Annotated in this window: 20 protein-coding genes and 1 pseudogene (1 of these 21 running past the window's edge); 11 read left to right on the top strand and 10 right to left on the bottom strand. The window is 69.0% G+C overall.

Annotated features, from left to right (window positions below):
* From ON19_RS26420 to ON19_RS26410, 3 genes and pseudogenes are all read left to right on the top strand, one after another.
* Positions 1-561, top strand: the 3' portion of a protein-coding gene (locus ON19_RS26420) for a hypothetical protein (protein ID WP_157229856.1). It extends 204 nt beyond the left edge of the window; the window shows 561 of its 765 coding nt (coding positions 205-765); its start codon lies off the left edge, out of view; its stop codon occupies positions 559-561.
* A 78-nt stretch (positions 562-639) separates the two neighbouring features.
* The gene (locus ON19_RS26415; RefSeq protein ID WP_043698601.1) at positions 640-2256 is read left to right on the top strand and encodes an FAD-dependent monooxygenase; all 1617 of its coding nucleotides are present in this window, start codon (positions 640-642) and stop codon (positions 2254-2256) included.
* A gap of 93 nt (positions 2257-2349) precedes the next feature.
* Positions 2350-3021, top strand: a pseudogene (locus tag ON19_RS26410) (dienelactone hydrolase family protein); the annotation flags it as partial.
* Here ON19_RS26410 and ON19_RS26405 read toward each other — a convergent pair.
* Genes ON19_RS26405 through ON19_RS26395 form a run of 3 tightly spaced genes read right to left on the bottom strand, consistent with a single transcriptional unit; the run spans position 3002 to position 6341 of the window.
* Positions 3002-4123, bottom strand: coding sequence for a CapA family protein (locus ON19_RS26405; RefSeq protein WP_043698648.1), 1122 nt, complete (start codon positions 4121-4123; stop codon positions 3002-3004). The pseudogene ON19_RS26410 and the gene ON19_RS26405 overlap by 20 nt on opposite strands.
* Positions 4120-5787, bottom strand: coding sequence for an enoyl-CoA hydratase-related protein (locus tag ON19_RS26400; protein ID WP_043698600.1), 1668 nt, complete (start codon positions 5785-5787; stop codon positions 4120-4122). Before ON19_RS26400 ends, ON19_RS26405 begins: the two co-directional genes overlap by 4 nt.
* A 23-nt stretch (positions 5788-5810) precedes the next feature.
* Positions 5811-6341, bottom strand: a complete 531-nt coding sequence (locus ON19_RS26395; RefSeq protein ID WP_157229855.1) for a hypothetical protein — start codon at positions 6339-6341, stop codon at positions 5811-5813.
* 481 nt (positions 6342-6822) lie between these two features.
* Here ON19_RS26395 and ON19_RS40725 point away from each other — a divergent pair, with 481 nt between their 5' ends.
* Entirely contained in the window at positions 6823-7572 is a 750-nt protein-coding gene (locus ON19_RS40725) for a TetR/AcrR family transcriptional regulator (protein ID WP_227954733.1), read from the top strand.
* Complete coding sequence (locus ON19_RS26385) at positions 7487-8650, top strand: oxygenase MpaB family protein (RefSeq protein ID WP_255218413.1); 1164 nt, start codon at positions 7487-7489, stop codon at positions 8648-8650. Before ON19_RS40725 ends, ON19_RS26385 begins: the two co-directional genes overlap by 86 nt.
* Positions 8651-8679: 29 nt before the next feature.
* Here ON19_RS26385 and ON19_RS26380 read toward each other — a convergent pair whose 3' ends face one another.
* The gene (locus ON19_RS26380; protein WP_043698594.1) at positions 8680-9396 is read right to left on the bottom strand and encodes an MBL fold metallo-hydrolase; all 717 of its coding nucleotides are present in this window, start codon (positions 9394-9396) and stop codon (positions 8680-8682) included.
* 374 nt (positions 9397-9770) lie between these two features.
* Here ON19_RS26380 and ON19_RS26375 point away from each other — a divergent pair, with 374 nt between their 5' ends.
* A complete protein-coding gene (locus tag ON19_RS26375; protein ID WP_043698592.1) occupies positions 9771-10547 on the top strand; it encodes an MHYT domain-containing protein in 777 nt (258 codons plus the stop codon).
* 186 nt (positions 10548-10733) lie between these two features.
* A complete protein-coding gene (locus ON19_RS26370) occupies positions 10734-11702 on the top strand; it encodes a TIGR03557 family F420-dependent LLM class oxidoreductase (protein WP_043698590.1) in 969 nt (322 codons plus the stop codon).
* 43 nt (positions 11703-11745) lie between these two features.
* On the opposite strand, the gene ON19_RS26365 is transcribed toward ON19_RS26370, so the two are convergent.
* The 3 genes from ON19_RS26365 to ON19_RS26355 all read right to left on the bottom strand — a co-directional run bounded on the left by ON19_RS26365 (position 11746) and on the right by ON19_RS26355 (position 15181).
* On the bottom strand, positions 11746-12357 hold the full coding sequence (locus ON19_RS26365; RefSeq protein ID WP_051169337.1) for a TetR/AcrR family transcriptional regulator: 612 nt from the start codon (positions 12355-12357) through the stop codon (positions 11746-11748).
* A complete protein-coding gene (locus ON19_RS26360; RefSeq protein WP_043698589.1) occupies positions 12354-13985 on the bottom strand; it encodes an FAD-binding oxidoreductase in 1632 nt (543 codons plus the stop codon). Before ON19_RS26360 ends, ON19_RS26365 begins: the two co-directional genes overlap by 4 nt.
* A 113-nt stretch (positions 13986-14098) precedes the next feature.
* On the bottom strand, positions 14099-15181 hold the full coding sequence (locus ON19_RS26355) for a cupin domain-containing protein (protein WP_083899648.1): 1083 nt from the start codon (positions 15179-15181) through the stop codon (positions 14099-14101).
* Positions 15182-15486: 305 nt separating this feature from the next.
* Here ON19_RS26355 and ON19_RS26350 point away from each other — a divergent pair, with 305 nt between their 5' ends.
* Positions 15487-24615, top strand: a complete 9129-nt coding sequence (locus ON19_RS26350; RefSeq protein WP_051169336.1) for a non-ribosomal peptide synthetase — start codon at positions 15487-15489, stop codon at positions 24613-24615.
* Here the strand turns inward: ON19_RS26350 and ON19_RS26345 are convergent.
* Positions 24605-25741, bottom strand: coding sequence for an NAD(P)/FAD-dependent oxidoreductase (locus tag ON19_RS26345; RefSeq protein WP_043698587.1), 1137 nt, complete (start codon positions 25739-25741; stop codon positions 24605-24607). The two genes, ON19_RS26350 and ON19_RS26345, sit on opposite strands and share 11 nt — an antisense overlap.
* A gap of 328 nt (positions 25742-26069) precedes the next feature.
* On the opposite strand from ON19_RS26345, the gene ON19_RS26340 reads away from it, so the two are divergent.
* From ON19_RS26340 to ON19_RS26330, 3 genes are all read left to right on the top strand, one after another.
* On the top strand, positions 26070-27455 hold the full coding sequence (locus ON19_RS26340) for a wax ester/triacylglycerol synthase family O-acyltransferase (RefSeq protein WP_043698585.1): 1386 nt from the start codon (positions 26070-26072) through the stop codon (positions 27453-27455).
* A 150-nt stretch (positions 27456-27605) separates the two neighbouring features.
* Positions 27606-28058 carry a pyridoxamine 5'-phosphate oxidase family protein gene (locus tag ON19_RS26335; RefSeq protein WP_051169340.1) on the top strand — a complete coding sequence of 151 codons (453 nt, stop codon included), beginning with the start codon at positions 27606-27608 and terminating at the stop codon, positions 28056-28058.
* A 1359-nt stretch (positions 28059-29417) separates the two neighbouring features.
* On the top strand, positions 29418-53879 hold the full coding sequence (locus ON19_RS26330; protein WP_043698583.1) for a non-ribosomal peptide synthetase: 24462 nt from the start codon (positions 29418-29420) through the stop codon (positions 53877-53879).
* Between the two features lie 9 nt (positions 53880-53888).
* On the opposite strand, the gene ON19_RS26325 is transcribed toward ON19_RS26330, so the two are convergent.
* Together ON19_RS26325 and ON19_RS26320 are read right to left on the bottom strand one after the other, a co-directional pair.
* Complete coding sequence (locus tag ON19_RS26325; RefSeq protein ID WP_043698574.1) at positions 53889-56240, bottom strand: arylsulfatase; 2352 nt, start codon at positions 56238-56240, stop codon at positions 53889-53891.
* 382 nt (positions 56241-56622) lie between these two features.
* On the bottom strand, positions 56623-57671 hold a 1049-nt coding region (locus tag ON19_RS26320; protein ID WP_043698570.1), incomplete at its 5' end, for an acyl-CoA dehydrogenase family protein.

Here is a 57671-nt window from a genome sequence, read left to right as displayed (position 1 = left end):
GCCGACGGCAGGGTCAGCTCCACCGCGTTCGGCCGGATGGAGATCACCACACGGTTCCTGAACGCCTGGTCGGCCTCGAGGCCGCGCACTCCCCACGTCACCGGCTTCTGGGCCCTGCTCGCCTGTGCGACCATCGTCATCGCGATCTTGGCGATCGTGATCAACTTGCGCCTGCGCATCGAGGCACTCAGTCGATTGGCGACGATAGCGACGTTGGTCACCTCGCTGTTCGTGCTGTTCACCGTGCTCTACATCAACAGCAAGGGCCCGGAGTTGAAGGCGATGGTGGGGCGCAGTTCGGATCTGGGCGGACAAGTCGGATCGCTGATCAACTGGGCCTTCGGCAACGGCAGACTCGTCGTGCCGGGCATCGGGCAGGTCGCGTATACGTCCGCGGGTCTCACGCCTTGGGCGCTGCTGGCCGGTGGGACGTCGCTCGCCTCGTCCGTCGCCGCCGTCACGCAGTGGATCCGCAACAGGTCCGGCGGTCTGTTCCGGCTGCCGTGGCGCATCAACGTCGTCTCGTCGAAGCGGCCTGCCGACACCGACGACGCGGACTGATCGGCCGGCTGCGCCAGGGCGGGCCGGAGTAGACTCGCCCGAATCACCGTATGAGTGCGCAGTCCGAGGCGGTATCGCATGGTCGGCACAGAGGTACTCATCGCGGGCGCGGGCCCGGTCGGACTGACCGCGGCGATCGAGTTGGCCCGGCGCGGTGTCGCCTGCCGGATCGTGGACGCGCTGCTCGAACCGCCCCGCTATGCGAAGGCCGTGGGGATTCAGCCGCGAACGCTGGAGGTGTTCGAAGGTCTGGGCGTACTGCGCCGGATCCTCGACGCGGCAATCCAGTTGCGTGGCCAGCTGGTCTACGTGAACGGCGCCGAGGTGGCCAGGACGGAACTGACGCTGCCCGCCGACGTGCCCTACGCATTCGTCGGGCTACCGCAGTACGTGACCGAGCGAATACTCCGCGAGCGTTTGGCCGAAACCGGCACCCGAATCGAGCGCGCCACCGAACTCACGACGTTCGACCAGGACGACAACGGCGTGCGTGCCGTGCTCACCGCGGCGGACGGCGAGCACACCGTGGACGCGCAGTTCATGATCGGCTGCGACGGCGCGCACAGCATCGTCCGCAAGGCACTGGGCCTGTCCTTCGAGGGCGCGGCGTTCACCGAGCAGTACATGCTCGGTGATGTCGAACTCGATTGGTCGCTACCGCGCGGCTACGGCATCCGATCGATGCATCGGACCGAGGAGGGCACCGAGGAACTGCTGGTGTGCATACCGCTGCCTGGACGTGGCCGATATCGGGTGTCGATGCTGGTCCCCGACGAACTCCTCAGCGCGGGAACGACCGATCCCGACAAGCTCGGGCATGGGTTCGAACGCGGACCTGGGCCGCAGCTGCGACATATCCAGCAGGTCCTCGATCGCCTCGCGCCCGAGCCGGTCACCGCGTCGAACCTACGGTGGTCGTCGGTCTTCCGGATCAGTGACCGGATCGTCGATTCGTACTCGCGCGGCAGGGTTTTCGTGGCCGGCGACGCGGCGCACATCCACCCGCCCACCGGTGCGCAAGGAATGAACACCGGTATCCAGGACGCGCACAACCTCGCGTGGAAGCTCGCACTGGCGATCAGCGGCGACAGTGCGCCCCAGCTGCTGGACAGCTACGACGCCGAACGCAGGCCGGTCGGCACGGAGGTGGTCGGGCGGACCGTGCGCAGTGCCAGGGAGGGCATCGGGGCCGGCGAATCGGACCCTGATGTCGTCATCCGGCGTGAGGCCCAGCTGCTGATCGACTACGGCGACAGCCCGATCGTCGCGCGCACGGCCGACGGCGCGCCGGGGCCGTGGGCAGGAGTGCGTGCCCCCGATGCCACCGGCTTGAGCCGCGGCGCGGTCACCTTCCCGATCCGCCTGTTCTCTTTGCTCGGGCGGATTAACCACACCCTGTTCCTCTACGCCGACGACAGCACCGCAACCGACCTCGGGACGCTGGAGGAACTCGCCGACACGGCACGCCGGAGGGCGCACAGACGACTGGACGTGTACCTTCTCGCCGCGCCCGGCGCCCGGGTCGACGAGACGCTGCTGCCGGTCGTCCGGGATGGTGACGGCAATTTCGCCAAGGCTTACAGCGCTACCGGCGGAGCCGTCTATGTGGTGCGCCCGGACGGTTATCTCGGCTATGTACGGCACCGAGGCGCCGCGAACGACCTGGCGAAGTACCTGGCCGCCACCTTCCGCTGAACGCCGTTCGATGCTCCGGCCCCAGCCCTACCGCGATCCGATACCTCTTGCGCATTCCGGACCTGATCGGGTACGCCAGATATCAGGAGGTGTTCGATGCCGTCCGCACCCCGGTCCCCGACGCGGACCGAAGAGGTCATCGTGCCAGCCGAACGCACTGGGCTGGCCGGGGTCCTGGCTGTGCCACCGGACCGTACCGCCTTGATCGCCTTCGCACACGGCAGCGGTAGCGGCAGGCGCAGCCCGAGGAACCGGTTCGTCGCCGAGGTTCTCAACCGTGCGGGGTTCGCGACGATGCTGGTCGATCTGCTGACCGTCGAGGAGGAGGGCGACCGCGCGCATGTCTTCGACATCCCGTTGCTCGCGCGTCGCCTGGTCGAGGTGACGCACTGGCTGCGGACGCGGCCGGACCTCGGCGGCCTGCCCACCGGATATTTCGGGGCGAGCACCGGCGCGGGCGCCGCACTGTGGGCGGCGACCGAGCCGGGTACCGATATCGCGGCGGTGGTCTCGCGGGGGGGTCGGCCCGACCTGGCCGGTCCGCGGTTGAGTTCGGTCCACGCACCGACGCTGCTCATCGTGGGCGGTGCCGACACATGGGTGCTGGGGGTCAACCGGGAGGCTCAGCTACGGATGCCATGTCCGAGCGAGCTCGACATCGTCCCAGGCGCGACCCACCTGTTCGAGGAGGCCGGTGCGCTCGAACAAGTCGCCGACCTGGCCGCCCAGTGGTTCCACCGCCATCTCACCGCTGTGCCGCACTGAACACCACCGGCAGATCGTCCGGTCTGGGGGCGACGCGGGTGCCGAAGCCCCGGCTGATGTCCTCGATCTTCTCGCAGAGCCAGCGGGATTCGCTGCGCGGAGCCCACTCCAGGCGCATGTGCCGCTCCCGCAGCGGAATCAGCCGGACTTCCGCCGAGCCGGGATCGATGCGCACCAGATACAGCGGATGCAGATCGGTATGGTACCGCTCGTGGCCGCGGATGCCTTCGTAGTCATCGATGACGTCGCCGCAGCCGTACAGGATCGGTTTGCCGCGGTAGATCTCGATCGGACGCGGATGATGCGCGGAGTGCCCGTGCACCAGATCGACTCCGGCGTCGATCAATCGGTGCGCGAACTGCATTTCGGTGCGCGCGACTTCGTATCCCCAATTCGGCCCCCAATGCACCGAGACGATGCCGATATCGTTGTCGCGCTTGTATGCCGACATCTCGGCCGCGACTTCCTCGGCCGCCGCGGCGCCGGGCGAGTAGCCCACCCGCCACAGCCCCGGCCTGCCGCGTCGCGCCGACCATGCCTCCGGCACCCCGCTCGAACCGGCGGCGACGGAGAGGATCACCACGCGGCGCCCGTCGGCGAGTTCCACTGTGGCAGGGGCGCGCGCGCCCGCGAGGTCGGCCCCGGCGCCGGCATGGGCGATGTCGGCGGCGTCGAGCGCGTCGAGCGTGTCGGCCATCCCGGGAAGACCGAAATCGAGGATGTGATTGTTGGCCAGCGCGCAGACGACCGGCGCGATCGCCGTCAGCGCGGGCACGTTGTCCGGATGCATTCGGTAATGGATGCCTTTAGCGGGAGCGAACGCGCCGTCGGCGGTGATCGAAGTCTCCAAATTGAGCAACCGCACCTCGGGGTCGATCCGGGCGAGGATCGGCAGGACATCGCCCCACAGTTGCCGGTAATCGACCGGATGGGTGAATTCGCCGTACGCGCGCTCGGCCAGCTCGACGTAGGTCCGCGCATCGTTGACATATCGTTCGCGCAGCCTCGGATCGCCGGGATGCGGCAGAATCTGGTCCACACCTCGACCCAGCATGACGTCGCCGCCCAGCAGCACCGTCGCCATATATCCATTGTCGATCATCGGGGCGACAATGTGAATGTTCCGGTCGCCGACGAACGCCACGAACTCTTGAAAACGAACTCGTGCCGCCTACGGCGGAATTCGTTCTGATCACGGAAAATATCCCGGGCCATGCGGCGCAGTTCGGCGCTTTCGAACGCGGTCAGGTCGATCGACCGCGTCTGCTTCGCGGCCATGATCGCCGCCCACCTGGCCGGGTGGGCGCATTCGACGGCCAGCTCCGCCGGCCACGTGCCGAACTGCCCGTTCGGCACCACGGCATCGATCAATCCGAGGTCGGCGGCGCCTGCCGCGTCGACGGGCCGGCCTTCGTCCAGCAGGCGCTGCGCGGCTTCCTCACCCACCCGCCGCGGCAGGGTGTAGGTGTGGAATTCCGAGCCGGACAATCCGATCGTCCGGTAGTGCGGGTTGAACACCACTCGTTCCGCGGCGACGACCAGATCGGCGGTCAACGCGAGCATGACCCCGCCCGCCCCGGCGCTTCCGCTGACCGCGGCCACCGTGACCTGTGTGGAACAGGTCAGAATCGCCCGGCACACGTTGTTGATCGCCAGCAGGTTCCGCCACGCCTCGCCCTCGGGATCGGCGGACAGTTCCACCGCGTTCAGGTCGATGCCATTGCTGAAGTACGGGCCGTCGTTCGCGAGCACGAGCACCTTGGTGTTCTGCGCCGCCGCGTAGCCGAACGCGGCGAGCAACCGGTCACACTGCGCGGTGCCCATGGCGCCGTTATAGAAGTCGATGTCGAGGAATCCGATATCGGGCGAGCGCCGGTACCGGATCTCCGCAGGTGTCCTGCCCCTCGCGCGCGGCACCGCCTCGACCGGAAATCCCGCCGCGGCCAGGACCGGCACGGCCGGTCCTTTGCACGGCGGCCGGTCGCCGGTGAGGGGTTCCAGGCGGCCGATCCAGATACCGGCGTCGCCGCAGGCGACCTCGACGGCGTGGTCGCGGCGGCGCAGCACGGTGCCGGGCGCCGCCCGAGGGGCCTCCTGTCCGCGGCAGGCGTCGTAGACCAGCATCGGCGCGTTCCCGATGGTCGCAGGCGCCCCGGGTGAGCCGTCACCCGCGTGAATGCGTCTCAGGATCGTGTCGGCGTCGTCGGTCCAGCGAATTTCGCGGTCGCGACGGTGCATCGCGGGTCGGGTCCGGGCGTGTGCGACGGATCGAGGCACCTCGTCTTGGGGTGTGGGGGAGCAGCCCGGGGCGGCGGCCTTGTCCAGCGCTTCGAGCAGGCATTCGATCGCGGCGTCCGCGACCACGGTGTTGTAGACGGCGGATTTGCGTTCCGCAGGCAACGGGAACGTCCGCGTGCACCAGATGGGGCCTGCGTCCATTTCCTCGACGGCGGTCAGCGCCGTGACGCCCCACAGGGGTTCGCGTTCGCTGACCGCCCAGTCGAGGGCATGCGGGCCGCGGTCGCCGACGGGGCCGGGATGGACGACGATGCACGTCCACCTCTCATGGACGTCGGCGGGTATCTTCGTCGTCAGATACGGGCAGACGACGATGTCGAAGTCGTTCGTTCCGGCCGCGGCGCGGATGTCCGCTGCGCAGTGCACGATTTCGGTCCGAGTGCGGCGTCCGGATCGGCGTATCGCGAGTGCGGCCCGTTGCGTCAGCCCGTTGTTCGCACTGGCGAGAACGAGTACTCGCTGTGTCATGGCCGGTTCTCTCGCCGACCGCGTCACCTACTGGACATGGACAGCAATTGTTGCGGGTCGTCGGCGTAGACGGTGGCGATGATGTTCGCTCGCGCGGCGAGATCGCGGGCGAGGTCACGAATCTCGTCCGAAGCTGTGGGGTCGGCATCGACACCGATCAGCAGATCGCGGGTGTGGATCGCCGTCGCCTGCGCGCAGCGGCGCAGGCGAGCTTTCGCCACGGTATCGAGCGCGACGGGGCTGAGGTAGCGCTGAATGTGCTCCCCGCGGTCGGTGATCTGGTTGACGACCGATTCGGTCGCCGCGTCGGTGAGCCAACGCTCCGCGTCGGCGGTGATCTCGAAGACGAGATCGTGGTCTCGGATATCGGTGGGATTCCCGGAGGTGGTCAGCAGGGCCATGCTCGCGCGCCCGATCGCGAGGAACCCGCTCATCGCGTGGGCGAGTTGGACGTTCGGGTTTGCTGTCGGCAACTGGTGGAGGCGTTGCCCGACGACGGTGACCCAGCAGGCGAGGTGTTCGGCTCCGGTATCGATCGACGTCATTGTCGGCATAGCGCGACCATACGCCGTGACCCGCACGAGACAAACGAAGAAACGCTAGAAGTTCGCCAGATGTCGTGAATCGCGGCCGCGAGAGTTGTGGGCCGAGCCGGCGGTTTCTGGTCCCGCCGCCGCTGCGGTGCATCGACCGACGTCTCGATCGTCCCGTTTGTGCCGTGGGCGAGCATGCTCGCAGGGAGTACTCCGAGGTGGAGTGTTCGTGCCTACGTGTGCCTTCTGGCCATGGCGGGGCAGGTGAGACGTCCGCGCCCCGGCCTCGATTGCGGTAACTGTGATTGTGCCCGCCGATCCCGAAAGGTGTGGCGACGCTGTCGAAATCGCATTTGCCCGTGCATTTCGCCATGAGTTGCCTTGGCCGCTACGGCACTTCGAGGAATGGCTCTGCGGACCCGCCCGGCGGGCCGGGTGGGCTGCGCCGCCGAACCGACGCTGAGTGGTTGACTCAATGCAACAATCTCACTATCTTTGGTGCATGAACTCCGGCCGGGACGCAGTCGACGAGAAGATCATGGACGCGGCCCTCGACCGGATCCTGCAGGTCGGGATCCGGCGCAGCAGCCTGGACGACATCGCGAAACGCTCCGGAGTCAACCGGGTCACCATCTATCGCCGTTTCGCCGGTAAGGAGAACCTGGTCGACGCCGTGCTGGAACGGGAGACCCAGCGCATGTTGGCCGAGGTCTCGGCGATCGTGGTGACCTCGGCCGAGGTCGACGTCCGGATCGAGGAGACGGTGCTGCATGTGCTGCGGCAGACGCGGATGCACCAGCTGGTCGGACGGCTGCTGACCGTCGCACCCGAAGAGGCCCTGGCCTTCTACACCGTGCGCGGGGCCCAGATGGTGTCGCTGGGCATCCGCTACATCGCCGGGTTGCTCGAACGCGCTCAGGAGTTGGAGCTCATCGCTCGCTACGACGCCCTGCCGGTCGCGGAAATGATCGCGCGACTGGCCCATTCGGTCATGTTGACGCCCACCGCGTGCGTCGACTTCGCCGAGGACGACGCGACGCGCGAATTCGTCCGTGCCGCCATCGTTCCGATGGTGAAGCACGGGATCAGTGCAGGCTCGAAGGAGAGCAACGATGAACAAGCCACTTCCGCTGCGCCACCCCGACGCGCCGCGCAGGGTTCCCGGACTGCGACCCTTCGCACTGCTGCTGGGACTGGGCAAGCCGGCGCCGGAACAATGGCGAGATCTGGGCGAGGCGCTGCTCATCGGTGACCAGCCGATGGACGACCTGGTGGAGTGGATGTACCGGGAAGGCATGGGCCGCACTCGTCCCCTGTTCGAGCGGGCGCTGCGCGAGGGCATCGACAACGTGCCGGACGCTCCGGAACCGTTGCGGGCATTCTTCGTCCAGGTGGAGACTCCGCCCGAATGGCTGGACCGGGAGAAGCTCGAGCGCGCGGAGCGGGTGTTCCGCTGCGGAGGTGCCGACGGGCTCTACATCGCGCGTGACGTGTCCTTCCTCGGCGGCTACCTCGCCTCGGGCTTCAACAAGACGTTGCTCCGCACGGGCGCGCTCGAGAAAGGACCGGCCGAGCGATTCGCCGAAACGCTGCAGTGGGCGCTCGACGTCACCTCCGAGGGCGGGATGTCGCCACTGGGCCGCGGCTACCGGTCGACGATTCACGTGCGGCTCATCCACGCTCTGGTACGCCGCCACGTGGCGGCGATGCCGGACTGGCGCGAGGACGAATGGGGCGTGCCGATCAACCAGACCGACATGGCCGCGACACTGGTCGGGGCTTTGATCGCTCCTTTCGTCGGCGGCCTGGCGATGGGGTTGTTCTCGACTCCCCGCGAACTCGACTCGGCCGCTCACCTGGCCCGCTACGTCGGCTGGTTGATCGGTGTCGAGGAGCGGTTCCTGCCCAACGGATTCCGGGACTCCGTCCGCATTCTGTACCACAGCCTCACCGCCATCACGAACCCCGACGAGACCACACCGCAACTCGCCGTTCCGATGGCGGACGATCCGCTCCGCTGGCACTACCGGAATCTGCCCGCGCTGCGTGGGCGCATCGCGCGGGCTCAGCATCTGTCCATCGCGAGCGCCTTCCTCGGGCCGTCCGCTATGCGCGAGCTCGGCCTGCCCGCCTACATGCCGCCGTGGTATCCGATGCTGCGCATCCCGGTGAATATCGTCCGTAGTGCGCTGGCCCGGGTTCTGCCGGGCGGTCTTGATCGTGCGACGGTACGGGGACGCCGGGAGCAGGAAGCGTTTCTGCGGACCCTCGTCGGAACCGAAGCGGCCGTCATCGGCGCGTCCGCGCAGCACGTCGGCCATGCCGCTTGAGGCCACCGCGGATGCGGACGCGGGGTTGATCAGGCGTCCAGCCGGGCCTGGTAATCCCGTGCGAGATCGCGCAGTGCCGTAGCCCCGTCCCCGGCGAAGCTCGAACCGTGCATGATCGCCAGCGTGGTGGGCGCCAACTCCGCCAGCCGGTTCAGGGTGGCGGGCACGGCGGGGCCCAGCGACGTGGCATGGAAGACGTCCTCCGCGACGCCTGCCTGCTCCACCAGATCCGAGGCGGTCAGCGCCGGTCCGTTGCCCATCTGGGTCATCAAGTCACCGCAGAGCAGCACGCCGGTGGTCTCCTCGTAGAGCACTCGCGCCTCCCAGTTGTGCGGCGCGTGCGGGGTGTCCAGGTGCCGCACGCGCCGACCACCGAGCTCGATCACCTCGCCCTCGGCGAGCCTGCGCGGTTGCCGGTCGGCCAGATCGTCGATCGAGACGAGGCACCCGAGTAGGCCGTGCGCCACCTGCGCGTGCGGTGCGGCCGCGAGGAAGAGGTTCATCGCGCCGCATTCGTCCGCCTCCACATGCCCGAACGTGATCCAGCGCAACTGTTGCACCGGCATGATCCGCGCGATCTGCGCGGACACCACGGGGAACAGCGCCCGCATGCCGGTGTGGAACAGCAACGGCTCCTCGGCGTCGACTAGGAACTGGTTGAAGGTGAAGCCAGCAGGCCCGACCTCCGGAATGAAGGTCGAGATGCGATAGATCTTCTCGGCTATCTCGTCGGTTCGGGTTTCCATGAGAAGTCGATTCGCTGGTAGAAGCCGTTTTTCTCATTCTCGTACCTCGCTTGGCTTCCGCACAGCGAATTCGAAGTTTCCGCGGACGGATCGCAGGAACTCGGTACGACGCCGTGGTTGCGTGCGGCGGGTCTTGCGGCAGCGCTGCGTAAGCCAGTAGCTAGCTGTCGCCGGTTCCGGTTGCGAGGATGGTAGGCGCAGACTGAAAGGCGCACGGTTCACTCATCCACTGGCACACGTCCCGCTATCCGGGACTCATCCTATGATTTTAAAGAGGATAGTAGTACTCTAAACTACCTACCTGCAGTTTCACTATGTGAGATTCGTGCATCGTCTCGGCGACGGTCCGAATCTATCCAGCGAGGGAGTGTCGCGTGCTGGAAATCGATCACTTCAGCCACGGGTGGCTCACACCCATCGTCGCCTATCTCATGTCGTTCACCGGTTCATTGCTCGGACTGCGGTGCATGGCCAGATCCCGCACCGGTTCCGCACGCGACGGCTGGCTGCTCGCCGCGGCTGTCGCCATCGGCGGCACCGGCATATGGGTCATGCACTTCGTCGCGATGCTCGGGTTCGCCATCGACGGCGCTTCCATCCGGTACGACGTCCCGGTCACGTTGATCAGCGCGCTGATCGCTATGGCGGTGGTGTGGATCGGACTGCGCATCGCCCATCAGCGGGCGCTGGGAACGCTGGCGCTGTTCGCCGGGGGCGGGGTCACCGGCCTCGGCGTCGGCGCGATGCACTACTCGGGCATGTACGCGATGAAATCGAACGCCGCAATCGGCTACGACGGACGGATCGTCGCTCTGTCGATGGTGATCGCCGTGGTCGCCGCGACCGCCGCGCTGTGGTTCACCCTGCACGTCCGCGGCACGCTCGCCACCGTCGGCGCCGCGCTGGTCATGGGTGTCGCGGTCTCCGGCATGCACTACACGGGCATGTTCGCGATGCACGTGCACGAGACTCAGCACATGCATCCGCCGTCCGGAGCCGGCGCGACGCAATTACTGACCCCACTGATCGTGAGTATCAGCCTGGTGACCGTGCTGCTGCTCTTGCACCTCGGCGTCACGGAGGTCGACGACGAGAACACCTATGTTCCGCAAGGCCGGCATGCTTCGAGCTACTGGCCGACTCGTGACTGAGCGGACCATGCGGCGTCCTCTTGCCGACGAAGTTCCGACCGCGCCCGGCTGACGTGGCAGCCGCTGCTCCGGGCCGCCGCACGGCGGCACGGACACGCGGCGAAGTTTTCGCTGCCCGATGTCGGGTACGCGCGCCGAGAGCCGGTTTCACGAGGCGACCGGCCGCTGTCGAACCAGGAGGTGGCGATGCGTATCGGGTACAAACTGGCAGCCGAGGCATTCGGTCCGAAGGAGCTTGTCCGCCAAGCGATTCGGGCCGAAGAAGCCGGATTCGACTTCGTCGAGATCAGCGACCACTTCCATCCCTGGCTGGACAACCAGGGGCATTCGCCGTTCGCCTGGACCGTGCTCGGAGCCATCGCGGCGAAGACCGAGCGGATCGAGCTGGCCACCGGAGTGACCTGCCCCATCCTGCGGTACCACCCCGCGATCATCGCGCAGGCGGCGGCTACTCTCGCGATCTTGTCCGACGACCGCTTCACCCTCGGCGTCGGTTCGGGCGAGCGGCTCAACGAGCATGTCGTCGGCCGGGAGTTTCCGCCCGTGCGCATCCGGCAGCGGATGCTGCGCGAAGCGCTCGAGATCATTCGGTTGCTCTGGAGCGGCGGCTACCACTCCTACGACGGCGAGTTCCTGACCGTCTCCGAAGCTCGGATTTTCGATCTGCCCGACACGCTTCCGCCGATCGCGGTCGCCGGGGGTGGGCCGGAGGCGGCCCGGATCGCCGCCGAACTCGGTGACGGCCTGTTCGCCACCGAACCGAAGGCCGAGCTCGTCGATCGATATCGCGCGGCGGGCGGCTCGGGCCCGCGTTACGCGGAGGTCGGCATGGCGTGGGCACCCGACGAGGAGACGGCCGCGAAGGCGGTGCTCGACACGACCCGCTGGGCGGTCACGGGGTGGAAGGTGATGAGCGAATTGCCGAACCCGGTCAACTTCGCCGCGGCGACCACCACCGTCCGCCTGGACGACATCCTCGACAACTTCGCCTGCGGTCCGGACCCGGCCCGCTACCTCGACGCCGCGAAGCAGTACACCGACGCGGGCTTCGACCATCTCGTGATGCAGAACGCGGGCCCCGACCCGGATGGCTTCTTGGACTTCTACCGCAGGGAACTCGACAAGCCCCTCCGCGCCCTCACGCCGAGCGCCTGAGCGCGGAAGGGGTTGGGACAAGTGGTGACCACCGCTCGGACGGTCAGGCTCGCGGAGTGGCCGTGCCGCGGATCGTGGTGAGCAGACGCAGGCAGCGTTCGGTCATGGCCTCGGGTGTGTGGTCGGGATGGTCGCTCCACCAGGAGATGGTGGTCGACACGATGCTGAACCACAGCGTGAGCAGCAGCGAGTGATCGTCGGTGTCGGCGTTGCCGGCATCGGCCAGTACCTGCGACACGCCTGCTGAGCCCATGCCGTTCAAGGCGTCCTGGTATTCCCGGGCCACCGCGTGGGCCGCGCTCTGCCGGGGGAGTGTGGTGTCGTAGATGATCTTCCAGTTCTGTGTGCGCCCGTCCAGTGCGTGAAAGATGCCGGTCAGCGTCGCGAGCGCCCGGTCGTGCGCACCGTGAGTGAATTGAGCGGCCGCGACCGCGTCGAGGAGACTCTTTCCGGCGCGGTGCACGCAGGCCGCGTGCAGCCCGTCGCGGGAGCCGAAGTAGGCGTACACGAGTGGCTTGGAGACTCCTGCGGCCGAGGCGATCTCGGCGACGGAAGCCTTGGCGTAGCCGCGTTCGCCGAACTCGGTGGTGGCGACATCGAGCAGCTGCTCCTCGCGCTGCTCTCGTGGCACGCCCTTGGTGCCCGGCCTGCTCACGGAGCCTCCCGGGTGGGCGGGTGCGGAGTCGGGTCGATCAGCACGCCGGGATTGAGGATTCCCGCGGGATCGAGTGCCGATTTGGCCGCCCGCAGCGCCGCGGCGAACGGTTCCGGGCGCTGGCGGTCGTACCAGGGGCGGTGGTCGCGGCCGACGGCATGATGGTGCGTGATGGTCGCGCCGCTGACGTAGAGCGCTTCCGATACGGCGGTCTTGATCTCGTCCCATTGCTCGACGGTCCGTCCCCAGCGGCCTGCGGCGTAGATGCCGAAATACGGCGCGGGTCCGTCGGGGTAGACGTGGGTGAAACGGCAGGTGAGCGCACCGGTCACACCGGCGGATCGGAATGCCGCCGTGGTCGCTTCCTGCACCGCCGCGCGCAGTGCCTCGAAACGGTCCCAGGTGCAGGCGGTCTCGAAGGTCTCCACGATCATGGACTGGGCCGCGAGCGCGTCGCGCTGGTAGGGCATACGGAGGAACGACGAGCGCCACGTGTCGGCGGCGCCCGCGCGCGCCGAGTCTTCGGCCGAGTCGGTGGTGCGAACGCCATCTGGGATCGTGCCGCCGTGCTCGCGGCAGATCCGCACCGCCCGGCGCATCGGCTCATCGACCGGATGGTCGGCGGATTCGAATCCGAGGACCAGCACCCCGCCGGCCGCGTTGGCGCCCGCGTTGATGAACGCCTCCATCGGATCCAGCAGCCGGCAGTTGGCCGGATACAGCGCGGACTGGGCGATGGCGCGCGTCGCGGCCACGGCCGCGCCGTAGTCGTCGAACACCACCGACGCTCCGGACCGCCAGCGCGGACGATCCTGCACGCGCATCCACGCCTCGGTGATGACGCCGAGGATGCCCTCCGACCCGAGGAACATCCGGTCCGGCGAGGGCCCCGCACCCGACGCGGGCAGTCTGCGGGATTCGCTGATCCCGGCCGGTGTGACCACCCGCATCGATTCGACCATGTCATCGATGTGGGTATAGACGGTCGCGTAGTGGCCGCCCGCCCGGGTGGCCAGCCACCCGCCGAGCGTCGAGAACTCGAACGACTGCGGAAAGTGCCGCAGCGTCAGGTCGTCCGGCCGCAGTGCCGCTTCCAGGGCCGGGCCGAGGATGCCCGCTTGGATCCGCGCCGCCCGGCTGGTGCGGTCGAGTTCGAGAACCTCACCCAGACGGCTCGTGTCCAGCGCCACGGATCCGGCGTAGGCGTCGGCGCAGCGGGGTTCGACACCACCTACCACCGACGTTCCGCCGCCGAAGGGCACCGCGGCGACGCCCGCGCTCGCGCACCAGTCCAGGATGTCGACCACGTCCTGCTCGGTACGCGGCCGCACTACTTGATCGGGTACGTGGTCCACCCGGCCGAGCAGGTTCCGCACCACGTCACGAAATGCCTGCCCGTGGCCGTGAGCGACGCGATCTACGAGGTCTTCCGAGGCCAGGCCGGCCAGCGTATCCGGCACCCGGACGCGGGGTGCGGGCACATTCAACGACTTCGGATCCGGCGCCTCGTGCACCGTCAACTCGGCCTCCGGGAGCAGGGCCGCTACCCGTTCGGTCAGCGCCTCCCGCTCGGCGCCGGTCACCGCATCCTCCCGATTGCCCCATCCCCACCACGACCTCGTCGCCATCACCCGGCTCCATTCGAAGAACTGAATTGACTCGAGGGTAAATTACCTATGGGTCAATTGCCAGCGGTCACCCATGGCCCCACCGTGCGGGCAGTGCGGCGAGGCGGCCGTGGCTATGGTGCGAGTGCGTTGTTCCGGGTGACGATCAACGGGTCCGTGGCGGTGAAGGGCAGGTCGGGGAGCGCGTCGAGGGCGACGCCGAATGTCGCCGCGAGCACTTTTCGGGAGTAAGCGCTCATGGAGGCGCGATAGCCGATGTCCGCGGGTGTGGGTTGGTCGAAGAAGATCAGCAGGTGGATCTCGGGTGAATCGACGACTTCGATGTGGTGCGGATAGGCGCGGGGCACGAAGTACACCTCGCCTTCGTGCACGGTGTAGGTGTCCAACGTGCCGTCCGGATCCATGATCGTCATCCGCGCCGAGCCTCGGTGGACGTAGCCCATTTCGGCGGTCACGGGGTGCCAATGCGGTTCGCGCATCCCGTCTTCCCTGACTCGCAGGGAGTACATCGAGATGTCGTGCAGCGCGGGCCAGAACTGGGCGCGAGCGGTGCGCGCCGAACCGACCGGTGAGTCCACCTGCGCGGGCATCGCCTCGAGCGCGAAGTGGTGCGGGTCGCCGAAATGTGCGGTGGGCGGGATGTCGGGGTCGCCGTCGCGTTTCACGACGAGCTTTGCGGTGGTATCGCGCCGGATCTTCGCGAAGTCCTCGGCGGGCAGGTCGTAGGTGTTGCCGAGGACCGAATCGGTCATCGCGCCCAGAGCGGCGCTGAAGCCGAAGTCCTCGGGGCGTTCGTGGCGGAAAGCCAGGATGAACTCCGCTTCGGTGTCGCCGACGTTCTCCACGTGGTGCAGCGCTCCGGAATCGATGTGGAACATCTCGCCCGCGCTCACGAGGAACGAGGAGAATCGGCTGGCGTCGTCCAGGACCGAGACCAGTGCCCGTCCGGCGGTGCAGTAGGTGAGTTCGGTCGCGTTGGCATGCCAGTGCGGTTCGCGGACAGCGCCCGGTGCGAGCGTCAGGCGTTTGATCGAGAGCCCGCTGAGGATCGGGAAGCTGTCGGCGGTGAGCCTGGTGAGTGAGCCGAGTTCGCTGCGGTGGACCTCTTCGCCCTTCCGCAGAGAGGCGACATGAATCGATGGACTTCGCACGGTTCCTCCTCGCTCACGGTCAAAGGATCGTTCCCGTTCGATCATGCCGGTGTCGGTGCGAAACCTAGGTGGGCAACCCGCAGTCGGCTGGTGCGGACGAGCGCGCAGGCAGTGATATTGATCACATCGATTCCATACAGGAATGAATGTTATTCACATCACGCCATGTCATAGCCCAAAGTGTGCCGGGGTACCCCTATGAACTTTCCCAACCTCCGCGCGCCGATCCGATCGGGGTTCGCTAAGGTCCGATCTGCACGCTCGGGTCATGGTTCACGCATTTGAGGCATTGCTTCTGGCTCCATCGCCAGGGCGGCTGATGATCGACCAGAGAGTGAACTCGCCACCGCATGACCCCGACACGCCGTTCCGCACGTCGCGCCCATCATTCACGAGCACGCAATCTCCTGTTCCCGCAGTTGTTGGCCGCAGCGGTCGACACAGCCTTCGACTCGGCCGCCGTCCGGTACAATCCGACGGGCGATCCTGCTGATCAGCGCGAACTCAGCTATCGAGAGCTGGACGAGACGTCCTCGCGATGGGCCCGCTATCTGATCGGCTCGGGTGTGGGGCCGGGAGACTGCGTCGCGGTGGCCATCACCCGCTCGGTGGAGTCGGTGCTGGCGGTCTGGGCGGTCGCGAAGACCGGCGCCGCCTACGTGCCTGTCGATCCGGCCTACCCGGCCGATCGCATCGCCCACGTGATCGCGGACTCCGGCTCCGTCCTCGGCCTCACCGTCTCGGCGCATCGGGAGGCACTGACCAGCACCGGGATCGCGTGGATCGAACTCGACGCCCCGGCGCACCGGGAGCGGGTCGCCGCCCAGCCCGGCCATTCGGTCTGCTACCTGGATCGGCTGCGTCCGCTGACCGAACAGCACCTCGCCTACGTGATCTACACCTCCGGCTCGACGGGCAAGCCCAAAGGCGTCGCCGTCACCCATGCCGGCCTCGCGAGCCTGGTCGAACACGAGATCGCCGCCCGCGCGGTCACCCGGGACTCGCGTGTCACGCATCTGTGCACACCGAGCTTCGATTTCTCGGTGATCGAGATGCTGCTGGCCTTCTCGGCGGGCGCGACACTGGTCGTCGCGCCGCCCGCGGTGTTCGGCGGCGTCGAGCTGGCGGATCTGCTGCGGCGTGAGCGGGTCACGCATCTGTGCATCACCCCGGGCGCGCTGGAGTCGATCGATCCGGCCGGACTCGACGACCTTCGGGCCGTCTTGTGCGGCGGGGAGCGCGTCGGTCCCGAGCTGGTGGCCAGGTGGGCGACCGGTGACCGGTCGTTCTACATCGTGTACGGCCCCACCGAGACCACCATCTTCGCCACCGGAACCGAGGCACTTCGCGCGGGCGGCCCGACCCATATCGGCACGCCGGTGCCCGCGCTGGGCGTCCACGTGCTCGACGCGCGGCTACGGATGGTGCCCACGGGCGTGATCGGCGAGCTGTACCTCTCCGGACCGGCGCTGGCTCAGGGATACCTCGGACGGCCTGAGCTGACCGCCGACCGGTTCGTCGCCAATCCGTTCGCGGCAGTCCCCGGCGCCCGCATGTATCGCACCGGCGATCTGGTCCGGCGCACCGCGGCCGGACTGCTCGAACACCACGGCCGGGTGGACTTCCAGGTCAAGATCCGAGGGCTGCGGATCGAACTCGATGAGATCGATAACGCGCTGACCGCTCATCCCGACGTCGACTATGCCGCGACGCTGGGCACGACGCTGCCGTCCGGCGGCCGGGCGCTGGTGTCCTACGTGCTGCCGCGCGTGGCGCCCACCCCGGACGGACGCTGCGGCCGGGTGGCACTCGACACCGGCGAACTCGCCGACTTGCTCGCGAAAACCCTTCCGGCATATATGATTCCGACTTCGATCACAGTGCTCGACGAACTACCGCTGACGCCGGTCGGCAAATTGGACCGCGCCGCCCTCCCGGCACCCGTGCTCACCACCCGGCGGTTCCGCGCGCCCGCGACGCCGACCGAGCGCGTGGTCGCCGACATCTTCGCCGCGCTGCTCGTGCCGGACTGCGGCGCAGGCAGAGTCGGCGCGAACGACGACTTCTTCGAACTCGGCGGCAACTCGCTGATCGCTACGCAAGCCGCGGCTCGGCTCGGCGCCGCGCTGGGTGTCCGGGTGCCGGTCGCGCTGCTGTTCGAGTCCTCGGTGGTGGCGAAATTGGCCGCGCGCCTGAACGAACTGACCCGGGTGTCCCACCCCGCGCCGCGACCGGTGGCGCGACCGGAGCGGGTGCCGCTGTCGTACGCACAGCGGCGGATGTGGTTCCTGAATCGGTTCGACCCGGCCGCGGCGAGCAACAACATTCCAGTGGCCGTGCGGCTGAGCGGACAGCTGGACGTGGAGGCGCTGCGCGCCGCTATCCGGGACCTGGTCGAGCGGCACGAAGTGCTGCGGACCAGCTATCCCGAGTGCGACGGCACGGGCAGCCAGCGAGTGCACGCCATGTCGGATCCGGCCGCGGTACCCGAGCTGCCGGTGCTCGACGTCACCGAAGCCGAGATTCCCGAGCGCACGGTGGCCACCGTGGTCGAAGGTTTCGACGTCACGGCGGCGCCACCGATCCGGTTGCGTCTGCTGCGCTCGAACGAGACCGAGCACGTACTCGTGGCCGTGGTCCACCACATCGCCGCGGACGGCTCCTCCATGGGCCCGTTGACCGCCGATCTGATGACCGCCTATTCGGCCAGGGCCGCCGGATGTGCTCCGAGCTGGGAGCCGCTGCCCGTGCAGTACGCGGACTACACCCTGTGGCAGCGCGAGATGCTCGGCGAGGAAAGCGATGCGACCTCGACACTCGCCCGCCAGATCGGATTCTGGCGAGAACGACTGGCGAACCTGCCGCAACGGCTGGATCTACCCGCCGACCGGCCCCGCCCCGCGGTGTTCTCCGGCCGCGGCGCCACCCACGAATTCAAGATCGACGCGCCGGTGCACGCGGCGCTGCACCGGCTGGCCCAGCGCCACGACGCGACGCTGTTCATGGTCGCGCACGCCGCGTACTCCGTCCTGCTCGCCAGGCTGTCGAACACCCGCGACATCACCATCGGCACACCCGTGGCCGGACGCGGCGAAGCCACGGTGGACGGCCTGATCGGCATGTTCGTCAACACCCTCGCGCTGCGCAGCGAGATCGACCCCGGGCATACCTTCGCCGAGTTGCTCGATCAAGTGCGCAGCCGCGACATCGAGGCGTTCGGCCATGCCGACCTGCCGTTCGAACGCCTGGTGGAGGTGCTGGACCCGGTGCGCGCCGGCGCGCACCACCCGCTGTTCCAGACGATGCTGACTTTCCAGAACTTCGCGCCGACGACGCTGGAACTGCCCGCGCTCCTCGTCTCCGCCCTCGACTTCGCGCTGCCCCTGGCCAAATTCGATCTCGAGCTGACCATGGTGCCGCACGAGGACCAGCGGACACCGCTGGGCATCTCGGCGGCGTTCACCTACTCCACCGACCTGTTCGACGAGGCCACGGTCGCCGGCTTCGCCCGGCGGTTGTGCGCGATCCTCGCGGCCGTCGTCGATGCGGTGGATCGCCCGGTGGGCGAGATCGACCTGCTCGATGCCGCGGAGCGCACCGCGATCCTGGTGCACTGGAACGACACCGGGCACCCGGTCCCCGCCGGTCTGGTGCTCGACGGCTACCGGCGCGCGGTGGCGCGGCATCCGGACGACATCGCCGTCGCCTTCGCCGACCGGCAGCTGACCTACCGGGAATTCGACGAGCGGGTCAACCGGCTCGCCCGGCTGCTCATCGACCGCGGCGTCGGCGCGGAATCGCTGGTGGGACTGGCGGTTCGGCGTTCGCTGGATCTGGTGGTCGGCATGTACGCCGTCCTCGCCGCCGGTGGCGCGTACGTGCCGCTGGACCCGGACCATCCCGCCGAGCGGATCGCGCACGTTCTCGACCTCGCCCGTCCGGTCTGCGTGCTGACCAGGACCGCCGACGCGGTGCCGATGCCCGGCCATGTCGCCGTCCTGCATCTGGACACGCTCGGAACCGATCGGTATTCGGGCGCACCGATTCGCTCCGAGGAACTGCTGCGGCCGGTGCTGCCGGAGCACCCGGCGTATGTGATCTTCACGTCGGGGTCGACCGGGCGCCCGAAAGGTGTGGCGGTCACCCACAAGGCGATCGACAACCAGATCGAATGGATGCTCGCCCAATACCCCATGGGCCCGGGCGATGTGTATCTGCAGAAGACGGCGACCACCTTCGACGTCTCGCTGTGGGGCTACCTGATGCCGCTGCGAGCGGGCGCGAAGCTCGTCGTGGCGGACCACGACGGGCACCGCGACGCGGCCTACCTCGCCGCGACCATTGCCGCCCACCAGGTCACCGTCACCGACTTCGTCCCCTCGATGCTGACCGTTTTCGCCGCGCACGCGGCGGCGGAAAGCCTGGCGACGTTGCGGACAGTGCTCGTCATCGGCGAGGCGCTGCCGCCGGAGACCGTGCGCGCGCTGGGCGCGGTCACCGATGCGCAGGTGCACAACCTGTACGGACCCACCGAAGCCGCGGTGTCGGTGACCTACTGGCCCGCCGGGACGGCGGAGGGGTCGACCGTGCCGATCGGCCGTCCGCAGTGGAATACGCAGGTCTACGTGCTGGATTCGCGCCTGCGGCCGGTGCCCGCGGGCGTGCCGGGCGAGCTGTACCTGGCCGGAGACCAGCTCGCCCGCGGATACGTGCGGCAGGCGGCGCAGACCGCGGGCCGTTTCGTCGCGAACCCGTTCGACCACGGAACGAGGATGTACCGCACCGGCGACCTGGCGATCTGGCGTGCGCCCGGTACGAAACAGCCCGAGCGACTGGAATTCCTCGGGCGCACCGATTTCCAGGTGAAATTCCGCGGCCAGCGGATCGAGCTCGGTGAGATCGAGACCGCGCTGCTGGCGCAGCCGTCGGTGGGCCAAGCGGTCGCGGCGGTGGTGCCCTCCCCGGCGGGGGAGCGGCTGGTGGCCTATGTGGTCCCGCGCCCAGGGCAGGTCATCGACCGTAGGGAGCTCTCGGCCGGGCTCGCGACGGTACTGCCCGGCTACATGATCCCGTCCGCGCTGGTCGAGCTACCCGCGCTGCCGCTGAACGGCAGCGGCAAGCTCGACCGCAAGGCGCTGCCCGAGCCGGTGGTCGAGGCCGGAAAGTTCCGGGCTGCTCGCAATCCCGTCGAACAGGCCGTCGCCGGAGTGTTCGCCGATCTGCTCGGCATCGAGCGGGCCGGAATCGACGACGACTTCTTCGCGCTCGGCGGCAATTCGCTGCTCGCGACCCGAGCCGTCGCGCGGGTCAACGAGGCGCTGGAGTCGCAGATCACCGTGCGCGACCTGTTCGAGGCGCCCCTGGTGTCCGCGCTCGCCGCGCGGGTGGTCCGCGGCAGTGCCGACCCCGCTCGTCCGCCCTTGGTCCGTTCGCGACGGCCGGATCGCATCCCGCTCTCGCTCGCACAGCAGCGGATGTGGTTGCTCAACCGCATCGAGCCGGAATCTCCCGCTTACAACCTGCCCTTCGCCATTCGGCTGACCGGTCGCCTGGACCTGCCCGCCCTGCGCCACGCGGTCGCCGACGTCCTCGAACGCCACGAGGTGCTGCGCACCCGCTACCCGGTCGACGCCGAAGGGCAGCCGTACCAGGAGATCCAGTCGACGAGCACGGTCCTTCCCGACGGGCTCGCGGTCGAGGATCACGGCGCCGAAGTCGCGGAAATGGTGAACGGGCTGATGTCCGCGGGCTTCGACGTGACCGCGGCCGCGCCCATCCGCCTACGGCTGTTCGCCTCCGGCGATGATCATCTGCTCGTCATCGTGACACACCATATTTCGGCGGACGGGGCATCGCTGGCACCGCTGGCGCGCGACCTGGTGACCGCCTACGTGGCCCGCCGTGACGGCAGTGCGCCGGACTGGAGGCCGCTGCCGGTCCAGTACGCCGATTTCGCGCTCTGGCAGCATGCCGTCATCGGCCGCGACGACGCCGACGATTCCCTTGCCGCGCAACAACTGTCGTATTGGCACGACCAGCTGGCCGGGCTCACCGGACCGCTGGAGCTGCCTGCCGATCGCCCGCGTTCCTCGACTCCCTCGACCCGTGGCGCGGCGACCGGCTACACGATCCCGGCGCACGTGCATCGACGTCTGACCGCGATCGCCCGCGCGCACAACGCGACGCTGTTCATGGTGGTGCACGCGGCGCTCGCCACGCTGGTCGGGCGCCTGTGCGGCGCCACGGACGTCGTGATCGGCACCCCGGTCGCCGGGCGCGGCGAGCGCGCGCTGGACGACCTGGTCGGGATGTTCGTCAACACGTTGGCTCTGCGCGTCGAGGTCGACCCGGGCGCGACGTTCGACGACCTGGTCGAACGATCCCGGGAAACGGCTCTCTCGGCGTTCGCCAACGCCGATGTGCCCTTCGAACGTGTGCTGGAGGAGGCCGACCCCGCACGCACCGGGACGCGCAACCTCCTCCTTCCGGTGATGCTGTCGTTCCAGAACATCGAGCAGCCCGCGCTGGAGCTGCCGGACCTGACCGTCACAGCTGCCGACAGTGGTGAGATCACGGCGAAATTCGATCTGCAAGTCGTCGTCGAGCCCCGGCCCGGCGCCGAGGGCGGCCCGGCGGGAATGGCCGTCACGTTCACCTACGCCACCGAACTCTTCGACGAGGCGACCGTCCGGGCCTTCCGGCGACGATTCGAGCGCATCGTGTCGGCGGTGGCGGCCGATCCCTCGGTGCGGGTGTGGGACATCGATATTCTCGATGCGGACGAAGGCCTTCCCGCGGTCTCGCCCGCGCGCCTGGCCTGCGTGCCGCCGTTCGATGTCGCGGCCGCGCACGGGGCGACGCTGCCGGAGCTGATCGCCGAGCAGGCTCGGCGCAGACCGGATGTGGCGGCCGTCCGCTTCGGCGCCGCCACGCTGAGCTTCGAGGCGTTGCTACGGCGCGCCAACCGCATCGCCCGTGCGTTGATCGCGGCCGGAGCAGGGCCGGAAACCCTTGTGGCCGTCGCGGTCTCGCGCACCGAGGAGTTGCCTGCGGCGCTGCTCGGGGTGCTCGCGGCCGGTGCCGCCTACCTGCCCATCGATCTCACCTACCCGGCGCAGCGGCTGGCCTTCGTGCTCGCCGACGCGGCGCCGGTGTGCGTGCTGACGACCGCTGCCGAACGGCCCGCCATCCCGGACGCCGGTCTGCCCACGGTCTTGCTGGAGCAGACCTCGCAGTTCGCCGACGATCCGGTCACCGATGCCGACCGGGCGGCGCCGCTGCTTCCGGACAACCTCGCCTACGTCATCTACACCTCCGGCTCGACGGGCGTGCCGAAGGGCGTCGGCGTGACGCACCGCAACGTGATGGAGCTGTTCGCCGGTGCGCAGCCGCTGTTCGAATTCGGGGAGAGCGACGTCTGGACGCTGTTCCACTCCTTCGCCTTCGACTTCTCGGTGTGGGAACTGTGGTGCGCGCTCGGCACCGGCGGCACCGTCGTCGTGGTCGACTACGCGACATCGCGCTCACCGGAGCAGTTGCGCGAGTTGCTGATTCGAGAACGGGTGACGGTGCTGAACCAGACGCCGTCGGCGTTCTGTCAACTCGTCGAAGCGGACCGCGACGCCTCGGCCGCACCAGGGGAATTCGCGCTGCGGTATGTGATCTTCGGCGGTGAGGCATTGGATCTGCGGCACCTGCGACGCTGGTACGAGCGTCATCCGGGGGAGGCGACGCGATTCGTCAATATGTACGGCATCACCGAGACCACCGTGCACGTCTCCTTCCTGGAGGTCGGCGAGCATCTGGTGGACAGTCCGGTCAGCCTCATCGGCAGCGCGCTACCCGGGCTGGACGCCCACGTGCTGGACTTCCGTCTGCGCTCGGCGCCGTTCGGCACTCCCGGTGAGATCTATGTCGCGGGCGGTCAGCTGTCACGCGGCTACACGGGACGGCCCGGCCTCACCGCGACGCGTTTCGTCGCGAATCCCTTCGGGCCGCCCGGTTCCCGGATGTACCGCTCGGGCGACATCGCACACTGGGGGCGGTGCGACGGCGACGCCGGGCTCGTCTACGCCGGGCGCGGTGACCAGCAGGTGCAACTGCGCGGTTTCCGGATCGAGCTCGGCGAAATCGAATCGGCGCTGGTGCGGTGCCCTGGCGTGCGCCGGGCCGTCGCGCTGGTCCGCACCGATCCCGCACTCGGTGACCAGCTCGTCGGCTATGTGCTACCCGAGCCGGGTGCCCGGCCGGACCCGGCTCGGCTGCGCACCCAGGTGGCCGAACACTTGACCGGCTACATGGTGCCCGCCGCGATCGTGGTGATCGACGCCATCCCGCTGACTCCCAACGGCAAGCTCGACCGGCGCGCGTTACCCGCGCCCGAATTCCGTGCCCGGGAGTTCCGCGCACCCGCCACCCCGGTCGAGGCCACCGTCGCCGCCGCCTTCGCCGCGGTGCTCGGCGCCGAGCGCTTCGGCATGGACGACAACTTCTTCGAACACGGCGGAAACTCCCTGCTCGCCGCCAAGCTGACCCTTCGATTGTCGTCCGGCCTCGGCACTCGGATTCCGGTGATGCGGGTGTTCACCGCCCCTACGCCCGCGGAGCTGGTCGCCGACCTGTCCCGCCGTGCGAGCGGCGCAGTCGAGACCGAAGCGGCCTTCGACATGCTGCTGCCGTTGCGTCCCGGAGGTTCGGCCGCCCCGCTGTTCTGCGTCCACCCCGTGTCGGGGATCTCCTGGTCGTACGCGGGTCTGGCCGCCTACCTCGACCCGGACCGGCCCATCTACGGGCTGCAGACGCCCGTGCTGGCGGGCGACGAGGTGATGCCGGGTTCGATCGAGGAATGGGCGCAGCGCTACTTGGAGCTGATCCGCTCCCAGCAACCGACAGGTCCCTATCATCTGCTCGGTTGGTCGTTCGGCGGCGTCATCGCGCACGAGATGGCGGTCCAATTGCAGCGCGCGGGCGAGCAGGTCGAGTTGCTCGCGGTGATGGACAGCTACATGGCCGATCCACCGGATACGCCGCCCGATGACGCGGGCCAGGTGCCGGTGGCCGAACTGATCGGCGGCTTGCTCGGGGAGCAAGCGGGCGACCTTGGCAATGTCGCGGAGGTGGACTGGACCGCGCTACCCGGGAAGATGGCCGAACTCCCGGAACCGTTCGCGTCGTTCGGCGCCGACCGCGTCAGCCGGATCCTCGACGCGGCCGTGCACTCGGTGGCGCTGCGCGGCGCCTACGACCCGCCCGTGTACCGCGGCGACGTCATCTATTTCACCGCCGCACTCGACGATCCGACCGGGTGCGTCGGCGCATCCATCTGGAGCCGGGTCGTCGACGGCCGGGTACACAACCACGCCGTGTCGACAACGCATTGGCGCATGACCGTCGCGTCCGGACTGGCCCAGATCGCCGACGTGCTGACGCGGGCATGGCGCTCGGGCGAGCCGGGCGGGGACTGCCCGGTCAGCCGGTGAACCAGCGGCGCAGCCGGGCCTCGGCGGCGGCGGACTTTTCCCGGGCCAGCTCCGGCGACGGCGGAGTGAACGGCGCGACCGGCGCGGGACCGGAGAGGAAATCGGCATCGACCTTGCCGACCAGTCCGTCTCCGAACTCGATATGGCATGCGCCCCGGCCGCGGTACCGCTCCGGCGTCGCCGATCCGCGCAGCTCGGCTTCGATGGCCGCGGCGGCTGTGCGGGCGGCGTCCTCGGCGAACACGCCCGCACGCGGGACCGGGGCGTCGGCGCAGTCGCCGATGGCGTAGACGCCCGGGTACGGCGTGCCGAGGGTGTGCGGATCGACGGCGACCCAGCCGTCGGTCCCGCCCTCGGTCAGGCCCGATGCCTCGACGACCGCGGGCACCCGGTGTCTCGGCACTCCGATGAACAGGTCGTAGGGGAGATCGCCGGTCCCGGTGCTCGCCATGTGGCGGCTCGGGTCGAGTGCGTGAACGAGGCGTCCGGGCGCGTAGCCGATTCCGCGGCGGGTCAGCGCTTCGATGATGGCCTCGGAGGTATCCGGGGAGACCGGAATCGGCGAGTCCATCGGGGTGACGACCTGGATTCGGGTGCGGTCACCGATCCCGCGCCGGGTGAACATCTCGTGCAGCAGCATCGCGCCTTCGTAGGGAGCGGGCGGGCATTTGAAGGGAACGCCCAGGACCGCGAGGATCACGTCTCCGCCGTCGAAGCCGACGAGGCGGTCACGCAATCGGCGGGCGCCGTCGATCGAGTAGTACTCGTGGCCGTCTTCGACGAAACCGGGGGTCGCGTCCGGGTCGTAGTCGGCGCCGAGCGCGACGACGAGAATGTCCGGTTCGTACGCGGAGCGGTCGGTGCGGACGCGGCGGGTCCGTGGGTCGATCTCGGTGACCTCCTCCTGCCGGAATTCGACACGCGGATGCGCCAAGCGGGCGTACGGCACGCGCACGGCCTCCGGAGGTACGTCTCGGCAGAGGATGTCCAGTTTGGCGAAGCCGAAAGTGAAGGAGTCATTGCGGTCGATGACGACGATACGGAGCTCGTCGGCCGGCGAACCCGACAGGCGGGTGGCCAGCTCCAGTCCTCCGAACCCCGCACCGAGAACGAGTACGGTTCGCATACGTAGATTCTTCCCCCGGCGGTGGCGGATGTGCAGGAGAACGCGTGATGTGCTCCGGTGCGGCAGTCAACGGGGTCCATGCGCACGTCCCGTGGCCGGAGTGCCCTGCATTCGGTGACCTTCGGCCATCATCTACGCCGAGGGATCGCGCGATGCTGGAGGGACGAACCGAGTAGACCCTGTTCCGCACGCTCCGCGCCGGTCGCCGCCGAGGCACCGGATCCGGCGGATCGGTGCCGAACAGGTGATCGGGGTGTTGCGATGCGCGTCGCACGGGCCGTGGGCTCGGCGGGCGTCGGGCATCGACCACCCGGAATGAGCATGCCCCATGACAGAACTACGGCCCCTCGATTCGGGCTTCATGGAACTAGAGGACGCGGATCGGCACATCAGTCTCGGGATCGGTGCGGTGGCGATCATCTCCGGCTCTCCGCCGAGCAGGGACGAGTTCACCGGCGTCCTCGCCCGGGGTGTGCAGCGGAACGCGCGGCTGCGCCAGAAAGTGCGGCGAGCGCCGCTCGATCTGGTGACTCCGGTGTGGGAACACGACCCGAATTTCGATCTCGCACACCACATCCGGTGGACGGCGCTGCCCACGCCGGGCGACGAGCCCGCGCTGTGCGAACTGGTGGCGAGCGAACTGGAGGAGCGGCTCGATCGCGACCATCCGCTGTGGCAGTGCGTCGTCGTCGAACATCTCGCCGGGGACCGCTGGGCGCTGCTCGTCAAAGCGCATCACAGCCTGGTGGACGGCGTGTCGGGGATCTCGGTGTTCCGGCATCTGTGCGATGCGGTGCCGGAGGAGCCGGAGAAGGCCGCGCCGGAACCGCAAAGCCAGGCCGAACCGCAAAGCCGGGTCGAGCCGCAATGGCTCGACTTGGTTCGAGAGGTGACGCGGCTGCCCTTTACCGTGCCCCGCTCCGTGATCGGGATGGCGCGCGGTTTGGCGCCACTCGCGACGGCCGCCATGTCGCCCGCCACCGAGTGCTCGCTCAACGGCCCCATCGGACGACAGCGCCGGTACGTCGTGGCTCGCGCCGCCCTGTCGGACGTCCACGAGATCGGCGCCGCCTTCGGCGCCACCGTCAACGACGTCGTCCTGGCCGCGGTCGCCGCCGCCTACCGCGACCTGCTGATCGGCCGGAACGAACGGCCCGCCCCGGACACGCTGCGCATCCTCGTCCCCGTCTCGATGCGGTCGGACGAGGCGAAACACCTGCTGGACAACCGCGTTTCGGCAATGCTGCCGTTCCTGCCGATCGATGTCCGCGACCCGGTCGAGCGGCTGGACACGATTCGGCAGCGGATGGCGCGACACAAGTCGGGAGGCGAGGCGCAAGCGGAGAATTCGGTGCTCGGGCTGGCGGGCCGGTTGCCGTTCGCGCCCATGGCGTGGAGTCTCCGTCTGCTGGCCCGGTTTCCGCAGCGAACCGTCGGCGCGCTGGTGACCAACGTGCCCGGCCCGCGCGACCAGCTGTCCGTCCGGGGGCGCGAGGTGTTGGAACTGCTACCTGCCACGCCGATCGCGATGCGGTTGCGCACCGCGGTCGCGATTCTCAGCTACGCGGGCCACCTGACGTTCGGCATCACCGGAGACTACGACACCGCGCCCGACATCGCGGTGCTAGCCGAAGGCATCGAGCGGGAGATCCGGCGGCTGCGTGAGCACGCCGCGATCCGGAGGCCGGCGCGCCCGGAGGTGAGCGGATCGTGACAGGCGTGGGCGAAGGACGGATCGAGGACTTTCTGCCCTGTCCGACAGCGCGACTCGGTGATGGGATTGGAGGCCGCAGTGTCGAGTGAAGACCGGAAAGCGAGGACATTGCCAGGTGGTTTCGCGCGCAATGTGCCCCGGCACGAGATCATGATCGCATCGAACGGCCGCATCGCGGACAACGGCGTCCCGAGCCGCACGCTCGTCGAACTCGGCCGCGAGGAGGCGTTGCGGCTGCTGGCGAGTGTGGCCTACGGGCGGGTGGTGTTCACCCGCGATGCGCTGCCCGCGATCCGCCCGGTCAATCATTTCGTCGACGGCGGGGCGGTCGTGGTGCGTACCCGGGTCACCTCGCGGCTCACCGACACCATCCGTGCCGATCCGTGCGTCGTCGTGGCCTACGAGGCCGACGATATCGACCCCGTCAGCCATGTCGGCTGGTCGGTTGTCGTAACCGGCCTCGCCCGCACCGTCACCGACCCCGAACGGGTCGCCCGCTACGCAGAGCTGTTGCGACCGTGGGCCGACGGCGTCATGGACACCGTCGTCGCCATCGAGCCTACGATCGTCACCGGTTTCCGGCTCATCGAGCAACCGAGCTAGGCCCCGGCGTCGGCCGCGTGGGTCGTACTTCGCTCAGCTGTCCGAGCAGGCGTCAATGGGCCTTCACCGCAAGCGGTTACCGTCCATGGCGTACTTCTGTGCGGTCTCGCCGTGGCGATCGGACATTCGGGTGCGGAATGCGACCGGCGGTCGTCTCGGTATCCCTATCTGCCGCGAGTGATCGTCCTCGGCAGCCGAGTGCCGGTGCTATCCACCATGGCGTATTTACCGAACCATCGTCCCTGAAAATTTCGCGAACGTATGGCGTGATTCGTCCGCACGCGAGTTCCGTTGCGCGGATATAGCAATCCATGGTGACAGCCCCGTGATCGGCACGGCTGCGACGCCGCTTTTGTTCTCGCGGCGGTGCGCGTCCTCGGCGCGCCGCGGTGGGACCGCTCGGCAGCATGGATCCGTGGTCTGACCGGGCGGATGCCTTCGGTGGCCGCGGCTCGCTGTCGGTCTGCTTCCTTGCCGCGAGGTGATCACGCGCACTGAAAATGCCGATGGTTCGGCGGCGTCGTCGGGAATGACGGCGAGGGCCGTTGCGGTGTGAGGATAAATCGGAGACGGCAGGGAAGTGATTCTGTTCGGAACTATGTGATCGGAATCGGACTTTCCGACATACGCGTTCGTGTCGAGCATGAGTATTGAATCGAAGATTATCGACCACGGATAGGGGCAGTGTTCTGAAGTGCGTGGGCGACAGCGGATATATCAATTTGCCAGTATATTGCCCTTCTCGCTATTGCTTTACCCGTCCGCATTGGCTGTTACGGGTATGGGGCGTAGGCGGTCCCGGCCTGCCGCCGCGGCGGCGATGGCCGTCCCGACTTGATTCCGGCCTCGACCCGGCATGTACCATGCCCGATCGCGGGTGTTTCTCATCGGATACAACCGCCTGGCAACAGGCACTTCCACAGGCGATGTGTGCTATCGGCGGTCGCCGCCGCGCAGTCGCGCCGCACCCGTATTGCTCGAACCGAGATTGGAAACGCCCGGCTTCCGTGCGGAGTCGGAAGGGTTTGATACCACTAGACTGAGCCAGGCTGCTGTCAGATAGCTTGTCCCACCTGAGTGTCGCTGCTTCACCGCAGGTTCAAAAGTTCTGTTTTCAGATTTTGAGACGACTGGAAATGCCGACAAACGGGAGGTGTGGTAGTCGCCGTAGATGTCCGATTCGGATGCTGGACACCGGCGGATCGAGCGACACGCGAAAGCTGAACGGTGCGGCGCAGAGCAGGGGTTGCGCCGCTTCTGAGTAGACGAAGTGCAGATAAGAGCCAGATTTCGGATGCGGTGGGCCGACGTCCTTCCGTCGTGCCCTCGCGCGTCCGGGTATGAATAAGGGGTCATGCGATGAATCTGAAGTCAGACGGAACCGCCGACGGCGAGCTGGGGCTGATTCCGCTCTCGAGTGCGCAGTACGGCATGTGGCTCGCGGACCATGTGCCCGGTGGACCGGCTGTCAACATCGCACACTGCGTCGAGATCGAGGGCCCAGTGGACCACGACGCGTTCGCACGGGCGGTGAACGACGGCGGGCACGAAACCGAGTCCCTTGTGGTGCGCGTGGTCGAATCCGACGGTCGGCCTTATCAATTCGTCGACCGCAGCATCATCTACGACGAGCCGGTGCTGGATTTCAGCGATGCGGAGGATCCGGTCGCGGCGGCGATGGAGTGGATGCGCCGCGACTACAACACCAAGGCGGTCGACCTCAGCCGTGACCGGCTCACCGAGACGAGGCTCATCCGGGTCGGCGAGGACCACTACTTCTGGTACGGCCGCGCGCACCATCTGGTGATCGATGGGTACGGCGCGTTCAACAGCCTGAACCGGATGGCCGAGCACTACAACGCCCTGCTGGAGGGCAGGCCTCCGACGCGACTGGACGCGGCGAGCCTGCACGACATCGTCGAAGCGGAGCACGCCTATCGCGCCAGCTCGCGGTACGAGGCGGACAAAACCTACTGGCTGAACAAGGTTTCCGATCTGCCGAAGCCGGTCAGCCTGTCCGGCCGTACGGCACGTTCCGGCAAGGTCGACCGCGTGGCCGGATTGCAGCTGCCCGCACACCTGTCCGACCGGCTCGACCGCTTCGCCGACGAGGTGAACGCCTCCGCCGCGCAGGTGGTGATCGCGGCGTTCGCCGCGTTCCTGGCCCGGATGACCGGCACCGAGGAGGTCGCGCTGTCGCTGCCGGTGACCGCGCGCGTGACCAAGCGCCTGCGCAACGCCGCCGCGATGCTGGCGAACATGGTGCCGATTCGCTTCGCCGTGCACCACTCGACCACCGTGGAGGAACTGGTCCGAGCGTCGGTGTCCGAACTCGTTTCGGCCATGCGCCACCAGCTGTACCGGTTCGAGGATCTGCGCCGCGATTCGGCCGCGATCGACCCGTCCGCGAATTCGTTCGGCCCGATCGTGAACATCCTGTTCTTCGACTCGGAGATCCGCCTCGGCTCGGCCGTCGGCCGCTACCGCGCACTGACCTCCGGCGCACTCGACGACCTGCAGCTGAACCTGTACCGCTCGGGCGCGGACGCGCCGCTGCTCATCGAGCTGCACGGCAATCCGAATCTCTACGGGCAGGACGAACTCGGGTCCCACGCGGACCGATTCCTCGACTTCCTGCACCGGATGATGGATGCGCCCCTGGACACCCGGATCGGTGACATCCAGCTCGTCGGACCTGCCGAGGAACTGCGCATCGTCGAGGAACTCGCGGGCCACGACGGCGAAACTCCCTCCGGCACACTGGTGGATCTGCTGACGCGACAGGCGGCGGACACCCCGTCCGCGGTGGCCGTCACCTCGGACGCCACCGCACTCACCTACCGTGAACTCGACGAACGCTCCAACCGGTTCGCCCGCAGGCTCATCGCGCTCGGCGCGGGGCCGGAATCGCTGGTGGCCATCGCGATGCCCCGCGACGCCGATCTGATCGTCGCGGTGCTCGGCGTGCTGAAGTCGGGCGCCGGGTATCTTCCGCTGGACACGGCCCACCCGGCCGAGCGGCTCGAATACGTACTGGGCGACGCGAACCCGATCGCGGTGGTCACCAAGCGCGGCATGCGCGAGCAGGTCCCGGGCGATCCCGGCCGCGTCGTGCTGTTCGACGACGTTCTCGCCGCCGAGCAAGCCGCGGACCCGATCACCGATGCCGATCGGACCGGCTTGCTGCGTCCCGACCACCTCGCCTACGTCATCTACACCTCCGGATCGACCGGACGGCCGAAGGGCGTCTCGATCACCCATCGTGCCGTGTCCACCTATCTGGTGAACTCGTGTGCCGAGATCGGCATCCGATCCGACGACGTCTGGACGCTGTTCCACTCCTTCGCCTTCGACTACTCGGTGTGGGAGATCTTCGGTGCGCTGGTCACCGGCGGCCGGATCGTCGTCGTGGACAGCCTCACCGCCCGGTCGCCGGACGACGTGGTGCGTCTGGCGGCCCGCGAGCAGGTCACGGTCTTCAGTCAGACGCCGTCGGCGTTCTACCAGTTCGCGGCCGCGCGGCAACGGTACGCGCACGCCGGGGAGCCCGAAGGCGAGCTGTCGCTGCGGCTGGTCATCCTGTCGGGCGAAGCTCTCGACCCGGCCGGGCTGGCCGCCTGGTACGAACACCACCCGGATCTGCCGGTGCTGGCCAACAGTTACGGCATCACCGAGACCACCGTCTTCGTCACCTACACCGACCTCACACCGGAGATCGCTGTGCCGGGCGCACCGAGCACGGTCGGCCCGGCGTTGCCGGGCTTGCGCACCTACGTTCTGGACGAGCGGTTGCGTCCGTGCCCGCTCGGTGCCTGGGGCGAGATCTACGTCGCGGGAACGCAACTCGCTCGTGGCTACCTCGGCCGACCGGCGCTGAGCGCGGGGCGCTTCGTCGCGAACCCGTTCGGAAAGCCGGGGGAGCGCCTCTACCGCAGCGGGGACGTGGCGCGCTGGAATCACCAGGGCGAGCTGGAATATCGCGGTCGCGCCGACCAGCAGGTGCAGTTGCGCGGGTTCCGGATCGAGCTCGACGAGATCCGTAACGCGTTGCTGACCCATGACAGTGTCGCGGCGACGGTCGTCGTCGTGCATCTGCCCGGCACGGAGGCGGCCCGGCTCGTCGGATACGTCGTCCCCGCCGTCGGCGCCGCCTGCGAGGCCGACGCCCTGCGCACCCACGTCGGCCGGATGCTGCCCGAATACATGGTGCCGTCGAGCATCGTGGTGATCGACGCGGTGCCGCTGACCGTGAACGGCAAAGTGGACTACCGGGCACTGCCCGAGCCTGCCTTCGATTCGGCCGCGGCGTACGTCGCGCCCCGCACGGTCGTCGAGGAGTCGATCGCCGACGTCTTCGCGGAGGTTCTCGGCATCGACCGGGTGGGCGTGCTGGACAGCTTCTTCGAACTCGGCGGCAACTCGATCACCGCGACCAGTGCGGCCGTGCGCGTCGCGGAAGTGACCCGATGCGACGTGTCGGTCCGCGACCTGTTCGTCAAGCAGACCGTCGCCGAACTCGCCGCGCATCTCGAGGACGGGCACCGCTCCGGCAGGCCCGTGCTGCGGGCCGCGGCCAGACCCGATCCCATTCCGCTGGCGCCGGCGCAGAACAGGATGTGGCTGGTCAACCAGACCGACCCGGCCTCGGCGGCCTACAACATTCCGCTCATCGTGCAGCTGACCGGACGGCTCAACGCGGCGGCGCTGCGTGCCGCGCTGACCGACGTGATCGATCGGCACGAATCGCTGCGCACCGTGTACCCGGCCGTGAACGGCGAAGGGACGCAGGTCGTGTTGTCGGCCGAAGAGGTCGTCGCCGGTCTGGACCTGACCCCGCGGCCGACCGACCCGGACGATATCGAGCAGCGGATTCGCGAGCTGGCGTCGGTCGGGACCGATCTGCGCGAACGCGCCCCGATCCAGGTTGCCCTGCTCGCGACGGCCGACCGCAGGCGGCACGTCCTGGCCGTCGTCCTGCACCACATCTGCTGCGACGGATCCTCGCTGCGGCCCCTCGCGGCCGATGTCGCCGTCGCGTATGAGGCGAGGGCGGAGGGCAAGACGCCGGACTGGGAGCCTTTGGTGATCCAGTACGCCGACTACAGCATCTGGCATCGCAGCCTGCTCGGCGACCCGGAGGATCCGGATTCGCGAGCCGCCCACCAGTTGCGGTATTGGTCGCAGCGATTGGCGGGGATGCCCCCGGTCCTGGAGTTGCCCGCCGACCGTCCGCGTCCGGCCCGCCAGTCCATGCGCGGTGACGTCGCGGATACCGTGATCCCCGCCGAGACCTTCGCCGGGATCGAGCGGCTGGCGCGCGCGGCCAACGTCACGACGTTCATGGTCGTGCACGCCGCCCTGGCCGTACTGCTGGCCCGGATGTCGGGTTCGGCCGACATCACCGTCGGCACGCCGGTCGCCGGTCGCGGTGAACGCGCGCTCGAGCCGCTCATCGGCATGTTCGTCAACACCGTGCCGTTGCGTACCGAGGTGTCCTTCGAGGAGTCGTTCACCGCGTTCTTGGCGCGCGTCAAGGACATCGATGTCGATGCCTTCGCCAACAGCGACCTGCCCTACGAGCGGGTCGTGGACGAACTGCATCCGAAGCGGTCGATGGCGTACGCACCGCTGTGCCAGGTGTACCTCGCTTTCGAGAACATGGATCGGGCGAGCCTGGAGCTGTCCGAACTCACCGTCGAGCTCCTCGATCCGGGCGCCGAACCGGCGAAGGTGGACATCATCGTCACGGTCGCGGAGAACACCGCGGCGGGCGGCGACGTCGCGTTGCGCGTCAACTACGCGACGGACCTGTTCGACCGGGAGACCGTCGAAGAGCTCGCCGAGCGATTGAACCGTCTGCTCGAGGCGTTCGTGTCGAATCCCCGGGCGCGCATCGGCGACGTGGATCTGTTGTCGGGGGTCGAACGGCTGGAATTGGTCCCGGCTTCGGGCGGTCGCGCCGAGATGCCCCGCGTGCTGGCCGACGTTCTGCTGGTCGGCGATCGCGGCGCACCGGCCGTGGTGTCGGGGGATCGGGTGCTCTCCTACGGAGAGCTGGACGAGTGGTCGAACCGTCTCGCGCGGGTGTTGATCGAATGGGGTGTGGGACCGGGGGATCAGGTCGCCCTGGCCATGGGGCGGTCGGTGGAGTTCGTGGTCGGCGTGTGGGCGGTGGCGCGGGCGGGTGCCGCGTTCGTGCCGGTCGACCCGCGCTACCCCAGCGAACGGGTCGCGCACATCGTCGCGGACTCGAATGTGGAGGTCGCGCTCACCGTCGAGGCGTCGCGCACCCTGCTTCCCGGTCACGTGCGGCAGCTGGTGCTCGACCATCCCGGCACCGAGGCGTTCCTCGCGGCGCAGTCCCCGGCCGCGGTGACCGACGCGGATCGCGTGCGCGCCTGCCGCGTGGCCGACGCGGCCTACGTGGTGTACACCTCCGGCTCGACCGGCAAGCCGAAAGGTGTGGCGGTCACCAACGAGGGCTTGGCGAATTTCGCGATCGAGCAGCGGGAACGCTATCGCGTCGATCGAAGGTCACGGGTATTGCAGGTGGCGGCGCCGGGCTTCGACGCGGTGATGCTGGAGCTGCTGATGGCGCACGCGAACGGCGCCGTGCTGGTCGTGTCCCCGCCGGAGGTGTTCGCCGGTGCGCAGCTGGCGGAGTTGATTCGCGCACAGGAGGTGTCGCACGCCTTCGTGACCCCCAGCGTGCTGGCGACGATGTCGCCCGCCGGTCTGGACTCGCTGCAGGTGCTGGTGGCGGGCGGGGAAGCGGTGTCGGCCGAGACCGTGTCGGTCTGGGCTCCGGGACGGCGCCTGCACAACGGCTACGGTCCCACCGAGACCACGATCATGGTCGCGATCAGCGATCCGCTGTGCGTGGGTGACCCGGTCACCATCGGCGGCCCGATCCGCGGCGTCGACGCGGTGGTCCTGGACGAGCGGCTGCGGCCGGTCCCCGTCGGGGTGACCGGACAGCTGTACGTATCGGGTGTGCAACTGTCGCGCGGATACCTCAACCGGCCCGCGTCCACAGCCGCCACTTTTATCGCCAACCCCTACGGCCCAGCGGGCACCCGCATGTACGGAACCGGTGACCTGGCGCGCTGGACCGCCGAGCACACCCTGGAATACCTGGGGCGCACCGACTTCCAGGTGAAGATCCGCGGCCAGCGCATCGAACTCGGCGAAATCGAAGCTGTCCTCGCCGGACATCCGGCGGTCGCGACCGCGGTCGTGGTGGGCGTGCACGCCGAGACCGGATCGCGCCTGGCGGCGTACGTGGTGCCCGCCGACGGCGCCGTCGACACCGCGGAGCTGACGAAGTACGCGGCACAACGCCTGCCCTCGCACATGGTCCCGGACACGGTCATGGTGCTCGACACCCTCCCGCTGTCGTCGGTGGGCAAGGTCGACCGCGCCGCGCTGCCGGAACCCGAGTTCGCTCCCGCCGTGGAGTTCGTCGCGCCGCGCAACGCGACCGAGCAGGTCGTCGCCGACATCTGCGCGGGCGTGCTGGGCATCGAGCGCGTCGGCGTTCTCGACAGCTTCTTCGATCTCGGCGGCAACTCGCTGTCGGCCACTCGCGCGGCGGCGCAGCTCAGCGGCGCGTTCGGCGTCGAGGTGCCGTTGCGCGCGATATTCGAGACGCCGACCATCGGGGCGCTGGCCGAGCGCCTGCGCAGCGCCGACGCGGCGACCCGGGAGCCGCTGGTGCCGCAGGAGCGCCCGGACCGGATCCCGCTCTCGCCCGCCCAGGCCCGCATGTGGTTCCTCAACCAGTTCGACACCGGCTCGCCGGTGTACAACATCCCGCTGGTCGTGCGGATGTCGGGAGACCTCGACGTGGCCGCGATGCACGCGACGATCGCGGATGTGCTCGAACGCCACGAGGCGCTGCGGACCGTCTACCCGGACAGCGACACCGGACCGCATCAGGTGGTCGTGCCGGTGGAAACGGCGCTGACCCCACTGGTACCGATACCGGTCGCGGCGAGCGAGCTCGAGGCGCGCGTCGCCGCGGAGGTGACGGTGGGCTTCGACGTCACCGCCGAGGTGCCGTTCCGGGTCGCGTTGCTGCGCAGCGCTCCCGACGAGCACGCCCTGGTGCTCGTGGTCCACCACATCAGTTTCGACGGGTCCTCGCTGGCACCGCTTGCCGCGGACCTCATGACCGCCTACCAGGCCCGGGTCCGTCGTGAAGCGCCACAGTGGGCGCCCTTGCCGGTGCAGTACGCGGATTACGCGCTGTGGCAACGCAAGTTGCTCGGCGCCGAGGACGACCCGCACAGCCCGACCGTCGCCCAGACCCGCTACTGGCTCGCGGCCCTCGCCGGCCTGCCCGAGGTACTGGATCTGCCCACCGACCGTCCGCGGCCGGCGAAGCAGTCGTTCCGCGGCGCGACGGTCTCGGCGATCCTTCCCGCGGATCTGCATCGTGCGGTGGTCGCCCTGGCCCGCCGCCACGACGCGACGGTCTTCATGGTGATGCACGCGGCGTACGCGGCGCTGCTGGCGCGGCTGTCGGGCACCGGGGACATCGCTGTGGGCACACCGATCGCCGGTCGTGGCGAGCCGGGATTGGACGGCTTGGTCGGCATGTTCGTCAACACGCTGGTGTTGCGGACCCACCTCGAGCCCGGCGCGTCCTTCGTCCGGCTCCTGGATCAGGTCCGGGCCACCGATCTGGCCGCCTTCGAGAACGCCGACATCCCGTTCGAGCGACTCGTCGAGGTGCTGAACCCGCCGCGCTCGACGGCACACGCTCCGTTGACTCAGGTGGGCTTCTCGTTCCAGAACATCGAGATCCCCACGGTGCGGTTCGAGGGCCTGACGGTCTCGGCGCAGATGGCCGATCCCAGTGTGGCGAAATACGACCTGCACCTGAATCTGGTCGACGCCTTGGAACCGGATGGCGAACCCGGCGACATGGCGGTCGAATTCGGTTACGCGACAGATCTGTTCGACGAGGCGACGGTCACGTCGATGTTCGACCGCTACCTGCTGTTGCTGCGCGCGATCGTCGCCGACCCCACCCGCGCCGTCGGTGACATCGACTTGCTGACCGAGCAGGAGACGCGTCAGCTCGCGGTGCGGTCGGCAGGGACGAGGACGCAGACGCCGGCGGCGACGATCGCGGACTTGTTCGCCGCGCAGGTGGCGGCCACGCCGGAGCATACGGCGGTGTTCGACGCGGCGAGCGGCGCCCAGCTCGATTACCGGGCATTCGGGGCGCGGGTGAATGCGCTGGCCCGCGCGCTCATCCGGCGCGGCATCGGCCCGGAAACCGTTGTGGCGGTGTCGATGCGGCGTTCGGTGGAGCTGCTGGCCACGCTGTACGCCATCCATGCCGCGGGTGCGGCCTACCTGCCGCTGGACCCGGATCACCCGGTCGACCGGGTGCGCGCTGTCCTGGCCGCGGCACGGCCCGGTGCAATCCTCACCCGGCCGGACGACGACGCCGGCCTGCCCGGCGACGTGCCGGTCTGGACGCTCGCGGAACTCGCCGCCGAGCACGAGGACACCTCGGCGGTCACCGATGCGGACCGGACTCGGCCGCTGCGCCCGGACGATCTGGCCTACGTCATCTACACCTCCGGCTCCACGGGGGTGCCCAAGGGCGTGGCGGTCCCGCACGCCGCGGTGGTGAACCAGCTCCGCTGGCTGCACGAGCACTACCGGCTCGGCGGCGAGGACGTCATGCTGCTGCGGACACCGGTGACGTTCGACCTGTCGGTCTGGGAGCTGTTCGCGGCGTCGACCTGTGGCGCGGCGTTGGTCGTCGCGGGCCCCGACGTGCACGCCGACCCGCGCGAGGTCGCTCGGCTGCTGGCCGAGTATCGGGTGACGACGGTGGATTTCGTGCCGTCTCTGCTGTCCGCGTTCCTCGAGGTGGCCACCCCGCACCGATTCCCGGACCTGCGGCGCGTGCTGTGCATCGGCGAAGCGCTGCCCGCCGAAACCGCCCGTCGTTTCCGGGATTTCAGCGAGGCGCGCATCGACAACCTGTACGGCCCGACGGAGGCCGCCGTCAGCGTCACCGCCCACCGGATCGATACGGCCGAGGGTGTGGCCGTGCCGATCGGCGTCCCCGAGGCGAACGTGACCGTGCACGTCCTGGATTCGCGGCTGCATCCCGTGCCCGCCGGCGTGACCGGCGAACTGTACCTGGGCGGCGTGCAGCTGGCGCGCGGATACCATGCCCGCCCGGGCCTGACCGCCGCGACGTTCGTCGCAGATCCCTTCGGGGCCGCGGCGGGCGGCCGCCTCTACCGCACCGGCGACCTCGTTCGCTGGGACGAGGGCGGCAGCCTGCGCTATGTCGGTCGCGCCGACACCCAGGTGAAGGTGCGCGGCCTGCGGATCGAGCTCGGCGACATCGAAGCAGCCCTGACGGCACACGAGCAGGTGAACGCGGCCGTCGCGCAGGTGCGCGTGGACGGCGGCGAGCAGCGGCTGGTCGCCTACGTGGTCGCGGACGCGGCGATCGACGTCCGCCAGGTCCGGCGTTTTCTGCTGGACCGGCTGCCCGCCTATATGGTGCCGTCGTCGGTGACCCGGATCGACTCGGTGCCGCTCAACGCGAACGGCAAGGTGGACTACCGGGCGCTGCCCGCGCCGGACCACAGTGCCCAGGAGCCGGAGTTCCGCGCGCCGCAGGGCCTCGTCGAACAGGCGGTCGCCGCGGTCTTCGCGGAGCTGTTCGACCGGCCCGAGATCGGCGCAGACGACAATTTCTTCGAGTTGGGCGGCAACTCCCTGGTCGCGACGCGCGTGCTGAGCCGGATCGGTGACGTCGTCGACGTGACCATCCCGGTGCGTGCGATCTTCGAGGCGCCGACCGTGGCCGGCCTGGCCGAGCGGATCGCCCAGCTGCGCGCGGTTCCGAGCCTTCCCGCGCCGACCCGGGTGCCGCGCCCGGACCGCATCCCGCTGTCGCACGCGCAGACCCGGATGTGGTTCCTCAACCAGTTCGATCCCGCCGCGCCGGGATACGTGGTGCCACTGGCGATTCGGCTCGACGGCACGCTGGATGCGGCGGCACTCACCGCCGCCGTGGGCGATGTCGTCGAGCGGCACGAGAGCCTGCGCACCATGTATCCGGCGATCGACGGCACCCCCACCCAGGTCGTGTTGCCGGCCGAGGACGTGCTGGCCATGTGCGACCTGTCCCCGCAGGCGATCGGCGAGCGGGAACTGCCGCATCGGCTGGCCGAGTTCTGCGGCACCGGATTCGACGTGGCGAAGGGCGTTCCGCTGCGCGTGGCGCTGTATCAGTTGTCGGACGCGGCATGGACGCTCGCGCTGGCCGCCCACCACATCAGTTGCGACGGCTTCTCGGTGGCTCCGCTCGCCGCCGACCTGGTGGCGGCATATCGGGCGCGCACCGACGGTGCGGCGCCGGACTGGGCTCCGCTGCCCGTGCAGTTCGCCGACTACGCCCTGTGGCAGCGCGCGGTGCTCGGTTCGGCGGACGACCCGGACTCGTACGTCGCCCGTGACATCGCCTACTGGCGAACGCAACTCGCGGGCGTGCCCGATCTGCTCGAGTTGCCCACCGACCGGCCGAGGCCGATCGAGCAGTCCCAGCGCGGCGCGGTGATCGAGGTCGCCATCCCCGGCGAGCTGCAAGGCCGGGTGGAAGCGCTGGCGCGGCGAGCGGGAGCCACCACGTTCATGGTGGTGCACACGGCTCTGGCCGTGCTGCTGTCGCGGCTGTCCGGCAGCGACGACGTCACCGTCGGTGTGCCGCACGCGGGCCGGGGGGACCGGTCGCTGGACAACCTCGTCGGCATGTTCGTCAACACCTTGGTGATGCGCTCGCGGATCGCGCTCGACCAGACCTTCCTGAGTCTGCTCGAGCAGGTACGGCGCACCGACATCGAGGCGTTCGACCACGCCACCGTGCCGTTCGAGCAATTGGTGGACGCGCTGAATCCGGTGCGATCGACCGCGCACACGCCGTTGTTCCAGGTGCTGCTCGCCTACCAGAACATGGCGCGGGCTCGCGTGGAGCTTCCCGGGCTCACCGTGGAGAACGTGGACCCTGGCGACAGCGCCGCGATCTACGACCTGCTGCTGATGATGACCGAAGGCCACGGCACGCACAACGAGCCGACCGGCATGACCTTGCGCCTGACCTACGCCACGGACCTCTTCGACGAGGACACCGTACGGTGCTTCGCAGGCCGATTCGTCCGTGTCCTCGACGCCGCGGCCCGCGACGCCGAGGCCACCGTCGGAGCGATCGGGTTGCTCGACGAGGCGGAGCACTCCCAGCTGCTGGAGCGGTGGAACGACACCGGTGGCTCCGCCGCGCCGGGCCGGACCCTCGTCGATGTCTTCGACGAACAGGTCGCGCGCACCCCGGACAGTGCGGCGCTGCTGCTGCCGGACGGCGGCACGCTGACCTACCAGGACTTCGACGCTCGCGTCAATCGTCTGGCCCGATGGCTCATCGCGCGCGGCGCCGGGCCGGAAACCGTTGTCGCGGTGGCCATCCGCCGGTCGGCCGAGCTGGTCACCGCTCTCTACGCGGTGGTGAAGGCAGGCGCGGCGTTCCTGCCGATCGACCCGGATCATCCGAGCGCCCGGATCGCACACGTGCTCGGCGCGGCCCGTCCTTTGGTGGTGCTCACCACCACCGCGGACGGCGAAGATCTCCCGGGCGGATTCGAATGCGCGTCCGTCGACCGGCTGGACGTGACAGGTCTGTCCGAAGCCAGGATCACGGATGCCCAGCGGCGGACACCGCTGCGTCCGAACCACCTCGCCTACGTGCTGTTCACCTCCGGGTCCACCGGCGTCCCCAAGGGCGTGGCCCTGACCCATGCCGCCACCGTGAGCCAGCTGGCGTGGGCGCAACAGCAGTGGCCACACGACACTTCCGACGCGGTGCTGCACAAGACGCCGATCACCTTCGACATCGCGGTCTGGGAGTTGTTCTGGCCGTTGCAGACCGGTGCGCACATCGTCGTCGCCGAGCCTGGCGGCCATCGCGACCCCGCGTACCTGGCAGAGGTCATCGCGCGGCACCGGATCACCACGGTGCACTTCGTCCCCTCGATGCTCGATGTGCTGCTCGAATCCGCGGGCGCCGCGGAACTGCCCTCGATCCGGCGGGTGTTCGTCGCGGGTGAGGCGCTGGCACAACGCACCGTCGATGCCGCGGCGCAGGTCTTCGTGCACGCGGAACTGGTGAACTGGTACGGGCCCGCGGAGGCGGAAGTGGTCACCGCCGCGCGGTGCTCGCCGCAGGCCGCGACCGCCGCGACGGTGCCGATCGGAGCGCCCGCGGCCGGCATGAAGGTCTACGTGCTGGATGCGCGCCTGCGGCCGGTGCCGGTCGGGGTCGTCGGTGAGCTGTACGTCTCCGGTGTCCAATTGGCGCGCGGCTACCACTCGCGTCCCGAGCTCACCTGCCGTGCCTTCGTCGCGAACCCGTTCGGGGCGGCAGGCGAGCGGCTGTACCGGACCGGTGACCTGGTGCGGTGGCGGAAGACGGGGGAGCTGGAGTACCTGGGCCGCAGCGACTTCCAGGTGAAGGTGCGCGGTCAGCGAGTGGAGCCCGGTGACATCGAAGCCGCGCTGCGCGCGGTCGCGCAGGTGGCGCGGGCGGTGGCCGTCGTGACGACCGAACGCATCGTCGGCTACGTGACCCTCGCGCCGGGAGCGGTGACCGACGGCCGCGCCATTCGCGAACAGCTGACTCGCACGCTGCCGTCCTACCTGGTTCCGGACGCGGTGCAGGTGCTCGACGCGATGCCGCTCACCGCGAACGGCAAGCTCGACCGGTCGGCGCTGCCGCAGCCGGTGTTCGACGACGGCGAAACGTTCGTCTCGCCGCGCACCGACACCGAGGCGGTGCTGGCGCGTCTGGTCGCCGAACTCACCGGCGCGGACCGGGCGAGCGTGACGGCGAACCTGTTCGAGATCGGCGTCAACTCGCTCTCGGCTGCCCAGCTCGCCGCGCGGGCGCAGGCCGCCGTCGGGGTGGACGTCGGTATCCGTGACGTTTTCGACGCTCCGACGATCGCCGCGCTCGCCGAACGGATGTCGACCCGCACCCGGTCCACGGCGGTGGCGCTCACGCCACGGCAACGTCACGGAGCCGTCCCGTTGGCGGCGGCGCAACGGCGGATCTGGTTCCTCAACCAGTTCGACACCGCCTCGGCGGCCTACAACATCTGCTTCGCGGCCCGCTTGACCGGCCGGCTGGACGACGCCGCACTGCGGGCCGCGTTCCTGGACGTGCTGACCAGGCACGAGCCCTTGCGGACGGTCTATCCGCTCGTCGACGGCGAACCCTGCCAGATCGTGCGCGACGTCGCGACGCTCGCCGCGGACGTGACGTTGGAACCGGAGCCGGTGGCGGACGCCGAACTGGCGGATCGGATCCGGAATGCCGTCGAGACGGGTTTCGACATCGCCGAGTCGGTGCCGGTGCGGGCGCGGCTGTATCGCACCGCGGCCGAGACGCACGTGCTGGTAGTCGTGGTCCATCACATCGCGGCCGACGGCGCATCGATGGCTCCACTCGCCGGTGATGTGTTCGCCGCCTATCGCGCGAGGGTGAGCGGCCATGCGCCGCAGTGGGAACCGTTGCAGGTCCAGTACGCCGACTACGCGATGTGGCAGCGGGAGATCCTCGGCTCCGAGGACGATCCTGCGTCGCTGATCGCGCGTCAGATCGACTACTGGACCGACGCCCTCGACGGCGCGCCGGAGCTGCTCGCGCTGCCGACCGACCGGCCGCGGCCCGCCACCATCTCGATGGACGGCGGCAACGTCCGGTTCGAGCTGCCGGCCCGGCTGCACGACGACATCGTGCGGCTGGCCCACCGTGAGGGCGTCACCGTATTCGTCGTCCTGCACGCGGCGTTGGCGATCCTGCTGGCGCGTACCGCGCACAGCGACGACATCTCGGTCGGCACCCCGGTAGCCGGGCGCGGCAGGCCGGAGCTCGACGATCTGGTCGGCATGTTCGTGAACACGGTGGTGCTGCGCACGCGAATCGACGACGACCGGTCGTTCCGGGAACTTCTGGCCGAGGTGCGCGCCGTCGACCTGGAAGCGCTCGCCCACGCCGACCTGCCCTACGAGAGGCTGGTCGATGTCATCGGACGCCCGCGTTCCACCGCGTATTCGCCGCTGTTCCAGGTGATGTTCGGGTTGCAGAACACTCGGCAGGCCCGGTTCGAGCTGCCCGGCATCGGTGTCGAAGTCCTCGATCCCGGCATCGCGCAGGCCAAGGCGGACCTCACCGTGCTGGTGACCGAACGCCGCGCGGGCGACGAACCAGCCGGGATCGACGGCGAGATCATCTACGCCACTGATCTCTTCGTCGCCTCGACCGCGCATTCGCTGGCCGAGAGGTTCATTCGCGTCCTCGAAGCGGTCACCGCCGATCCGGTCCGGCCGATCGGTGACATCGGCCTGTTGAGCGCCGCGGACACCGAACGTTTGGTGCCCGCGCGGGGCAGCGAGGCCGCGCAGCCCTGCTTGCTTCCGGATCTGCTGGCCGCGGCCGTGGCCGCGGATCCGGCGGGGGTGGCCCTCATCGGGGACACCGAAACCCTCACCTACGCCGAACTCGACCACAGGGCCAATCGGCTCGCCCGTCACCTGCTCACCCGAGGCGCCGGGCCGGGCGTGTTCGTCGCGCTCGCCGTGCCGCGCTCGGTCGACTATCACGTCGCCATGTGGGCCATCGCGAAGACCGGCGCCACGTTCGTTCCGGTCGACCTGCGCTATCCCATCGAGCGAATCGCACACATGGTGAGCGATTCCGGGGTCGAGATCGGGATCACGCTCTCGGCCGCACGCACCTCGCTGCCGGACGGGGTGCGCTGGCTGACGCTCGACGAGCCGCGGACCGCGAAGCAGATCGCGGCACAGTCCGGCCAGGCGGTGACCGACGCCGATCGCGGACGCGTCTTGCGGGTCCAGGACGCCGCGTACCTGATCTATACGTCCGGGTCGACGGGAACCCCGAAGGGCGTCATGGTCACGCATGCCGGGCTGGCGAGCTTCGCCGCCGAGCAGCGTGATCGGTATCGGGTCGACGCCACGTGCCGCGTGCTGCAGGTGGCGGCGCCCGCGTTCGACGCGGTGCTGCTGGAGGCGTTGATGGCGCACGCGGCCTGTGCGGCCTTGGTCGTGTCCTCACCGGAGGTGTTCGGCGGCCCGGATCTGGCCGGACTGATCCGGAAACATCAGGTCACGCACGCGTTCTTGACGCCGAGTGTGCTGGCGACCATGTCCCCTACGGGTCTCGAGTCGATGCGGATGCTGGCGGTGGGCGGGGAGATGGTGCCCGCGGAGTTGATCGCGGCGTGGGCGCCGGGACGGCGGCTGCACAACATCTACGGTCCCACCGAGACCACGATCGTGATCACCATGAGCGACCCGGTCCTGCCGGGCGATCCGATCGCCATCGGCGGTCCGATTCGCGGTGCGCAGGCACTGGTCCTGGACGCGCGGTTGCGGCCGGTGCCGGTCGGCGTCGCGGGGGAGCTGTACCTCGCCGGCGCGCAGCTGGCGAGCGGATACCTCAACCGGCGCGCCGTCACGGCCGCTGCGTTCGTGGCTCATCCGTACGGCGGAGACGGTGCACGGATGTACCGCACCGGCGACATCGTCCGGTGGACCACGCAGCGCACCCTGGAATACGTCGGCCGCAGCGACTTCCAGGTCAAGATCCGTGGCCAGCGCATCGAACTCGGTGAGATCGACGCCGCGCTCATCTCGCATCCGAAGGTGGCCACGGCGGTGACCGTCAGCCGCACCGGGCCCGGCGGGCAGCCGCTCCTGGCCGCGTACATCGTGACCGAAGCCGGTACCCACGTCGAAACGGCCGGCGTGCTCGATCACGTCGCGTCGGTCCTGCCCGCGCACATGGTGCCGTCGGCGCTCACCGTGCTCGACCGGATGCCGATCACCTCGACCGGCAAAGTGGACCGGAAAGCGCTGCCGGAACCGGTCTTCGAGCCCGCCGGAGGCGGCGTCGTCGCGGCGTCGACCGAGCTGGAGGAAACTATCGCGGCCGCGTTCGCGGACGTTCTCGGAATCGGGTCGGTCAGCGTCACCACCTCGTTCTTCACCCTCGGTGGCGATTCCATTCTGTCGATCCAGCTGGCGTCCCGGTTGAAATCCGCGGGTGTCATCGTGACGGCGCGCGACATCTTCGAGCAGAAGACCGTCCGCGGCCTCGCACGGGTGGCGGCGGCCGCCGAACGGGTCGCGCTGGCGGAGTTGCCGGGCGGCGGCGTGGGCGAAATCCCGTTCACGCCGGTTGTCTCCTGGTTCACCGAGCGTCTCGGCGCCGCCCCGCGATTCGCCCAGTCGATGCTGGTGCGTCTGCCGGGCGACGCGCGCGTCGAGGACGTGACCGCCACGGTGCGGGCAGTGCTCGAACAGCACGACATGCTGCGCGCGAGGCTGCGCGAACAGTGCCTGGAGGTGCCGCTGGCCGACGAGGCCGACGCGGTGGGGGCCGTGTTCACCCAGACGTTCCGGGCCGGCGAGACCCCGGGCAGCGCGGGTTTCACCGCGGTGGTGGAAGCGGCGCTGGCCGAGGCCTCCGACCGCCTCGACCCGGCCGAGGGCCGAATGGTGCAGGTCGCGTGCCTGCTGCCGGAACCGGGCGTGGACGCCGAAGCGCGGGCCCTCCTCGTCGTGCACCACCTGGCCGTCGACGGCGTGTCGTGGCGAATCCTGGTCCCCGACTTCGCCACCGCCTGGCAGCAAATCACGCAGGGACGGATGGTGGAGCTGCCCGCGCAGGGCACGTCCATGCGGCGGTGGGCGCAGGCGCTCACCGAGGCGGCGGCGGCCCGCGCCGACGAGTTCGAGCTGTGGCACCGGATGGGCGCGGCGCCCGATCCGCTGCTCGGCAGCGCGGTGCTCGACCCCGCACTCGACACCCAGTCGACCGTGCGGAATTTGACGGTGTCGCTGCCGGTGGAGGTCACTTCGTCGTTGCTCGACGCGGTGCCGAGGGCGGTGCACGGCAACGTGGACGACGCGCTGCTGGCCGGTCTGGCCGTGGCCGCGGCACGTTGGCGCCGGCGGCGCGGTATCGCGCACTCGGGTGTGAAAGTCCTGCTGGAGGGACACGGGCGGGCGGAGCAGATCGCCGAGGGCGCGGATGTCTCGCGCACGGTGGGCTGGTTCACCAACACCTATCCGGTGGCGCTCGACATCGGCGACGCCGACCCGGACGATCCGCGCGCTGCGGTGAAGCGCGTGAAAGACCAGCTGCGCGCCGTCCCGGACAAGGGAATCGGTTACGGCCTGCTGCGCTACCTGCACGCGAGCACGTCCGACCGGCTCGCGGCGTTGCCGGAGCCGCAGATCGGTTTCAACAACCTCGGCCGGGTCGGCGTCGATCTCACGACGCTGTCGGAGCTGGCGTGGATTCCGACCGACGAGCCGTTCGACCGGCGGGCCGCGTTCGATCCGGACATGCCCGCCGCGGCGGCCCTCACCATCGACGTGAACGTCGTGGACACCGAGGCAGGACCACGTCTGTCCGCGCACGTCGGTTACGCCTCCCGGTTGCTCGAGCACGACGACGTGGCCGAACTCGTCGACGAATGGATCGACGCGGTGACCGCCATCGCCGCCGCGGCCCGTGCGGACGAGGACTGGGGCTTCTCCCCGGCCGATGTGCCGCTCGTCGAGGTCACGCAGGCCGACCTGGACGCATTCGCCGGACGGTACGGATCCCTCGGCGATATCTGGTCGTTGGCGCCGCTGCAGGCGGGGCTGCTGTTCCACGCCGAGCTCGCCGCGGGTGATCTCGACGTCTACACCGCGCAGTCGACACTCGCCCTTGCCGGTGTGATCGATGAGCGCAGGCTCGAACGGTCGGCGAAGGCCCTGCTCGAGCGCTATCCCAACCTGCGAGCGGCCTTCGTCCGGACCGCCGACGGCGTTCCGGCGCAGGTGATCCCGGCCGACGCGGTCGTGCGCTGGCGGCGGGTCGATCTGCCCGAGGGCACGACACCGGAGCAGCTGATCGCGGCCGAGCGGGCGGTCCCGTTCGACCCCGCCGATCCGCCGCTGCTGCGGTTCCTGCTCATCGCCGTGGGGCCGCAGGACCTCCGGCTGGTGCTGACGGCGCACCACCTGCTGCTGGACGGCTGGTCGTTGCCGTTGCTGTGGCGCGAGCTGATCGGTCTGTACGCGGTGGGCGCTCGCACGGAGCTGTTGCCCGCCGCGGCGTCCTACCGCGGCTACCTGGAATGGCTGGATCGGCGCGCGCCGTCCGCCGGAATCGACGTGTGGCGCGAGGCCCTGCGCGATTTCACCGAACCCACGGTGGTCGCCGACGCGCGGACACACACGACGGTCGGCATCCCGGTCGACCTGGCAGTCGTGCTGGACCGGGCCGTCACCGCCGAGCTGGTGGAGTTCGCTCGGACGCGGGCGGTCACCATGGCGACCATCGTGCAATTCGCCTGGGCGGTGGTTCTCGGGAACCTGCTCGGCGTCGAGCGCGTGGTGTTCGGCGGCACGGTCTCGGGACGTCCCGCCGATCTGCCGGGCGTGGAATCGATGATCGGCTTGTTCATCAACACGATTCCGGTCGGCGTGCACGTCCCGCGGTCCTGGACCATCGAGGACGCGCTGCAGCGATTGCAGGCGGACAACACCCGGTTGCTGGACCATCACGACGTCGAACTGTCCCGGATCCTGTCGGCCGCAGGCGTCGCCCAGCTGTTCGACACCCTGGTCGTCTTCGAGTCGTATCCGGTCGACAGCAGCGGACTGGGCGACGCGGACATCGACGGCATGCGGGTGGTCTCGGCGGACGGCAGCGACGCCGCGCACTACCCGATCACGGTGCAGGCCCACCAAACCGACCAGCTGCACGTCATGATCCGCTACCAGCAAGCCCGCGTGGACGACCTGACGGCCGCGGGTCTGGCCGCCCGTCTGGAAACCGTGCTGCGCGCCATCACGATCGATCCGCGGGCACGGCTGGGTGCGGTCGAGATGCTGTCCGCGATCGAGCGCCGCGATCTGGTGCCCGCCACCGGCGGACGGGCCGAATCACCGCGTCTGCTGGCGGAGTTGCTCGCCACCGGCGCCACGCTGAATCCCGATGGCACAGCGGTGGTTTCGAATGAGCGGGAGTTGTCGTACGCCGAACTGGATGCCTGGTCGAATCGTGTCGCGCGCGAGCTGATCGACTGGGGTGTCGGCCCGGGCGATCAGGTGGCGCTGGCGATGGCACGGTCGGTGGAATTCGTGATCGGCATCTGGGCGGTGGCCAAGACCGGCGCGGCCTTCCTGCCCGTGGATCCGCGGAATCCGGCGGAACGCGTCGGGCACATGGTCGCCGACTCCCAGGTGCGGGCCGCGGTCACCGTCGCGGCGTCGCGAGAGCTGGTCCCGGCCACCGTCCGGCAGCTGGTGCTCGACGATCCGGAAACCCGCGAGGCGATCGCGGCGCGGTCCTCGGATGCGGTGACCGACAGTGATCGACTTCGTACGCCACATGTGCGGGACACGGCCTACGTCCTGTACACCTCGGGGTCGACCGGCACGCCGAAGGGTGTAGCGATCACCCACGAGGGACTGGCGAATTTCGCTGCGGTGCAACGTGTCCGATTCGGCGCGGACAGCCGGTCGCGCGTGCTGTACGCGTCCGCTCCCGGTTTCGACGTGGTCGTACTGGAAACGCTGTTGGCCCACACCAGCGGAGCGGTACTCGTGGTGCCGCCGCCGGACGTCTTCGGCGGACCCGAGCTGGCCGAATTCATTCGGGTACAACAGGTGTCGCACTCGTTCATGACGCCGAGCGTGCTGTCGACGATGTCGCCCGAGGGGCTGGACTCCTTGCGGGTGCTGATGGCCGGTGGCGAGGCGGTGACGCCGGAGATCGTCGCGCTGTGGTCGCCGGGCCGGCGCCTGCTGAACGGATACGGTCCGACCGAGACGACGATTCTGGCCGGAATCAGCGGTCCGCTGCATCCCGGTGCGGTGGTGACGATCGGTGGTCCGATCAGTGGCGTCGAGGCCGTCGTGCTGGACGCGTGGCTGCGGCCGGTCCCGGTCGGCGTCGTCGGCGAGTTGTATCTCGCGGGTGTGCAAGTGGCACGCGGATACGTGAACCGGCCGGGGACGACGTCCGGCGCGTTCGTCGCGAATCCGTTCGGCGCGGCGGGATCGCGCATGTACCGCACCGGCGACCTGGCCCGCTGGACACCGGAACACACCTTGGAATACCTGGGGCGCAGCGACTTCCAAGTCAAGATCCGCGGTCAGCGCATCGAGCTCGGTGAGATCGAAGCCGTTCTCGCCGGACAACCCGGTGTGGAGCACGCGGCCGTGGTGCTGCGCAAGGACGAGCGCGGTATAGGCCGGCTCGTCGGCTATCTGGTCGGCGCCGCGGACTTGGATCCCGAGGCGGTCAGGGCCGCCGCGCGGCTGCGCCTGCCCGCGCACATGGTGCCCGACGTGTGCACGGTGCTCGTCGAATTCCCGCTCACCAGGACCGGGAAGCTCGACCGCCTTGCGCTGCCCGCGCCGGAATTCTCGGTGGCCAGGGCCTGGGTCGCGCCGCGCACGCAGACCGAACGGCAGGTCGCGGAAGTGTTCGGCAGCGTCCTGGACGTCGAACGGGTCGGTGCCACCGACAGCTTCTTCGACCTCGGCGGCAATTCGCTGTCGGCGACCCGGGTGACGGCCCAGTTGGGCACGGCGCTCGGCGTGAACGTCGGTGTCCGTGATCTGTTCGAAGCGCCGTCGGTCGCCGAGCTCGCCGCCCGTCTGGCCGCTTCCGAGCGGACCGATCGGGTGCCGCCGGCACCGCGCACCCGCCCCGCGCTGGTGCCGCTGTCGCCGGCCCAGCAGCGGATGTGGTTCCTCAATCAGCTCGACACCTCCGTCGGCGCGTACAACATCCCGCTGGTGATCCGGCTGAAGGGCGAACTCGACATCGACGCGTTGCGGCGCGCGTGCGAGCTGGTCCTCGCCCGGCACGAATCGCTGCGGACCAAGTTCCCGATGACCGGCGCGACGCCGCATCAGGTGACGGTCCCCGTCGAGGAGGTGGTCCCCGCCGGGCTGACCGCGATCGCGGTCGAGGCGGAGCGGCTGATGGAGCGGGTGCTCGCCACGGTCTCGGCGAGCTTCGACGTGACGCAGGCGCCCCCGCTGCGCGTCGAGTTGTTCCGGCTCGACGAGCACGAGCACGTTCTGGTCATCGCCGTGCATCACATCTGCGCCGACGGGCAGTCCATGCTGCCGCTCGCGCGGGATGTGGCGATGGCCTACCAGGCGAGCAAGGAAGGGACGGAACCGATCTGGCCCGCTCTCGCGGTCCAGTACGCGGACTACACGCTGTGGCAGCGCGACGTACTCGGGGACGCGCACGATCCCGGCTCGGTCATGTCCCAGCAGTTGCGTTTCTGGAAGGACACGCTCGGCGGGCTGCCCGAACTGCTCGAATTGCCCACGGACCTGCCACGCCCGCCGGTGGCGTCCATGCGCGGCCGGACGGTGGATTTCGAGATCTCGGCTGCGTTGCAGGAACGAATCGGCGCGGTCGCCCGTGCGGCGAACGCGACGGTCTTCATGGTCGTGCACGCCGCGCTGACCGTTCTGCTGTCGCGGTCGGCCGGTGTGGACGACGTCGCGGTGGGCACTCCGGTGGCCGGCCGGGGCGAGCGCGAACTCGACGACCTGATCGGCATGTTCGTCAACACGCTCGTCCTGCGCTCGCGGGTGTCGTCACGGCAGTCGTTCACCGACCTGCTCGCGGCGACGCGTGAAACGGACCTGGCCGCGTTCGCGCATGCCGATGTGCCCTTCGAACAGGTGGTGGAGGCGCTGAATCCACCGCGGTCCACCGCGCATCTGCCGCTGTACCAGGTGACGCTCGATGTCCAGAATCTGAGCAAGGCCGCGTTGGAGCTGCCCGGGCTCATCGTCGAGCCCGTCGAGAACGGATTCGAACCGGCGCAGGCCGACGTGAATCTGAACCTGGTCGAACGATCCGGTGACCAGGGGCAGCCGGACGGCATCCGAGGACGGCTGACCTACGCCACCGACCTGTTCACCGAGGAGACGATGACCAGGTTCGCGCAGGCCTACGTGCGGATCCTGGAGGAGGTGACCGCGAACCCCGCGGTCGCGGTCGGCGATATCGACCTGGCGGGCCCGGCGCAGCGTCGCGCACTGCTCGACGCGGCCGGTGACGCCGGCGTCACGGTGCCGGACACGACCCTCGCGGAGCTGTTCCTCGCGCAGGCCGACGCGCGGCCGGACGCGATCGCGGTGACCGACGGTGCGTCGCAGCTGACCTACGCGGAGCTGAATCGGCGCGCCGCCGCGGTGGCGGCTCGGCTGGCCGAGCAGGGAGTGGGTCCGGAATCGCTGGTGGCCGTGGCATTGCCGCGCACGGCCGACCTCGTCGTCGGCCTCCTCGGTGTCGTGCGCGCGGGTGCGGGATACCTGCCGCTGGACGTGGCGTATCCGCCGGAGCGACTGCGGTTCGTGCTCGACGACGCCCATCCGGCCGCGGTGCTGACTTCGGCAGGCATGTCCGCGGCGGTGCCGGAGTGCGCCGCGCCGGTCGTGCTCGTCGAGGAGTGCGTGGACGACCGGTCCGGCGTTCCCGCTCCTGCGGTGAGCGCGCGGCCGGGCAACGTCGCCTACGTGATCTACACCTCGGGGTCGACCGGTCGCCCGAAGGGGGTGACGGTCAGCCATCGGGAGGCGGTCACCTTGTTCACCAACGCGGCCGAGCGATTCGATCTCGGACCCGACGACGTGTGGACGATGTTCCATTCCTACGCCTTCGATTTCGCGGTGTGGGAGATCTGGGGCGCGTTGCTGACCGGCGGCAAGGTCGTCGTGGTCGACTACGACACGTCCAGGTCGCCGGAGGCGTTCGTGGACGTCGTGGCCCGGGAGCGCGTGACCGTGTTGAGCCAGACGCCTTCGGCGTTCTACGGCTTCGCCGACGCGGAGCGCCGCTATCGCGAAGCGGATTGCCCCGCAGGTGATCTCGCTCTGCGCTATGTCGTCTTCGGTGGCGAGGCGCTGGACGCGTCCCGGTTGAACGACTGGTTCGCGGCGCACGAGCCGGGTTCACCACGGCTGGTCAACATGTACGGCATCACCGAGACCACCGTGCATGTGACGTTCTCCGAGGTCACGAGCGCGAGCGCAGCCGGGATCGGATCGCCGCTTCCCGGGTTGCGGGTCTACGTCCTCGACGACCGGTTGCGTCCGGCGCCGATCGGCGTGGCCGGGGAGATCTACGTGGCCGGCCGCCAGCTCTCGCGTGGCTATCTGGCGGCACCGGCGCTGACCGCTGGCCGGTTCGTGGCCGACCCCTTCGGCGGCGATGGCGCCCGGCTCTATCGGTCCGGTGACGTGGGACGGTGGCGCAAGTCCGCGAGCGGGCTGGAGCTGGAGTACGTGGGCCGGGCCGACGCGCAGGTGCAGTTGCGCGGCTTCCGGATCGAGCTCGGCGAGGTGGAGTCGGCGCTGCTGCGGCACCCGCAGGTCACCCAGGCGGCGGTCACGGTGCACCGGCACGATCGCGGGGTCGACCAGTTGATCGGGTACGTCGTCGGCGCCGACGGTGTGCGGATCGACCCGGTCGAGGTCCGCGAGACCGCCGCCCAGGTGCTGACCGGCTACATGGTTCCCGCGGTGATCATGGTGCTGCCCGCACTGCCGTTGACGGTCAACGGCAAGCTCGATCGAAAAGCGCTGCCCGCTCCCGAGTTCGAGGAGTCGGCGACCGCGTTCGTGGCGCCGCGCACGCCCACCGAGAAGGTGATCACCGACGTCTACGCGGGGGTCCTGGGAGTTCAGCGCGTCGGGACCACGGACGGATTCTTCGATCTCGGTGGCAACTCGCTGCTGGCCGCGATGGTGGTGACCCAGTTGCGCACCCGCGGAGTGACGATCCAGTTGCCGTGGATGTTCGACGACGCCACGCCGAAAGCCTTGGCGTCCAGGGCCGACGGCGCGGCGGGCGGCTCGGGGCTGCAAGTGTTGCTTCCGCTGCGTGCGCACGGCCGCAAGCCTGCGGTGTTCGCGGTGCACCCCGCGGGCGGGCTGGCCTGGTTCTACGGCGGAATGGTGGAACATCTGGACAAGGACCGGCCGGTCTACGGCCTGCAGGATCCGCATGTCGTGGCGGGCGAACCGGTTGCGACGTCCGTCGACGAACTCGCGCAGCGCTATGTGGCCGAAATTCGTCGCGTGCAACCGAGCGGGCCGTATCACTTGCTGGGCTGGTCGCTGGGCGGTGCGATCGCGCATGCTGTCGCGGTGCGGCTGCAGCGCGATGGGGAGCGGGTCGGGATGCTGGCCATGATGGACAGCGCCGTCGGCGACTCGGAGGCGCTGGCCGCGTCGATGAGCACCACCGCGGACGAGCCCGCGCCGGCCGAGCTGATGGCCGATCTGCTCGGTGGCTGGCGTGAGCTGTTCGCGCTCGGCGCCGAGGTGACAGCGGACACCCACGAGCAGGCGTGGGCGGTGATCCGGGACCAGGTGAGCGCCAGCGGGATGTTCACCGCCGAACAGGTCGACCGGGTGATGGAGAGCTTCCAGACCGCAAGCCGCATCGCCCAGCAGTACCGGCCGGGTCTCTTCGACGGTGACCTGGTCTTCTTCACCGCAGGAAAGGACCGCACCGACCACGACGCCGTCGTGCGGACGTGGCGGCCGTTCATCACCGGTGACCTGCACAACACGGTTGTCGACGCAGGACATCTCGAATTGACCCACTCGCACGCACTGGCCGTCATCGGCCCGATTCTCGAAAGGTTCTCGAACGAATGCTGAAGACTCGCGCTACTGCCGAGCCATGTGCATGCGCATTTCGCTCTGGACGTCGGTGATCAGCTCTCCGGAGAGGTCGACGACCACCGTGTGCAGGGTGCCGGTGAACCGGAAGGGAGGTTCGTAGTCGGATACCACCGCGGAGCCCGGGTTGGCGCCACAGGTCATTCCGCCGGGGTTGAACGCGACCGGCGTGATGAACGGGAAGTCGGCTTCGCCGACCGGGTCGCGGTCGATGTAGAGCCGGGCGGTGCCCGGCGTGCCCCTGCCATTGGCGAAGTCGGGTGTGCCGGTGGGCTCGAACTCGAAGCGCACTTCGTGGCGGCCTTCGGGAATGTTCTGTGTCGAGGAGACTCGGTGCACGGCGCGCCGGACGTAGTTGTGGGCGTAGTGCAAACGGCCGTCTTCGACGTAGAAGGTCCAACCCCCGGCATTGGTGCCCTGGCACAGCAGGACGCCCTCGGCACCGCCGGGCGGGACCTCCACATCGGCGGTGACGCTGTGCGGTCGGTTCAATACCCGTGGTGAGACCGCCGCGGGCAGCGTCTCGGTGTCGGGGCGGAGGGTGTACCTGGTCTGCGCCCGCGTGATCTGCGGGCGCTCCACGAGCAGGCGCTGCAACCCGCTGCCGTCGACGGGCAGCACGTCGTAGCGGCCTGCCTCCACGTACCACCGCGCGATCATCTCCGTGAGTTTGTCCCGCTGCTCGGCGGCGAGGTCACGGGTCTCGGCGAAATCCTCCGCGACGTGATAGAGCTCCCAGTGGTGGGCGTCCAGAACGCCGAGGTCCTCGGCGGTGATGGGCGTGCCGAACGGTCGGTCCGCCTCGGCGAACGAGGGGCCCGGCCACGGGCACACGGCCCGCCAGCCGTCGTGGTCGATCGCGCGGTGGCCCAGCATCTCGAAGTACTGCGTGTGATGCCTGGTCGACGCGGCCGAATCGTCGAACGTGTGGGCGAAGCCGACACCGTGCAGCGGTGACTGGGCCACGCCACGGATGGTTTCCGGCGGGTCGATGCCGAGCGCGTCGAGAACAGTGGGGACGACGTCGATCAGGTGCGCGTACTGGGTGCGCACCTCGCCCCGGGCGGTGATGCCTCGCGGCCAGTGGACCAGGAAGGGATCGCTGACGCCACCACGGTAGGTCTCGCGCTTCCAGCGCCGGAAGGGCGTGTTTCCCGCCCAGGTCCAGCCCCACGGATAGTGGTTGAACGTGGTCGGTCCGCCGAGCTCGTCGATGGCTCGCAGACTGTCCTCGATCGGTTCCGGCGCGTTGTTGAAGAACTGCAGCTCGTTCGTGGTCCCGGTGACCCCGCCTTCCGGGCTGGCCCCGTTGTCGGATACCAGCATGATCAAAGTGTTGTCGAGTTCGCCGGTTTCCCGCAGGAAGTCCACCAGCCGCCCGATGTGGTGGTCGGTATGGGCGAGGAACCCGGCGTAGACCTCCATCATTCGTGCCGCGAGGCGGCGGGCGTCGGGTGCGAGCGCGGCCCACTCCGGCACGTCCGGATCGCGGCGGGACAGTCGCGCGTGCGCCGGCACGACCTCGAGTTCTCGCTGGCGATCGAAGGTGGACTCGCGGTAGGCGTCCCAGCCGCCGTCGAACCGGCCGCGGTAACGATCGGCCCACTCCCTCGGCACATGATGCGGGGCGTGCGTCGCCCCCGTGCAGAAGTTCAAGAAGAACGGCTTGTCCGGAGCGACCTGCTTCGCGCCCGCTATGAAAGAGATCGCCTTGTCCACCAGGTCCGCGGTCAGGTGGTAGCCGTCTTCCGGCGTGCCGGGCGGCTCGACCTGGTGGTTGTCGTAGACCAGGTCCGGATACCACTGGCTGGTGTCGCCGCCGAGAAAGCCGTAGAAGCGCTCGAAACCGCGGCCGAGCGGCCAACGGTCGTAGGGGCCCGCAGCGGATTCCTGCTCCGATGGCACCAAGTGCCATTTGCCGACCATGTAGGTGTTGTATCCGTGCTGTAGCAGCATCTCCGAGAGGAATCCGTTCTCGAAGGGAATGTTGCCGTTGTAGCCCGGATACCCGGTGGCGATTTCCGTGATGCCCGCCATGGCGTTGGCGTGATGGTTGCGTCCGGTGATGAGACAGGAGCGCGACGGCGAGCACAAGGCGGTCGTATGCATGTTGTTGTACAGCAACCCGCCCGCGGCCAAAGCGTCGATATGGGGTGTGGAAATGGGACTGCCGTAGCAGCCGAGCTGTCCGAACCCGGTGTCGTCGAGCACGATGAACAGCACGTTCGGCGCACCGGGTATCGCCCGCACCGGTTGCGGCCAGGCGGGACTCGATTCATCGGTCGTCCGTCCGATGATTCCTGGGAAAGCTGTTGCGCGTTTGTATTCCTCGAGTGGCATCGATGAGCCCTCCGTCCTGCGGATGGGGCTGGACACCGCCAGCCCGGTCGTCCGAAGAAATGCCTGCGATGACGACGAGCAGTTCCGCTGCGGCAAGTGCTGAAATTCTCGCCGTGCAACTTTGTCGGCCTCATCATCGATGGCTCGGCATGGGAGGCGGCCGGGCCGAACGCCGACCTCGGGGAGCGCGATCCTCACCCGAGCATCCGATATCGGTTCTCAGTCCATCCGCTGACGCGACGGCACAGTCAAATGCTAGACGACGACCGCCGCGGCTGTCAGGGGAGAAGCGCAGCTCGCTACGAAGGCCCGGAGGTGCCGGAAAGCCGGAAACCGCGGCCGGTGCAGAACCGGCCGCGGTTTCGCGGTGACCGACGGCGATTCAGAAGGCGGCTTCGTCGAGCTCCATGACCGTGATGTCGACGTCGGAGATGACCGACCATTCCGCGCTGAGGTGGGGCAGGACGGTCTTGGCGAAGAACGACGCGACGGCGATTTTGCCCTGATAGAACGCGCGGTCCTGCTCGCTCGCGCCGGCATCCACCGCGGCGAGGGCGATCTCGGCGGCGACGATCAACCGCCAGGCGACCAGGAGATCGCCGACGGCGAGCAGGAATCGGACGGAGTTCAGGCCGATCTTGTACAGCTCGGTGGGGTGCTCCTGCGCGTCCAGCAGATGCTGGGTGAATCGGCTGGCCATGTCCTGCACGTCTTCCAGCGCGGTGGCGAGCAGGACCTTCTCGGCCTTGAGCCGGCCGTCGCCTGCGGGGGACTGCGCCGTGTCCCGGATCTTGCCCGCCAGGTGGGCGAGCGCGACGCCGCGGTCACGGGCGATCTTGCGGAAGAAGAAGTCCTGCGCCTGGATGGCGGTGGTGCCCTCGTAGAGCGAGTCGATCTTCGCGTCGCGGATGTACTGCTCGATCGGGTAGTCCTGCAGGAAGCCGGATCCTCCGAGGGTCTGCAACGACTCGGTCAGGTACTGGTAGGCACGCTCGGAGCCGACGCCCTTGACGATCGGCAGCAGCAGATCGTTGACCCGCGCGGCCAAGTCGGCATCCGCACCCGAGATATGCTGCGCCACAACGTCGTTCTGATGGCCTGCGGTGTAGAGGTAGATCGCCCGAAGGCCCTCGGCGTACGCCTTCTGCATCATCAGCGACCGGCGCACGTCCGCATGCCGGGTGATGGTCACCTTCGGCGCGGTCTTGTCCGCCATCCGGGTCAGGTCGCTGCCCTGCACGCGGGTCTTCGCGTATTCGAGGGCATTGAGGTAACCGGTGGACAGGGTCGCGATGGCCTTGGTGCCCACCATCATGCGGGCTTCTTCGATGACCTCGAACATCTGCGCGATGCCGTTGTGCACTTCGCCGACCAGCCAGCCCTTGGCGGGGATGCCGTGGCCGCCGAAGGTGACCTCACAGGTGGCGGACG

The organism is Nocardia abscessus NBRC 100374 (assembly GCF_000308455.1).
Classification (GTDB): domain Bacteria; phylum Actinomycetota; class Actinomycetes; order Mycobacteriales; family Mycobacteriaceae; genus Nocardia; species Nocardia abscessus.
The sequence above is the reverse complement of the archived record's forward strand: the minus strand, read 5'-3'. Positions and strand labels throughout refer to the sequence as shown.

Coding starts and splice junctions, on each gene's coding strand:
- ON19_RS26415 (WP_043698601.1), top strand. CDS start 640: ATGGTCGGCACAGAGGTACTCATCGCGGGCGCGGGCCCGGTCGGACTG.
- ON19_RS26405 (WP_043698648.1), bottom strand. CDS start 4,123: ATGATCGACAATGGATATATGGCGACGGTGCTGCTGGGCGGCGACGTC.
- ON19_RS26400 (WP_043698600.1), bottom strand. CDS start 5,787: ATGACACAGCGAGTACTCGTTCTCGCCAGTGCGAACAACGGGCTGACG.
- ON19_RS26395 (WP_157229855.1), bottom strand. CDS start 6,341: ATGCCGACAATGACGTCGATCGATACCGGAGCCGAACACCTCGCCTGC.
- ON19_RS40725 (WP_227954733.1), top strand. CDS start 6,823: ATGAACTCCGGCCGGGACGCAGTCGACGAGAAGATCATGGACGCGGCC.
- ON19_RS26380 (WP_043698594.1), bottom strand. CDS start 9,396: ATGGAAACCCGAACCGACGAGATAGCCGAGAAGATCTATCGCATCTCG.
- ON19_RS26370 (WP_043698590.1), top strand. CDS start 10,734: ATGCGTATCGGGTACAAACTGGCAGCCGAGGCATTCGGTCCGAAGGAG.
- ON19_RS26360 (WP_043698589.1), bottom strand. CDS start 13,985: ATGGCGACGAGGTCGTGGTGGGGATGGGGCAATCGGGAGGATGCGGTG.
- ON19_RS26355 (WP_083899648.1), bottom strand. CDS start 15,181: ATGATCGAACGGGAACGATCCTTTGACCGTGAGCGAGGAGGAACCGTG.
- ON19_RS26350 (WP_051169336.1), top strand. CDS start 15,487: ATGACCCCGACACGCCGTTCCGCACGTCGCGCCCATCATTCACGAGCA.
- ON19_RS26345 (WP_043698587.1), bottom strand. CDS start 25,741: ATGCGAACCGTACTCGTTCTCGGTGCGGGGTTCGGAGGACTGGAGCTG.
- ON19_RS26340 (WP_043698585.1), top strand. CDS start 26,070: ATGACAGAACTACGGCCCCTCGATTCGGGCTTCATGGAACTAGAGGAC.
- ON19_RS26335 (WP_051169340.1), top strand. CDS start 27,606: ATGATCGCATCGAACGGCCGCATCGCGGACAACGGCGTCCCGAGCCGC.
- ON19_RS26330 (WP_043698583.1), top strand. CDS start 29,418: ATGAATCTGAAGTCAGACGGAACCGCCGACGGCGAGCTGGGGCTGATT.
- ON19_RS26325 (WP_043698574.1), bottom strand. CDS start 56,240: ATGCCACTCGAGGAATACAAACGCGCAACAGCTTTCCCAGGAATCATC.